This is a genomic window from Brenneria nigrifluens DSM 30175 = ATCC 13028, from assembly GCF_005484965.1.
Lineage (GTDB): Bacteria > Pseudomonadota > Gammaproteobacteria > Enterobacterales > Enterobacteriaceae > Brenneria > Brenneria nigrifluens.
Map to the genome: position 1 here is coordinate 2408927 of NZ_CP034036.1, position 56389 is coordinate 2465315.

The 56389-nt window shown below is 54.3% G+C and carries 57 protein-coding genes, 1 tRNA gene, 1 other RNA gene and 1 riboswitch (2 of these 60 cut by a window edge); of the genes, 27 read left to right on the plus strand and 32 right to left on the minus strand.

The features are described 5' to 3' along the window. Positions 1-275 carry the 5' portion of a patatin-like phospholipase RssA gene (rssA, locus tag EH206_RS11250; RefSeq protein WP_009112889.1) on the minus strand. It extends 634 nt beyond the left edge of the window, so only the first 275 of its 909 coding nucleotides appear in the window; the start codon lies at positions 273-275; its stop codon lies beyond the left edge, outside the window. A gap of 137 nt (positions 276-412) precedes the next feature. Between rssA and EH206_RS11255 the strand changes: the two genes are divergently transcribed. The 4 genes from EH206_RS11255 to EH206_RS11270 all read left to right on the plus strand — a co-directional run bounded on the left by EH206_RS11255 (position 413) and on the right by EH206_RS11270 (position 2227). Next, positions 413-883, plus strand: a complete 471-nt coding sequence (locus tag EH206_RS11255; RefSeq protein WP_009112890.1) for a YchJ family protein — start codon at positions 413-415, stop codon at positions 881-883. Between the two features lie 84 nt (positions 884-967). Then, entirely contained in the window at positions 968-1816 is an 849-nt protein-coding gene (purU, locus tag EH206_RS11260) for a formyltetrahydrofolate deformylase (RefSeq protein ID WP_009112891.1), read from the plus strand. A gap of 155 nt (positions 1817-1971) precedes the next feature. Further along, positions 1972-2056, plus strand: a tRNA-Tyr gene (locus tag EH206_RS11265). A 41-nt stretch (positions 2057-2097) separates the two neighbouring features. Continuing rightward, positions 2098-2227, plus strand: a non-coding RNA gene (locus tag EH206_RS11270) — RtT sRNA. 94 nt (positions 2228-2321) lie between these two features. Here EH206_RS11270 and EH206_RS11275 read toward each other — a convergent pair. Continuing rightward, entirely contained in the window at positions 2322-2942 is a 621-nt protein-coding gene (locus EH206_RS11275; protein WP_009112892.1) for a trimeric intracellular cation channel family protein, read from the minus strand. A 118-nt stretch (positions 2943-3060) separates the two neighbouring features. Further along, positions 3061-3153: riboswitch (glycine riboswitch) on the minus strand. A gap of 141 nt (positions 3154-3294) precedes the next feature. Here EH206_RS11275 and xthA point away from each other — a divergent pair. Then, the gene (xthA, locus tag EH206_RS11280) at positions 3295-4101 is read left to right on the plus strand and encodes an exodeoxyribonuclease III (RefSeq protein WP_009112893.1); all 807 of its coding nucleotides are present in this window, start codon (positions 3295-3297) and stop codon (positions 4099-4101) included. 67 nt (positions 4102-4168) lie between these two features. On the opposite strand, the gene EH206_RS11285 is transcribed toward xthA, so the two are convergent. The 3 genes from EH206_RS11285 to EH206_RS11295 form a co-directional block, all read right to left on the minus strand. Next, positions 4169-4459 carry a DUF1496 domain-containing protein gene (locus EH206_RS11285; RefSeq protein WP_009112894.1) on the minus strand — a complete coding sequence of 97 codons (291 nt, stop codon included), beginning with the start codon at positions 4457-4459 and terminating at the stop codon, positions 4169-4171. Then, complete coding sequence (locus tag EH206_RS11290; protein WP_009112895.1) at positions 4456-6378, minus strand: DNA topoisomerase III; 1923 nt, start codon at positions 6376-6378, stop codon at positions 4456-4458. Before EH206_RS11290 ends, EH206_RS11285 begins: the two co-directional genes overlap by 4 nt. 93 nt (positions 6379-6471) lie before the next feature. Beyond that, complete coding sequence (locus EH206_RS11295) at positions 6472-7023, minus strand: NAD(P)H nitroreductase (RefSeq protein WP_009112896.1); 552 nt, start codon at positions 7021-7023, stop codon at positions 6472-6474. A 183-nt stretch (positions 7024-7206) separates the two neighbouring features. Between EH206_RS11295 and sppA the strand changes: the two genes are divergently transcribed. Together sppA and pncA are read left to right on the plus strand one after the other, a co-directional pair. Further along, positions 7207-9057, plus strand: a complete 1851-nt coding sequence (gene sppA, locus EH206_RS11300) for a signal peptide peptidase SppA (protein WP_009112897.1) — start codon at positions 7207-7209, stop codon at positions 9055-9057. A 38-nt stretch (positions 9058-9095) separates the two neighbouring features. Further along, the gene (pncA, locus tag EH206_RS11305) at positions 9096-9743 is read left to right on the plus strand and encodes a bifunctional nicotinamidase/pyrazinamidase (protein ID WP_009112898.1); all 648 of its coding nucleotides are present in this window, start codon (positions 9096-9098) and stop codon (positions 9741-9743) included. Between the two features lie 16 nt (positions 9744-9759). On the opposite strand, the gene EH206_RS11310 is transcribed toward pncA, so the two are convergent. Further along, positions 9760-10053 carry a YeaC family protein gene (locus EH206_RS11310; protein ID WP_009112899.1) on the minus strand — a complete coding sequence of 98 codons (294 nt, stop codon included), beginning with the start codon at positions 10051-10053 and terminating at the stop codon, positions 9760-9762. 119 nt (positions 10054-10172) lie between these two features. Continuing rightward, positions 10173-10592: a peptide-methionine (R)-S-oxide reductase MsrB gene (gene msrB, locus EH206_RS11315; RefSeq protein WP_009112900.1), complete on the minus strand. Its 420-nt coding sequence runs from the start codon at positions 10590-10592 to the stop codon at positions 10173-10175. 343 nt (positions 10593-10935) lie between these two features. On the opposite strand from msrB, the gene gapA reads away from it, so the two are divergent. Continuing rightward, positions 10936-11931, plus strand: a complete 996-nt coding sequence (gene gapA / locus EH206_RS11320) for a glyceraldehyde-3-phosphate dehydrogenase (protein ID WP_009112901.1) — start codon at positions 10936-10938, stop codon at positions 11929-11931. 163 nt (positions 11932-12094) lie between these two features. Continuing rightward, a complete protein-coding gene (locus tag EH206_RS11325; protein WP_009112902.1) occupies positions 12095-12970 on the plus strand; it encodes a D-hexose-6-phosphate mutarotase in 876 nt (291 codons plus the stop codon). 45 nt (positions 12971-13015) lie between these two features. Here EH206_RS11325 and EH206_RS11330 read toward each other — a convergent pair whose 3' ends face one another. Both EH206_RS11330 and EH206_RS11335 read right to left on the minus strand, forming a co-directional pair. Beyond that, complete coding sequence (locus EH206_RS11330) at positions 13016-13870, minus strand: aldo/keto reductase (protein ID WP_009112903.1); 855 nt, start codon at positions 13868-13870, stop codon at positions 13016-13018. A gap of 111 nt (positions 13871-13981) precedes the next feature. Then, a complete protein-coding gene (locus EH206_RS11335) occupies positions 13982-14731 on the minus strand; it encodes a MipA/OmpV family protein (protein WP_009112904.1) in 750 nt (249 codons plus the stop codon). 472 nt (positions 14732-15203) lie between these two features. On the opposite strand from EH206_RS11335, the gene yeaG reads away from it, so the two are divergent. Both yeaG and EH206_RS11345 read left to right on the plus strand, forming a co-directional pair. Next, positions 15204-17138, plus strand: a complete 1935-nt coding sequence (gene yeaG, locus EH206_RS11340; RefSeq protein WP_009112905.1) for a protein kinase YeaG — start codon at positions 15204-15206, stop codon at positions 17136-17138. 36 nt (positions 17139-17174) lie between these two features. Next, complete coding sequence (locus EH206_RS11345; protein ID WP_009112906.1) at positions 17175-18446, plus strand: YeaH/YhbH family protein; 1272 nt, start codon at positions 17175-17177, stop codon at positions 18444-18446. Positions 18447-18613: 167 nt separating this feature from the next. Here EH206_RS11345 and EH206_RS11350 read toward each other — a convergent pair whose 3' ends face one another. After that, a complete protein-coding gene (locus EH206_RS11350; RefSeq protein ID WP_009112907.1) occupies positions 18614-19870 on the minus strand; it encodes a D-amino acid dehydrogenase in 1257 nt (418 codons plus the stop codon). A gap of 284 nt (positions 19871-20154) precedes the next feature. Here EH206_RS11350 and EH206_RS11355 point away from each other — a divergent pair, with 284 nt between their 5' ends. Further along, on the plus strand, positions 20155-21693 hold the full coding sequence (locus tag EH206_RS11355; protein WP_009112908.1) for a SpoVR family protein: 1539 nt from the start codon (positions 20155-20157) through the stop codon (positions 21691-21693). Between the two features lie 43 nt (positions 21694-21736). Here the strand turns inward: EH206_RS11355 and fadR are convergent, their stop codons facing one another. Next, entirely contained in the window at positions 21737-22456 is a 720-nt protein-coding gene (fadR, locus tag EH206_RS11360; protein WP_009112909.1) for a fatty acid metabolism transcriptional regulator FadR, read from the minus strand. A gap of 409 nt (positions 22457-22865) precedes the next feature. On the opposite strand from fadR, the gene dsbB reads away from it, so the two are divergent. Continuing rightward, complete coding sequence (dsbB, locus tag EH206_RS11365; RefSeq protein ID WP_009112910.1) at positions 22866-23399, plus strand: disulfide bond formation protein DsbB; 534 nt, start codon at positions 22866-22868, stop codon at positions 23397-23399. A gap of 70 nt (positions 23400-23469) precedes the next feature. On the opposite strand, the gene EH206_RS11370 is transcribed toward dsbB, so the two are convergent. From EH206_RS11370 to ttdR, 4 genes are all read right to left on the minus strand, one after another. Then, positions 23470-23667, minus strand: a complete 198-nt coding sequence (locus tag EH206_RS11370; RefSeq protein WP_009112911.1) for a DNA polymerase III subunit theta — start codon at positions 23665-23667, stop codon at positions 23470-23472. Between the two features lie 90 nt (positions 23668-23757). After that, positions 23758-24204 carry a YcgN family cysteine cluster protein gene (locus tag EH206_RS11375; protein ID WP_009112912.1) on the minus strand — a complete coding sequence of 149 codons (447 nt, stop codon included), beginning with the start codon at positions 24202-24204 and terminating at the stop codon, positions 23758-23760. 100 nt (positions 24205-24304) lie between these two features. Then, entirely contained in the window at positions 24305-24961 is a 657-nt protein-coding gene (locus EH206_RS11380) for a fumarylacetoacetate hydrolase family protein (RefSeq protein WP_009112913.1), read from the minus strand. 143 nt (positions 24962-25104) lie between these two features. Beyond that, positions 25105-26010: an L-tartrate utilization transcriptional activator TtdR gene (ttdR, locus tag EH206_RS11385; RefSeq protein ID WP_009112914.1), complete on the minus strand. Its 906-nt coding sequence runs from the start codon at positions 26008-26010 to the stop codon at positions 25105-25107. A gap of 477 nt (positions 26011-26487) precedes the next feature. Here ttdR and ttdA point away from each other — a divergent pair, with 477 nt between their 5' ends. Then, the gene (gene ttdA, locus EH206_RS11390; RefSeq protein WP_009112915.1) at positions 26488-27399 is read left to right on the plus strand and encodes a L(+)-tartrate dehydratase subunit alpha; all 912 of its coding nucleotides are present in this window, start codon (positions 26488-26490) and stop codon (positions 27397-27399) included. After that, entirely contained in the window at positions 27396-28001 is a 606-nt protein-coding gene (gene ttdB / locus EH206_RS11395; RefSeq protein WP_009112916.1) for a L(+)-tartrate dehydratase subunit beta, read from the plus strand. The genes ttdA and ttdB overlap by 4 nt, the downstream gene beginning before the upstream one ends. A 400-nt stretch (positions 28002-28401) precedes the next feature. On the opposite strand, the gene EH206_RS11400 is transcribed toward ttdB, so the two are convergent. Next, positions 28402-28659 (minus strand): YcgL domain-containing protein, encoded by a 258-nt coding sequence (locus EH206_RS11400; protein ID WP_009112917.1) that lies wholly within the window; start codon positions 28657-28659, stop codon positions 28402-28404. A 136-nt stretch (positions 28660-28795) separates the two neighbouring features. Here EH206_RS11400 and minC point away from each other — a divergent pair, with 136 nt between their 5' ends. From minC to minE, 3 genes are read left to right on the plus strand one after another with little or no spacing between them, the layout of a single operon-like run. Next, positions 28796-29482, plus strand: coding sequence for a septum site-determining protein MinC (gene minC / locus EH206_RS11405; RefSeq protein ID WP_009112918.1), 687 nt, complete (start codon positions 28796-28798; stop codon positions 29480-29482). A 22-nt stretch (positions 29483-29504) separates the two neighbouring features. Then, positions 29505-30317, plus strand: a complete 813-nt coding sequence (gene minD / locus EH206_RS11410) for a septum site-determining protein MinD (protein ID WP_009112919.1) — start codon at positions 29505-29507, stop codon at positions 30315-30317. Positions 30318-30320: 3 nt separating this feature from the next. After that, the gene (gene minE, locus EH206_RS11415) at positions 30321-30590 is read left to right on the plus strand and encodes a cell division topological specificity factor MinE (protein ID WP_009112920.1); all 270 of its coding nucleotides are present in this window, start codon (positions 30321-30323) and stop codon (positions 30588-30590) included. A 109-nt stretch (positions 30591-30699) separates the two neighbouring features. Here minE and rnd read toward each other — a convergent pair whose 3' ends face one another. The 5 genes from rnd to yoaA form a co-directional block, all read right to left on the minus strand. Further along, positions 30700-31821, minus strand: coding sequence for a ribonuclease D (rnd, locus tag EH206_RS11420; RefSeq protein ID WP_009112921.1), 1122 nt, complete (start codon positions 31819-31821; stop codon positions 30700-30702). Between the two features lie 60 nt (positions 31822-31881). Then, positions 31882-33567 (minus strand): long-chain-fatty-acid--CoA ligase FadD, encoded by a 1686-nt coding sequence (gene fadD, locus EH206_RS11425; RefSeq protein ID WP_136163884.1) that lies wholly within the window; start codon positions 33565-33567, stop codon positions 31882-31884. Positions 33568-33747: 180 nt separating this feature from the next. Continuing rightward, entirely contained in the window at positions 33748-34353 is a 606-nt protein-coding gene (locus EH206_RS11430) for a Slp family lipoprotein (RefSeq protein WP_040343182.1), read from the minus strand. Positions 34354-34429: 76 nt separating this feature from the next. Beyond that, the gene (gene tsaB / locus EH206_RS11435; protein ID WP_009112924.1) at positions 34430-35131 is read right to left on the minus strand and encodes a tRNA (adenosine(37)-N6)-threonylcarbamoyltransferase complex dimerization subunit type 1 TsaB; all 702 of its coding nucleotides are present in this window, start codon (positions 35129-35131) and stop codon (positions 34430-34432) included. Between the two features lie 68 nt (positions 35132-35199). Further along, on the minus strand, positions 35200-37110 hold the full coding sequence (yoaA, locus tag EH206_RS11440) for a DNA repair helicase YoaA (protein WP_040343879.1): 1911 nt from the start codon (positions 37108-37110) through the stop codon (positions 35200-35202). A 189-nt stretch (positions 37111-37299) separates the two neighbouring features. Here yoaA and EH206_RS11445 point away from each other — a divergent pair, with 189 nt between their 5' ends. Further along, positions 37300-37644, plus strand: a complete 345-nt coding sequence (locus EH206_RS11445) for a RidA family protein (protein ID WP_009112926.1) — start codon at positions 37300-37302, stop codon at positions 37642-37644. A 146-nt stretch (positions 37645-37790) separates the two neighbouring features. Here EH206_RS11445 and acnA read toward each other — a convergent pair whose 3' ends face one another. Then, positions 37791-40466: an aconitate hydratase AcnA gene (gene acnA / locus EH206_RS11455; protein ID WP_009112927.1), complete on the minus strand. Its 2676-nt coding sequence runs from the start codon at positions 40464-40466 to the stop codon at positions 37791-37793. 408 nt (positions 40467-40874) lie between these two features. Between acnA and gstA the strand changes: the two genes are divergently transcribed. Continuing rightward, entirely contained in the window at positions 40875-41483 is a 609-nt protein-coding gene (gstA, locus tag EH206_RS11460; protein ID WP_009112928.1) for a glutathione transferase GstA, read from the plus strand. Between the two features lie 40 nt (positions 41484-41523). Here gstA and pdxY read toward each other — a convergent pair whose 3' ends face one another. The 5 genes from pdxY to anmK form a co-directional block, all read right to left on the minus strand. Further along, positions 41524-42381, minus strand: coding sequence for a pyridoxal kinase PdxY (gene pdxY, locus EH206_RS11465; RefSeq protein WP_009112929.1), 858 nt, complete (start codon positions 42379-42381; stop codon positions 41524-41526). A gap of 88 nt (positions 42382-42469) precedes the next feature. Beyond that, entirely contained in the window at positions 42470-43747 is a 1278-nt protein-coding gene (gene tyrS / locus EH206_RS11470; RefSeq protein WP_009112930.1) for a tyrosine--tRNA ligase, read from the minus strand. 222 nt (positions 43748-43969) lie between these two features. Further along, positions 43970-44638: a pyridoxamine 5'-phosphate oxidase gene (gene pdxH, locus EH206_RS11475; protein ID WP_009112931.1), complete on the minus strand. Its 669-nt coding sequence runs from the start codon at positions 44636-44638 to the stop codon at positions 43970-43972. 150 nt (positions 44639-44788) lie between these two features. After that, on the minus strand, positions 44789-45100 hold the full coding sequence (locus EH206_RS11480; protein ID WP_009112932.1) for an MliC family protein: 312 nt from the start codon (positions 45098-45100) through the stop codon (positions 44789-44791). A gap of 121 nt (positions 45101-45221) precedes the next feature. Further along, positions 45222-46334, minus strand: a complete 1113-nt coding sequence (anmK, locus tag EH206_RS11485; RefSeq protein ID WP_009112933.1) for an anhydro-N-acetylmuramic acid kinase — start codon at positions 46332-46334, stop codon at positions 45222-45224. 340 nt (positions 46335-46674) lie between these two features. Here anmK and EH206_RS11490 point away from each other — a divergent pair, with 340 nt between their 5' ends. Then, a complete protein-coding gene (locus EH206_RS11490) occupies positions 46675-47142 on the plus strand; it encodes an outer membrane lipoprotein (protein WP_009112934.1) in 468 nt (155 codons plus the stop codon). A 141-nt stretch (positions 47143-47283) separates the two neighbouring features. Here EH206_RS11490 and slyA read toward each other — a convergent pair whose 3' ends face one another. Both slyA and EH206_RS11500 read right to left on the minus strand, forming a co-directional pair. After that, positions 47284-47721 (minus strand): transcriptional regulator SlyA, encoded by a 438-nt coding sequence (slyA, locus tag EH206_RS11495; protein ID WP_009112935.1) that lies wholly within the window; start codon positions 47719-47721, stop codon positions 47284-47286. 170 nt (positions 47722-47891) lie between these two features. Continuing rightward, positions 47892-48131 carry a DUF1289 domain-containing protein gene (locus EH206_RS11500; protein WP_009112936.1) on the minus strand — a complete coding sequence of 80 codons (240 nt, stop codon included), beginning with the start codon at positions 48129-48131 and terminating at the stop codon, positions 47892-47894. 244 nt (positions 48132-48375) lie between these two features. Between EH206_RS11500 and gloA the strand changes: the two genes are divergently transcribed. Beyond that, on the plus strand, positions 48376-48783 hold the full coding sequence (gene gloA, locus EH206_RS11505) for a lactoylglutathione lyase (RefSeq protein ID WP_009112937.1): 408 nt from the start codon (positions 48376-48378) through the stop codon (positions 48781-48783). Between the two features lie 110 nt (positions 48784-48893). Further along, positions 48894-49565 (plus strand): ribonuclease T, encoded by a 672-nt coding sequence (gene rnt / locus EH206_RS11510; protein ID WP_009112938.1) that lies wholly within the window; start codon positions 48894-48896, stop codon positions 49563-49565. 106 nt (positions 49566-49671) lie between these two features. Here rnt and EH206_RS11515 read toward each other — a convergent pair whose 3' ends face one another. Further along, positions 49672-50022: a Grx4 family monothiol glutaredoxin gene (locus EH206_RS11515; protein WP_009112939.1), complete on the minus strand. Its 351-nt coding sequence runs from the start codon at positions 50020-50022 to the stop codon at positions 49672-49674. 324 nt (positions 50023-50346) lie between these two features. On the opposite strand from EH206_RS11515, the gene EH206_RS11520 reads away from it, so the two are divergent. Further along, entirely contained in the window at positions 50347-51105 is a 759-nt protein-coding gene (locus EH206_RS11520; protein ID WP_009112940.1) for a C40 family peptidase, read from the plus strand. A gap of 96 nt (positions 51106-51201) precedes the next feature. Here EH206_RS11520 and cydH read toward each other — a convergent pair whose 3' ends face one another. After that, a complete protein-coding gene (gene cydH / locus EH206_RS11525; RefSeq protein ID WP_009112941.1) occupies positions 51202-51291 on the minus strand; it encodes a cytochrome bd-I oxidase subunit CydH in 90 nt (29 codons plus the stop codon). Between the two features lie 368 nt (positions 51292-51659). Here cydH and purR point away from each other — a divergent pair, with 368 nt between their 5' ends. Further along, entirely contained in the window at positions 51660-52676 is a 1017-nt protein-coding gene (gene purR, locus EH206_RS11530) for an HTH-type transcriptional repressor PurR (RefSeq protein WP_009112942.1), read from the plus strand. Positions 52677-53288: 612 nt separating this feature from the next. Then, positions 53289-54449: a cyclopropane fatty acyl phospholipid synthase gene (cfa, locus tag EH206_RS11540; protein WP_009112943.1), complete on the plus strand. Its 1161-nt coding sequence runs from the start codon at positions 53289-53291 to the stop codon at positions 54447-54449. 70 nt (positions 54450-54519) lie between these two features. Here cfa and EH206_RS11545 read toward each other — a convergent pair whose 3' ends face one another. Further along, positions 54520-55155 (minus strand): riboflavin synthase, encoded by a 636-nt coding sequence (locus EH206_RS11545; protein ID WP_009112944.1) that lies wholly within the window; start codon positions 55153-55155, stop codon positions 54520-54522. Between the two features lie 307 nt (positions 55156-55462). Here EH206_RS11545 and EH206_RS11550 point away from each other — a divergent pair, with 307 nt between their 5' ends. Beyond that, positions 55463-56389: the 5' portion of an MATE family efflux transporter gene (locus EH206_RS11550; protein ID WP_009112945.1), read on the plus strand. It continues 444 nt past the right edge of the window; the window shows 927 of its 1371 coding nt (coding positions 1-927); the start codon lies at positions 55463-55465; its stop codon lies beyond the right edge, outside the window.

Below are 56389 nucleotides of genomic sequence, written 5' to 3' on the forward strand. Positions count from 1 at the left end.
TTATTAAACACTCTGTCGCCGCGTAAGAGACCGCCGCGCTGCCAGGAGAGATCCATCAGGCGGATAACGTCCCAATAGCCAAATGCGCTGACCCAGCGTTCCATGGCATCCAGCCGGTGCGTCGCATAAGCGGCGCCGACCAAGGCGCCGACGGAGCAACCGGCTACCACGTCAACTTCAATTCCCAGCTCCGTCAGCGCCTTGATAACGCCAATGTGAGCCCATCCTCTGGCGGCCCCGGAGCTTAATGCCAGACCAACTTTTATCTGTCGCATGGTTGACCTCATGTGTTTTCATTCTAGCGCACATTGCTACGTCCAGAGCTTATTAGGTAACATATCGGCATCCTGAATAGGGATCCCACTATTATTTATCATGTTTTTTATAATGTAAGTTTTCTTCAGGAGATGCCGTGTCGGAATCTTGCCCCTGTGGCAGCGGGTTGCCATATCGCTCATGCTGCCAGCCATACCTCATCCATGCTGCTCAACCCGCTGCTCCCGTTACCTTGATGCGTTCCCGCTATACCGCCTATGTCAGACGGGATGTGGATTACCTGATTGCGACATGGCACCCCGAACTGCAGCCGGAAAAATGGCGTAGCTCCATTGTCGAAAGTTGTCAGGATACTCGTTGGCTGGGACTTAGCATATTGGCAACCTCCGTCGGCGGCACGCCGGATGAAGGTTATGTCGAGTTCGCCGCACGCTATTCGTCCGCGGCGAACAAACAACAGACAAGATTAATCATGCGGGAGCGCTCACGCTTCCTTCGCCATCATAATCGCTGGTACTATATGGACGGCATTCATTTGCAAACCGGCAGAAACGAGCACTGTCCGTGCGGTTCCGGCAAAAAATACAAAAAGTGTTGCGGACAGTAAGAGACAGAGATTAACCCGCAGTGAATTCCGGCACTGCATCAACATACGGTCGTTATTTTAGTTTTGGACAGGATCCACGCGCTCATGCAATCCCAGAATATACAAAGAAAAGTTTTACGCACCATTTGCCCTGACGCCAAAGGGCTTATCGCAAAAATCACCAATATTTGTTACAAGCACGAACTTAATATCGTGCAAAATAACGAGTTTGTGGATCATCGCACCGGGCGTTTTTTCATGCGCACCGAACTGGAAGGTATTTTCAACGATACAACCCTGCTGGCCGATCTGGACGGCGCGCTTCCCGAGGGTTCGGTTCGTGAACTGACCAGCGCCGGCAACCGCCGGATTGTCATTCTGGTGACCAAGGAAGCCCACTGTCTGGGCGATTTATTAATGAAAAGCGTCTACGGCGGACTGGACGTTGAAATTGCCGCGGTTATCGGCAACCATGAAACATTACGCACCCTGGTTGAGCGGTTTGAGATCCCGTTCCATCTGGTCAGCCATGAGGGGCTTACCCGGGAAGAGCACGATCAACAGATGATCGCGCAGATTGACCAATATCAGCCGGATTACGTGGTGCTGGCAAAATACATGCGGGTGTTGACCCCGGCGTTTGTGCAGCATTATCCGAATCAGGTCATCAACATTCACCACTCCTTCCTGCCGGCCTTTATCGGCGCGCGGCCGTACCACCAGGCCTATGAGCGCGGCGTGAAAATCATCGGCGCCACGGCGCACTACGTAAACGACAGTCTGGACGAAGGCCCGATCATTATGCAGGACGTTATTCACGTCGACCATACCTACACGGCCGATGATATGATGCGGGCCGGACGCGATGTCGAGAAAAACGTGTTAAGCCGCGCGCTTTACCGGGTGCTGGCGCAGCGTGTTTTTGTCTACGGGAATCGCACCATTATCCTTTAATTTGTCGATCGGACATCGTTTTCATCGCCAGGATGCGCCGTATGGAATAAAAAAACGGCAAACAGGTTTATTTTCGATATATCAGGCTTTACAGCGGCGCGTCATTTGATATGATGCGCCCGCTTGAAACGAAAGCATCTTGCAGTAAGGCCAGTGGTGGGGTTCCCGAGCGGCCAAAGGGAGCAGACTGTAAATCTGCCGTCACAGACTTCGAAGGTTCGAATCCTTCCCCCACCACCATTTCTAAGACTTCCCCAAACCAAATTCCAACGCATACTTTCAGATTCCCGTCAGGGGGAAGGTGAGAACCTTCGACCAAGGTTCGACAAAACCGCCAGGTTTTGAACAACGCGTCAGCGTTGGCCCGCAGGGCGAGCCGCGCAGCGGCGAGTTATCCTTCCCCCACCACCATTTCTAAGACTTCCCCAAACCAAATTCCAACGCATACTTTCAGATTCCCGTCAGGGGGAAGGTGAGAACCTTCGACCAAGGTTCGGGCGTGGGATTAACTCTTCCAACTCCCCGGCCCGTAAGAAAAAACCGGCAGTTGCCACGACCAGCGGATCGCCGCCAGACGTAGCGACAGGCCAATGGCGAAAGAAACCAGCAGGTTGATATCATGATTCACATTGAGCGACTTCAACCCCAGATACAGCAGCGCCACCAGCAGCGAAACGCTGGCATAAAGCTCTTTCTTTAATACCATCGGGGTGCGGTTACAAAAAATATCGCGCAGAATGCCGCCGAAAATCCCCGTCATAATCCCGGCCATAATCACCACCGTCAGGGAATAATTCAGCGCCAGCGCGACATTGCAGCCGATAATGGTAAAGGCGATCAGCCCCATGGCGTCCAGCACCAGAAACAGGCGGTGCAAATGGTGCATAACGCGCGCAATGATAATGGTAAAGAGACCGGCGCCGATGGTGAGATAGATATAACCGGGGTGCTGCGTCCAGCCGATGGGATAGTTGCCAAGGAGGATATCGCGCACCGTGCCGCCGCCCAGCGCGGTGATAAACGCAATCATGCCGACACCGAAAATATCCATATTACGGCGCCCGGCGGCCAGCGCGCCAGACATGCCTTCAGCGGTAATGGCGATCAGATAGATGTAAGTCAGCACACAATATTTCCTGTGAAATGTGCCCCTCCCTCTGTCCGTTTTACCTGAGAGTTTACGCGGCGTGCGCCGCTTGCCCCTTCGGTGGGTTGTCGCAACAACCTCTCTCCAGTTGGCTGAAATGGAATCCGCAGTATGGTGGCCTGAGCGATTATGGGAGTTTGCGCCTTCGGCGGAGCCTCGATGACGAAGCTCTCTCTCCTGCGAACTGCGGAGTATACGGGCTACGCCTTCCCGGTTCAATCCGCTATAGGCGAATCTTGTTTACCCGTCGAGCGGCTTCCCACGCCGGCGGTGACTCACCGCCTGAATTTCTGTTACCATCGGGAAACATTTTCATTGAACGGCAGCGAATATGAAGGTTGTTTCTTTTAATATCAATGGGCTAAGAGCGCGTCCGCATCAGTTGGCCGCCATTATCGAACAGCACCGGCCCGATGTGATCGGCCTGCAGGAAACCAAAGTCCATGACGATATGTTTCCCCTGGACGAAGTGAGCCAGTATGGCTATCACGTTTTTTACCACGGACAAAAAGGCCACTATGGCGTCGCGCTTTTGTGCAAGACCCCGCCTATTGCCGTGCGCCGCGGTTTTCCAACGGACGAGGAAGACGCCCAGCGCCGCATCATTATGGCGGATTTTGCTACCGAACAGGGAACGCTTACCGTGATAAACGGTTATTTCCCGCAGGGGGAAAGCCGCGATCATCCGATTAAATTTCCTGCCAAAACACGCTTTTATCAGGATTTGCAAAACTATATCGAGCAACATCATCTCGCCGCTCACCCCTTAATCATTATGGGCGATCTCAATATCAGCCCCACCGATCTTGATATTGGCATTGGCGAGGACAACCGCAAGCGCTGGCTGCGCACCGGGAAGTGTTCCTTCTTGCCGGAAGAGCGCGAATGGCTGGCCCGGTTACAAGGCTGGGGGCTTGTCGATACGTTCCGCGCCGCCAATCCGGACTGTAACGATCGTTTTTCCTGGTTTGACTATCGTTCCGCCGGTTTCGATACCAACCGGGGTCTGCGTATCGATTTGATACTGGCCAGCCGACCGCTGGCTGAATGCTGTACCGCTACCGGCATCGACTATGACATCCGGGCGATGGAAAAGCCGTCCGACCATGCGCCGATATGGGCCGAGTTCGCGCTGTAATATAACGACGCGGTGGCGCAGTTCCGCGGCGCGACCGCGCTTACCCGGCGGCGTTTAAGCATTGACGCTACTGTTTGAGCGGCTGCCAAATCAGATTATTGGTCCCCAGTGTTTGTTTGTCCCTCACGCACTGCAGGATCACCCCGTCCACTTTCAACACCGCGCCTTCCGTATAGTTGCGGTTCTCATAAACACAACAGCGCATACAATGATTATTCCGCTCCCGCGCGGCGGCGCCCGCGCCCCACGCTTCGGCGGGGACCGGCACCACAACCTCCGTTCCGCCGCGATTCGCCTGCGCCACCGACGGCAGCGCCAACACCGCGGCGGTCATAAACCAGCTAGCTAACCCTCTCATTGACTCTGCTCCTTCTCTTTGCGTTGCGGCTTGCGCCGCTTTTTACCGCTCGCCGGAGGAGCCGTGATGCCCTTGAACGCGCTCACGGCCCGGCTTGCTCTGGCCTGGTGAATCAACTCCTGCAACGCCTGGGTCAGCGGCTGCATAAAATCCTGATAGCGGCACTGTTTTTCGCTGATTTGCGTCAGCGTCGCTTCCCAGTGCGCCGTCATATCCGGATGCGCGGCGCTGTCCGGCAGAGAGTGGATTAATGCCCGCCCCGCCTCGCTGGCATGGATATAACGCCCCTTCTTGAACAGAAACGTACGCTTGAACAGCAGTTCGATAATGCCCGCGCGCGTTGCCTCGGTGCCTAAGCCATCGGTGGCGCGCAGGATTTTCTTGAGCGCTTTATCCTGCACAAATCGCGCGATGCCGGTCATCGCCGACAGCAGGGTGGCGTCGGTAAACGGCCGCGGGGGCTGAGTTTGCCGTTCCACCACTTCACCGCGTTCGCACAGCAGTTCATCGCCTTTGGCGACCACCGGCAGGGGCGTGCCCTCGTTCTCTTCATCGCGCTCCTTGCCCCCCAGCAGCGTGCGCCAGCCCGCTTCCGCCAGAAAGCGGGCTTTGGCGACAAATTTCCCGCCGGCGATATCCAGATCGATAACGCATTTACGGAACACGGCGTCAGGACAAAACTGCATGATGTACTGGCGGGCGATCAGTCCGTAAACGTTGCGTTCGTTATCCGACAACGCGGTGTGCGAACTGCGGGCCGTGGGGATAATCGCATGGTGGGCATCCACTTTACCGTCATCCCAGCAGCGGTTGCGTTTGTCGATATCCATGACCGGCTGCGGTAATAAATCCGGCTGATGTACCGCAATGGCGTTCAGCACCGCATGGCGCCCGGCAAAATGCTCTTCCGGCAGATAGCGGCTATCGGAACGCGGGTAGGTAATCAGCTTGTGGGTTTCATACAGCTTCTGGCAAATATCCAGCACCTGCTGGGCGCTGAGTCCGAAGCGTTTGGCGGCTTCAATCTGTAGCGTCGACAGCGAATAAGGCAGCGGCGCCGTTTCCGACTCGCGTTTATCATTATAGCCGGTCACCCATGCGGGCCGGCCGTCAATACGCTTGACCACATGCTCCGCCAGGGAGCGATGCAATAAGCGCCCTTCCTCATCCTGATAAGGCTCGCAGGACTCGCTCGGCTGCCAGAGCGCGACAAACCGTTCGCCGGCGGGGGTGATGATATGGGCTTTAACTTCGAAATAGTCTTTCGGCACGAAGTGTTCGATCTCTTCATCCCGGCGAACCACCAGCCCCAGTACCGGCGTTTGCACCCGGCCCACCGATAGCACGCCGTCATAACCGGCATTACGTCCCAGCAGCGTATAGGCCCGGGTCATATTGATGCCGTACAGCCAGTCGGCGCGGGAACGGGCCAGCGCGGAAACGCACAGCGGAATGAATTCCCGGTTCTCGCGCAGTCTGGCCACCGCCCGTTCAACCGCCTGGGGATTCAGGTCGTTAATCAGGCAGCGGCGCACCTGATGACGCTTTTCTTGCGGTAGCGAGAGGTATTCCAGCACCTCGTCGACCAGCAGTTGCCCTTCACGATCGGGGTCGCCCGCGTGAATGATTTCATCGGCTTCCCGCAGTAGTTTTTTGATGGTGTTAAGCTGTTTGCTCACCGCCGGCCGGGGCTGCAGCAGCCACTTCTGTGGGACGATCGGTAAATCGGCCAACGACCAGCGCGCATAGCGCGCGTCATAAACGTCGGGCTGCGCCTGTTCAAGCAGGTGCCCGACGCACCAGGTCACGACATCGCCCTGGCCGCAGGCAATAAAACCATCGCCGCGTCGATGAGGTTTAGGCAACACATCCGCAATCGCCCGCGCGAGGCTGGGCTTTTCGGCAATAAAAAGTCGCATTACGCACCATTACGCTGAAAGACTATTGCCAACCGCCGTTGTGCAAAATCGGACAGCAGCAACGAGGAGCGAAGACCTTTCAATGCGCGTTTATCAAAAATAACGGACGAATTTTTCACTATCGAGCGGCGTCACACTGGTCGATGCCTTTAACTGCGGCGTCCCCAGATAGAGGAAGCCGACTATCTCGTCCTGTTCACTGCAATGAAAAGCCTCGCGCACCAGCGGGTGATGCGTCCAGGCGCCGCTGCGCCAGATGCCGTTGAACCCCTGCGCCAGCGCGGCCATTTGCATCACCTGTACCGCGCAGCCGGCGGAAACCACCTGCTCCCAGCGCGGAACTTTGGGATTTTCCGTGCAATGCGCCACCACGGTAATAATCAGCGGCGCGCGGAAAGGCGCCAGCCGGGCTTTTTCTATTCCGGCCTCATCCATGCCCGCCTGCTGCGCCGCGTCGCTCAACAGCGCGCTAAAACGCGCCAGTCCTTCATTTTCAATCACAAAGAAGCGCCAGGGCTGTAAAGTTCCGTGATCGGGGGCGCGCATACCGGCGTGGATAATATTGTTCAGCGCCGCGCCTGAAGGTGCCGGCGTTGTCAGGCGGGAAGCCGAGCGGCGATTAAGTAACAGTTCGAGAGCATCCATCGCACATCTCCTGTATTACAATCTGGTTTCTGTGGTAAGGCGATATTGCGCGCCAAGGTAGCACAAGTAGAAGTTTTGTTACAAGATAGCCCCATCCCGGTGCCTTGCGGGCACTATTTAATGCTGACTTTTCAGCGTCCGCTCTTTAGGATATTAAGCTGTTTTCCCGTTCTCGGAGATGTTATGCGCACATTGTGGCGAATTTTTAGCGGATTTTTTAAGTGGACATGGCGTCTGCTTAATTTTATCAGAGAATTTATTCTCAATATTTTTCTTATCGCGCTCATTCTTATCGGAGTCGGGATTTATACACAATTCAACAGCACGCCGGCGGAAACCGCCCGCGGCGCCCTGCTGATCGACCTCACCGGCGTGGTGGTCGATCAACCCAGCATGAATAATAAACTGCGTCAGTTGGGGCGTGAATTTTTCGGCGCATCCAGCAACCGCCGCCAGGAAAACTCCCTGTTTGATATTGTCGACAGCATTCGGCAGGCGAAAACCGATGATAATATTACCGGTATCGTGCTGGATCTGAGCGAGTTCGCCGGCGCGGATCAGCCATCGTTGCAGTATATCGGTAAATCCCTGCGGGAATTCCGCGACGGCGGGAAACCCATCTACGCCGTGGGCGATAGCTATAATCAGGCGCAATATTATTTGGCCAGTTTCGCCAATACGGTGGCGCTGACCCCTCAGGGCAGCGTCGACCTGCACGGTTTCGCCACCAACAATCTCTACTTCAAAACCCTGCTGGACAAGCTGAAAGTCACCACCAATATATTCCGCGTCGGAACTTATAAATCGGCGGTTGAACCCTACCTGCGCGATGATATGTCCCCGGAGGCCAAAGAAGCGGACGGCCGCTGGATTAACACCCTCTGGCAGCACTATCTGGACACCGTCGCCGCTAACCGGCAGATAACCCCGCAGCAGTTGTTCCCCGGCGCCGTCGGTATTCTCTCCGCTTTACAGGCGGTGCAAGGCGATACCGCACGCTATGCCCTGCAGAATAAACTGGTGGACGAAGTCGCCTCCCGTTCCGTTATTGAGCAAACGCTGGTAAAAGCATTCGGCTGGAATAACAAAACCAACAACTTTAATTTCATCAGCATATACGACTATGCGCCTAAGCCTGCGGTGCAGAACAATAATCAGATAGCGGTGATTTTTGCCAATGGCGCCATTATTGACGGCCCGGAAACGCCGGGAATGGTGGGTGGCGATACTACGGCCGCCCGGATCCGCGCCGCGCGCCTCGATCCCAAAGTCAAGGCGGTCGTGCTGCGCGTCAATAGCCCCGGCGGCAGCGTGACGGCATCGGAAATGATTCGCTCGGAGCTGATGGCGGTTCGCCTGGCCGGCAAACCGGTGGTGGTTTCCATGGGCGGTATGGCGGCATCGGGCGGCTACTGGATTTCAACGCCGGCAAACGCCATTATCGCCAGCCCGAGCACCCTCACCGGTTCTATCGGTATTTTCGGGGTAATCAACACCGTTGAAAACTCACTGGAAAGCATCGGCGTGCACACCGACGGCGTGGCGACTTCGCCGCTGGCCGACCTGTCGATCACCAAATCGCTACCGCCCGAATTCAGCCAGATGGTTCAGCTAAGCATTGAACGCGGGTATAAGAATTTTATCGATATCGTCGCTCAGGCCCGCAAGAAAACGCCGGAGCAGATCGATCAGATTGCCCAGGGACATGTGTGGATCGGCAGCGACGCCAAAGAGAATGGCCTGGTGGACCAGTTAGGCGATTTTGACGATGCGGTGAAAAAAGCCGCCGAACTGGCAAAACTGGGCCAGTACCAGCTTAGCTGGTTTGCCGAACAGCCAAGCCTGTTTGACGCCATGCTGAACCAGATTAACGCGTCGGTTTATGCCTGGCTGCCCAGCGCCGTTCAGTCGCTGCTGCCCGCACCGGCGGCGCAGTTGGCCGAAGTGGTTCAAGCGCAGCCGTCCATTATGCATAACCTTAACGACCCGCAGCATCGTTACGCGCTTTGCCTCACCTGCGGCGAAGTCCGGTAAAACCAGCGATAAAGATTAAATCAGCCACGGGATCAACCATGAACAGAGCGCTATTGTTAATTGATTTGCAAAATGATTTCTGCCCCGGCGGCGCATTGGCGGTGGCCGAGGGCGATCGGGTGATCGAGGTGGCGAACCGCGCCATCGCCGCCTGCGCCGCGGCGAATATCCCGGTCATCGCCAGCCAGGACTGGCATCCGGCCGATCACGGCAGCTTCGCGGCCAACGCCAACGCCGCCGTGGGGGAAACCGGCGAACTGGACGGCCTGCCCCAGGTCTGGTGGCCGGTACACTGCGTGCAGCATCAGCCGGGCGCGCAGTTTCATCCGGCGTTAAACCGGCAGGCGATTGAATGGGTGGTACGCAAAGGCACCCAGGCCAATATTGATAGCTATAGCGCGTTTTTTGATAACGGGCACCGCGCCAAAACCGCACTCGACGACTGGCTACGGGCGCGGAATATTACTCGCCTAACCGTGATGGGCATCGCCACGGACTATTGCGTGAAATTCAGCGTGCTGGACGCCCTCGAACTGGGCTATAAAACCGAGGTGCTGGCGGATGGATGCCGCGGCGTCAATCTCGCCCCGCAAGACAGCCGGGCGGCGCTGGAGGAAATGCAGCGGCGCGGCGCGAAGCTTGTCGATCTGCCAAGCTTCGTTGCCGGGCTGGCGTCCGGCGGCTAGCGCAGGTCCGTTGTTCTTAGCCTCCGGCCTGCGTTTCGCCCGGCATTTTTATCTTTACCACGGCGGGTTCACTGAACTGCTGCTTCAGCTGTTGTTTGCTTTTTATCACAATCTCGCCGTCGGGGCCGATGGACATATGCTCCGCCTGTTGATTATGGCGAGCCTGCCACAGCATCACCATTTGCAGACAATTCTCTTTCTGTTGCGCAGACAAAGCGACGCCATCCGGCCATTTGCCCAACTCCACCGCCGTTGCCAGCCGTTGATAAATTTCCGGCGTCATGGCGTCAATCAGATCGTCGAGTTGCATCCTTTAATCTCCCCGCTTGCGGTTTTTGCCGCCATATTTATCACCATAAACGCTTGGCTGAAACGATTAAGCCGGGTTACAATTCAGTTAAGGCAGCCAGCTTGCGCAGTCGGCCGATTTTAGCCGTCAACCCGCTCGCCATCCACTTCGTCGATAAAGCTGAGCGACGCGGAATTAACGCAGTAGCGCTCCCCCGTAGTCTGAGGACCATCAGGGAATACGTGGCCCAGATGCGCGTCGCAGCTACCGCAGCGAATCTCGATGCGCCGCATGTTGTGGGCGTTATCTTCAAGATAGCGGATGGCGTCGGATGAGACTGGCTGGTCGAAACTCGGCCAGCCGCACCCTGAGTCGTATTTGCTTTCCGAATAGAACAGCGGCTTCTGGCAGCACAGGCAGTGGTAAATACCCGTACGCTTATTGTGCAGCAATTTGCCGGAATAGGCGGGTTCAGTGCCCCGCTGTTGGGTCACATAGCGTTGCATTTCCGTCAGCTGTCGCCCATCTGGCGGTGTTTGTTGAGAGGGATCGTCGCTCATAGTCGCCTCACTGGGTGTGTTAGCAATTAAATCAATCATTAATTATAACAAAAAATTAACAACTTTACAGGCCATTTTGGCTTAATATAATAGCTGTTGTCGGGGCGAATATTTAATTGTGACCTTTATCGCAATTCTGGATGGGACGGAGTTTATATGATGCTCTCAGAGCCGGTATCCGTCTGAAATGTTCTTTATTTACAGCACTGGCGGATTTTCGTGCAAGGGTTGGCGGCAGGTTTGACTTACAGCAACTATTGACACGATTCCGCTTGACGCCCAACAAGGTTTTTGTAATTTTACAACCAACCTTTTATTCACTAACCAATATCTGGTGGAATATATGACTATCAAAGTAGGTATCAACGGTTTTGGCCGCATCGGCCGTATTGTTTTCCGCGCTGCACAGGAACGTTCCGACATCGAAATCGTCGCGATCAACGATCTGTTAGACGCTGAATACATGGCGTACATGTTGAAGTATGACTCTACCCATGGCCGTTTCAACGGCACCGTTGAAGTTAAAGATGGCCACCTGGTTGTTAACGGTAAAACGATTCGTGTCACCTCAGAGCGCGATCCTGCTAACCTGAAGTGGAACGAAGTCAACGTTGATGTTGTTGCTGAAGCAACCGGTCTGTTCCTGACTGACGAAACCGCGCGTAAACACATCACCGCCGGCGCCAAAAAAGTGGTGCTGACCGGTCCGTCCAAAGACAGCACTCCGATGTTTGTTATCGGCGTTAACCATAAAAGCTATGAGGGCCAGGATATCGTTTCCAACGCATCCTGTACCACCAACTGCCTGGCGCCGCTGGCCAAAGTCATCAACGACAACTTCGGTATCGTTGAAGCGCTGATGACCACCGTTCACGCCACCACCGCAACGCAGAAAACCGTTGACGGCCCGTCTCACAAAGACTGGCGCGGCGGTCGCGGCGCATCTCAGAACATCATCCCCTCTTCTACCGGCGCAGCGAAAGCGGTTGGTAAAGTTATTCCTGAACTGAACGGCAAACTGACCGGTATGGCGTTCCGCGTTCCTACCCCGAACGTATCCGTTGTCGACCTGACCGCCCGCCTGGAAAAACCGGCTTCTTACAAAGAAATCTGCGCCGCCATCAAAGCCGCTTCTGAAGGCGAACTGAAAGGCGTTCTGGGTTACACCGAAGATGACGTGGTTTCCACCGATTTCAACGGCGAAAAACTGACTTCCGTGTTCGACGCGAAAGCCGGTATCGCGCTGAACGACAACTTTGTGAAACTGGTTTCCTGGTACGATAACGAAACCGGCTACTCCAACAAAGTTCTGGATCTGATCGCCCATATCTCCAAGTAAGTTCGGCTAACGATTCAATGATAAAGGGCGGCCCTGGGGTCGCCCTTTTTACTTGCTGATTAACAACAACCAAAAAACTTCCGGGAGAAGTTTTTGACGTCGCGTTAGCGACGGCCCACAGGGTGGCGGCCATGGATGGCACGCCACAAAAAAAGGCAACATTATGAATGATAAGATTTTCGCGCTTCCCATCAGCAAACCCGTTACGTCGACCATAAGCCAGCGGCGGCTGGATCAGTTGCCGGTCATCGTTGTCGAACACCCACAGGTTCGCGCGGCGGTGGCATTACAGGGCGCCCATCTGTTGAGCTGGCAGCCGACGGGCGAAGCGCCGGTCCTGTGGCTGAGCGACAACACCGAGTTCACCGAACAGGTGGCGATCCGCGGCGGGATCCCCATCTGCTTCCCGTGGTTCGGCCCCTTTTCCACCCCCAACCACGGCTTTGCTCGTCTGCTGCCATGGGAGTTCACCTCCCATAGCGAAGACGAACACGGCGTACAGCTCGCCTTCACGCTGCGCGACAGCGCGCAGACCCGGGAATATTGGCCGCACGAATTTACCCTGATCGCGCGTTTCACGCTGGGGAAAGAGAGCCGTATCGAACTGGAGGCCCACGGCGATTACAGCATCACCAGCGCCTTGCACACTTATTTCCATATCGGGGATATCGGCCGGATCGCCATCGGCGGCCTGGGTGAACGGTTTATCGATAAAGTGAATCAGGGCGAGATAGCGTCGCAGCAAGGCGATTTGGTCTTTACTGGTCGTACAGACCGAATTTACACCCATCCGCAGGCTATTAGCGTTATTGATGACCCGGCGTTACAACGCGCGATTGAAGTGCACCACGACCACCACAGCGACGTGGTATCATGGAACCCCGGCGCGGAATTATCGCATACCATCGGCGATATGACCGACGAAGGCTATAAAACCTTTGTCTGCGTGGAAACCGCGCGCATTAATCAGCCTTTCACCGCCACGCTGCGCTCCCCCGCCAGGCTGTCCGCCACCTTGCGCATCAGGAAAACGGCATAAGATAATCGCCGGATCATCCGCCACCATCAGCGCGCCCGGAGCATATCAGACAATATCCAGAGGCTGTTTGCGCCGCGGCGGCGGAAATGCCTGATCCAGCTGCGCAAGCGCCTCCGGCGACAGCACAATATCCAGTGCCTGCGCATTCTGCTTAACGTGCGTTTCGCTGCTGGCTTTGGGAATGGCTATCACCCCTGGTTGGCGGATGACCCAGGCCAGTAGAACCTGGGCCGGGGTGATGGCATGCTGCCTGGCGACGGCGTTAACCACCGAGTGGGCAAACAGCCCGTCGCGCAACCGCCCCGCCTGGGCAATCGGGCAATACGCCATCACCGGCACCCGTTGTTGCCGGCACCACGGCAGCAGATCGAACTCGATACCGCGCGACGCCAGATGGTACAGCACCTGATCGGTCATGCACGCCTCGCCCCCTTCCAACGACCAGATCTCGCGCATATCATCAATATCAAGATTGGATACGCCCCAGCGGCGGATCTTGCCGCTACACTGTAGCTGCCGCATGGCGGTGATGGTATCAACCAGCGGAATGCCGCCGCGCCAATGCAGTAAATAGAGGTCGATATAATCGGTTTGCAAACGCTTCAGACTCTGCTCGCAGGCGTTAACCGCCTTCTGGCCGCCGGCGTTGTGCGGATAAACCTTGGAAACCAGATACACCCTGTCGCGTCGCCCGCGAATCGCCTCGCCGACGACTTTTTCCGCCCCGCCATGGGCATACATTTCCGCGGTGTCGATCAGCGTCAGCCCCTGGTCGATACCCGCCTGAAGCGCCTTGACCTCCTGCGCTCCGGCCGCGGTATTTTCCCCCATAAACCAGGTTCCCTGCCCGACGGCCGGCACCGTGCTTCCGTCCGGAAAACTGACTTCTCTTATCGCCATTATCCTTTCTCCTGTGACCAATAGCGCGTCACGCCAATGCACCATTAATGTGCAAATGGGGTGATATCACCCCATCTTAGTGCAATCGGCGCACCATGACACCGAGCGGCTTTAGAACCGGTAGCTGACGCCCAGGCTTAGTAACGCGCTATAGCTGCTATCGACTATCGGGCTATCCTTCGCCTCATCGGACAAACGGGTATAGCGGCCCACCGCCCAGGCGCTCCAGTCAGGATTTATCTGATAGTTGGCGCTAAGCTCGACATAGGGCGCCCAGCCATCCCCGGGACGGTAGCGATCAAACCCGGAGCGCGCCGACTCCTTACCGCTGACGCCATAGTAATAACGGTTCATATTTTCACTGAACCAGCTGGCGCCGATGCCAGGAGTAATATTCAGATCGCCCAGCGTAAAGCGATAAAGATAGGCGCTATCCCAGATAAGGCCGTTGCTGTAATCCAGCGTATCGCCGGCCAGTACGGTGCGAATTTGCCCCCACTCGGCAATATGCTGATAAGCCGCTCCGGCCATCAGCGTGCCGCGCCGCTTATCCAACTGCTTCATCCGGACGTCATCGCTGTCGCCGGGTTTGAACCCCAACGGCAGATAGTACGCGGTCAGCGATAGCTTATTGACGCCGTCATTCCACAAATAGTATCCGCCCCCCAGGCCGCGAAAATAAAAGCTTTCACTTTCATAGTTCAGCATCGGCAACGGGTAAACGTGATTATCATCACCGCGATAGACGGACGTAGACCCTGCGGCCCCCAGCCCCAGGGAAACCTCCGCCGCATGGGCCGCGGGAAGCGCCGCGACGGCCGACACCAGCGAGACTGACAGACATAGTTGAAATTTATTCACAATTTTTATTTCCTATCACAGATATACATCGTTAAAAATGATGCTGCGGCTGTTGGTTTTTTTCTCTGCGCGTCTTAATAAAGATAAGACAAGAGAATAACTTATACCAATATTGTCTCTACCTTATGGGCAACAGGCGTTATTCTGCTTTAAGACCCGCCACGCTGGATGTTACACGCTATTGCCAGGAAGTGAGTCATTGAAATATCTTAAAAAGATCTCTGCCCAGAGAGGAAATTTTACGGATGCAAACTAAGCTTTAATAGAGAAGATGAAGTTTTCCGCGCCTGCAGGCATAAATAAAACCACGATATCGCCCGGCGCCACAAGTTGGCATAAGGGTTGCTAATCAGACTGTAGTTAGGCTGTAGTCAGGGGGAGATTTCTTCTTTCGAGAGGGCATATTACAGGCCGTACGCATTCTACACGCTCTCTTAATCATCTGTGCTAATCGACGAAGGACGGCATCGCTATGAACATATTTGATCACTATCGTCAGCGTTACGACGCTGCCAAGGATGAAGAGTTCACATTGCAGGAATTCCTTACCATCTGTCAGCAGGATCGTAGTGCGTATGCTAACGCGGCTGAGCGATTGCTGATGGCTATCGGTGAACCCGAGATGGTGGATACCGCTCATGAATCGCGGCTGTCCCGTCTATTTTCCAATCGGGTTATTGCGCGCTATCCCGCTTTTGAAGAGTTTTATGGCATGGAAGACGCCATAGAACAAATCGTCTCTTACCTGAAACACGCCGCGCAGGGATTGGAAGAGAAGAAACAGATTCTCTATCTGCTGGGACCGGTCGGCGGCGGTAAATCCTCGCTGGCGGAGCGCCTGAAAGTGCTGATGCAGCACGTCCCGATTTACATACTCAGCGCCAACGGCGAACGCAGCCCGGTGAACGATCATCCGCTGTGCCTGTTTAACCCACGGGAAGATGCCGCCATTCTGGAGAAAGAATACGCCATTCCGCGGCGCTATCTGGGCACCATCATGTCGCCGTGGGCGGCCAAACGGCTGCAGGAATTCGGCGGCGACATCACTAAATTCAAGGTCATCAAAGTCTGGCCGTCAATTCTGGCGCAGGTCGCCATTGCCAAGACCGAGCCGGGCGACGAAAACAATCAGGATATCTCGGCGCTGGTCGGCAAGGTCGATATCCGTAAACTGGAACATTTCGCGCAGAACGATCCCGATGCTTACGGCTACTCCGGCGCGCTGTGCCGAGCCAACCAGGGCATCATGGAATTCGTGGAAATGTTCAAGGCGCCGATTAAAGTGCTGCATCCGCTGTTGACCGCGACGCAGGAAGGCAACTACAACGGTACGGAAGGTATTGCCGCCCTGCCGTTTAACGGCATTATTCTGGCGCACTCCAATGAGTCGGAATGGGTGCAGTTCCGTAATAACAAAAACAACGAAGCCTTCCTTGACCGCGTCTATATCGTGAAAGTGCCGTATTGCCTGCGCGTTTCCGAAGAGGTCAAGATCTACGACAAGCTGCTTAATCACAGCGAACTCACTCACGCCCCTTGCGCGCCGGGTACGCTGGAAACGCTGTCCCGTTTCTCCATCCTGTCGCGGCTGAAAGAGCCGGAAAACTCCAGCATCTATTCGAAGATGCGGGTTTACGACGGCGAAACCCTGAAAGATACCGACCCGAAAGCGAAGTCCTATCAGGAGTATCGCGATTATGCCGGCGTTGATGAGGGCATGAACGGTCTTTCCACCCGCTTCGCCTTCAAGATACTTTCCCGGGTCTTTAACTTCGATCACAGCGAAGTGGCGGCGAACCCGGTACACCTGTTCTATGTGCTGGAGCAGCAGATTGAACGCGAGCAGTTCCCGCAGGAACAGGCGGAGAAATATCTGGAACACCTGAAAGGCTATCTGATCCCCAAATACGCGGAGTTTATCGGCAAAGAGATTCAGACCGCCTATCTGGAGTCCTACTCCGAATACGGACAGAACATCTTCGATCGCTATGTCACCTATGCGGACTTCTGGATTCAGGATCAGGAGTACCGCGATCCGGATACCGGGCAACTGTTCGACCGTGAATCGCTGAACGCCGAACTGGAGAAAATCGAGAAACCGGCGGGCATCAGTAATCCCAAGGATTTCCGTAACGAAATCGTCAACTTTGTGCTGCGCGCCCGCGCCAACAATAGCGGACGTAATCCGAACTGGACCAGTTACGAGAAATTGCGCACGGTGATTGAGAAGAAAATGTTCTCCAACACCGAAGAGCTGTTACCGGTGATTTCGTTCAATACCAAAACCTCAACGGATGAACAGAAAAAGCATGATGATTTCGTCGATCGCATGATGGAGAAAGGCTATACCCGCAAACAGGTGCGTTTGCTGTGCGAATGGTATCTGCGGGTGAGGAAATCGTCATAATGATTCATGAAACCGGCAACGTCGTTTGGGGGAAGCATGGCCTATTTCATTGATCGACGGCTAAATGGCAAAAACAAAAGCATGGTTAACCGCCAGCGCTTTCTGCGCCGCTATAAGTCGCAAATAAAACAGTCGATTTCCGAGGCCATTAACAAGCGTTCGGTGACCGATATAGACAGCGGGGAATCGGTATCGATTCCCAACGGAGACATTAACGAACCGATGTTCCATCAGGGGCGCGGCGGCCGCCGCCATCGCGTGCATCCGGGGAACGACCACTTTGTACAGAATGACCGCATCGAGCGGCCGCAGGGAGGCGGCGGCGGTTCCGGTCAGGGCGATGCCAGTAAAGACGGCGAAGGCCAGGATGAGTTCGTATTTCAGATATCCAAAGACGAATATCTGGACCTGCTGTTTGAAGATCTGGCGCTGCCGAATCTGAAAAAAACCCAGCACCGGCAGTTGAACGAGTACAAAAACCATCGCGCGGGTTATACCGCCAATGGCGTTCCCGCCAATATCAGCGTGGTGCGCTCATTGCAAAACTCCCTGGCCCGGCGGATGGCGATGACGGCGGGTAAACGCCGTGAGTTGCACTCTCTGGAGGCGGAGCTGGAACAGTTGGAGCATTCCGAACCGGTACAGTTGCTGGAAGAAGAGCGTTTGCGCCAGGACATTGCCGAACTGCGGCAAAAAATCGCCCGGGTGCCGTTTATCGATACCTTCGATCTGCGTTACAAAAATTATGAGCGCCGGGCCGAGCCATCCAGCCAGGCGGTGATGTTCTGCCTTATGGATGTTTCCGGTTCGATGGATCAGGCCACCAAGGATATGGCGAAACGCTTTTATATCCTGCTCTATCTGTTTCTCAGCAGAAATTATAAAAACGTCGAGGTGGTTTATATCAGGCACCATACCCAGGCTAAAGAGGTTGACGAGCAAGAGTTCTTCTACTCGCAGGAAACCGGCGGCACCATTGTTTCCAGCGCGTTGAAGCTGATGGAGGAAGTGGTGCGCGAACGTTACGATCCGTCTCTCTGGAATATCTATGCGGCGCAGGCGTCCGACGGCGATAACTGGGCCGATGACTCCCCTTTATGCCATCAATTGCTGGCCGACCAGCTGCTGCCGATGGTGCGCTATTATAGCTATATCGAAATCACCCGCCGTTCCCACCAGACGCTGTGGCGCGAGTACGAAATGCTGCGTGACGAATTTGATAACTTTGCCATGCAGCATATTCGCGATCCGGATGATATCTATCCGGTATTCCGTGAACTTTTCCGCAAGCAAACGGTGGGGAACTAACCTAGATAATCAGCCAGCCAATATTACCCTGGCTGATTTTATCGCCCGCCACTTGTTACAACGTCACCAATATAAGCTTTCATTATCCGGCGCGCCGCGTTGCCGACCGTTCGGGCAAGGGTGTTAACCCGCGGGCTGAAAGGCCGCATTATCCCGCTGCCCCAGCGTTAAACCCTGGCGTAACGGAATACGGATAAATCGTCGGATTGAATATCCGGCGTTTTACCGGCGATGATATCGGCCAGCAGTTGTCCCGAACCGCAGGCCATCGTCCATCCCAAGGTGCCGTGCCCGGTATTCAGGAACAGGTTTTTCAGCGGTGAGCGTCCGACCAGCGGCGTACCGTCCGGCGTCATCGGACGTAACCCGCTCCAGAAGGTCGCCTGCTCGACCGGCCCGACGTGCGGGTAAAGATCGCGCACCACCATCTCCAGCGTTTTACGCCGTTTGGCATTCAACCCGGTATCAAAACAGACGATTTCCGCCATGCCGCCCACGCGGATTCGTCGATCGAAACGCGTGATGGCGACCTTATAGGTCTCGTCCAGCACGGTGGAAACCGGCGCGGCGGCCTCATCGAGCAGCGGTATGGTCAGGGAATAGCCTTTCAGCGGATAGACCGGAATAGAGAACCATTCGCGCAACAGCCCAGTCGAATACGAGCCGCAGGCCATGACGTAAGCGTCCGCGATCAACGCCTCGCCGTCACATTGCACGCCGGCGACCTGCGTCCCCGCCACCTGCAAATCACGGACGGCCAGACCGAACCTGAATACCACGCCGGCATCCGCCGCCATTCTGGCCAGACGGCGGGTGAATAACTGACAATCCCCGGTTTCGTCATGGGGCAAACGTAAACCGCCGGTAAGCTTATCAGTGACGTTCGCCAGCGCCGGTTCAATGGAGGACAGCTGCAGGTTATTCAGCAGTTGGTACGGCACGCCCGCCTCTTTTAACACCGCGATATCGCGCATCGCATTTTCATACTGCTGCGCAGTGCGGAACAGTTGCAGCGTACCGCCCTGCCGGCCCTCATATTGGATATTGGTTTTCTGGCGCAGCGCCCGCAGGCAATCCCGGCTGTATTCGGCCAGCCGTACCATGCGGGCCTTATTGACCTGGTAATGACGGCTGTCGCAATTCAGCAGCATCTGCCACATCCAGCGCAGTTGTTCAGCCGAAAAGTCGGGCCGGATAGCCAGCGGCGCATGGCGCTGAAACAGCCATTTAACGGCCTTCAGCGGTATGCCGGGCGCCGCCCAGGGAGCGGAATAGCCCGGCGAGATCTGTCCGGCGTTTCCGGCGCTGGTTTCAAGCGCCGGCTCCGCCTGCCTATCGACGACGGTCACTTCATGTCCGGCCTGCGCCAGATACCAGGCGGTACTCACGCCAATAACACCACTCCCTAGAATGACAACCCGCATCTTTACTTATCTCCGTCCATTACGCTTACTTGCCATGTAATATGCTGGATAATTAGCTATCTATTGGAATAAAAGGCTACTCTAGCATTTAGGTAAAAATTGTCATCATGTGCAGATATAGCATTTATCTATTGTTCGTTGCCGTCGCAGGCAGCATATTATACCGGCTGACTCGGTGAATATTTTCTGCCAACCTGCCGTTTTTACGTCACTTTTATCAGATTGAGCTAAGATTAATTATGTCTGTGCGATATTGTGCAGGCGATCATGCAAGGGGCGCGCTGATGGCTATATCGACTGATAACCCGGTAAAAAAACCTAATCGCCTGGATGATGGGCCAGACTGGTCGTTTGAGCTATTGCAGGTCTATCTTGATGAGATAGATCGGGTAGCGAAACTCTATCGTCTGGATACTTACCCCCATCAAATCGAAGTAATCACCTCCGAGCAAATGATGGACGCCTATTCCAGCATAGGCATGCCGATTAACTATTCCCACTGGTCGTTCGGTAAGAAATTTATTGAAACCGAGCAACGTTACAAGCATGGACAGCAAGGGCTGGCTTATGAAATCGTTATCAACTCGGATCCCTGTATCGCCTATCTGATGGAAGAGAATACCCTGCCGATGCAAGCGCTGGTTATGGCCCATGCCTGCTATGGGCATAACTCTTTCTTCAAAGGCAATTATCTGTTCCGCAGCTGGACCGATGCCGGTTCAATCGTCGACTATCTTATCTTTGCCCGGCAGTATATTGCGCAATGCGAAGAGCGCTACGGCGTAGAGGAGGTGGAAAGCCTGCTGGATTCATGCCATGCGCTGATGAACTACGGCGTGGACCGCTACAAACGCCCGCAAAAAATCTCGCTGGAAGAAGAGAAATCCCGCCAGAAGAGCCGCGAGGCCTATCTGCAAAGCCAGGTCAACGACCTGTGGAAAACCCTCCCGCGCCGCGAACAGGGCATGGCGCAGGAGCAAGCTCGGCGTTTCCCGCAGGAACCGCAGGAAAACCTGCTCTACTTTATGGAAAAAAACGCGCCGCTGCTGGAACCCTGGCAGCGTGAAATTTTGCGTATCGTGCGTAAGGTCAGCCAATATTTTTACCCGCAGAAACAGACCCAGGTGATGAACGAGGGATGGGCCACCTTCTGGCACTACACCATTCTTAATCATCTCTATGATGAAGGCCGGGTTTCCGAACGTTTTATGCTGGAGTTCCTGCACAGTCACACCAACGTCATTTACCAGCCGCCATACAACAGCCCCTATTACAGCGGGATCAGCCCTTACGCGCTGGGCTTCGCCATGTTTCAGGATATTAAGCGCATCTGTCAGGATCCCACCGAAGAGGATCGCTACTGGTTCCCGGAAATCGCCGGTAAAGACTGGCTTGACACGCTGCACTTCGCCATGGAGAACTTCAAGGATGAGAGCTTTATCAGCCAGTTCCTGTCGCCGAAAGTGATGCGTGATTTCCGGCTATTCACCGTGCTTGACGACGACCACAATAATTATCTTGAAATCGCCGCGATCCATGATGAAGAAGGCTACCGCTTAATCCGCCAGGAGCTGTCGGCACAGTATAACCTGAGCTATCTTGAACCCAATATTCAGGTCTGGAATGTGGATTTGCGCGGCAATCGTTCACTGACGCTACGCTACATCCCGCATAATCGGGCGCCGCTGGATAAGAGCAGTCATGAAGTGATGAAGCACGTTCATCGTTTATGGGGGTTTGAGGTATATATGGAGCAGGAGAACGACGACGGCAGCATCGAGTTGCTGGAGCGCTGCCCGCCGCGCAACGCGCCGTCCTCATAGCGCTCAAACAGCGAGCTGAAAAAACGGCATTTGCAAAGGGTATTCAGCGGCGAATTTCGGCGATATCGTGCGGAATGGCGCTCTGCATACTATGCCAGATGGCGCCGCTCTCTTTGCCATAATGCCGGACCACGTCCATAACCTGCTCGTACAGGCCGTCATGGCACAGCGTTTCCAGCCGCTTATAGAAATCCAGCGCCAGCCTGCGGGCATCGGGATTGGAAAAATAGTAGCGGCCGACGCGAATATACAATCCTTTCAATCCATTGAGGATCAGGCCGTAAATCGGATTACCGGAGGCGAACGCCAGCCCGCGGAATACGTTGTAATCCAGCTGCGCGAAAGCATCCGCGTTATCATCCACGGCCCCGGTCTGCTTTAATACTTCACGGGTCTTTTCCGGGTGCTGCCGTAACGCCGTGCGGATAAAAATAGCCGCGATATTGGTACGCACCGCCAGTAGATTATCAATAAGTTGCGGTACGCTGTCGTGGTCGAGCCGAGCCAGCGTCTCCAGAATATTCAGTCCGGACGTTTCCCAGAAGTTATTGATTTTCGTTGGTTTGCCATGTTGAATCGTCAACCAGCCGTCGCGCGCCAAACGCTGCAGCACTTCCCGCAACGTGGTGCGCGTCACGCCTATCAGCTCGGAAAGCTCTCTTTCTGCAGGCAGGATCGATCCCGGAGGAAAGCGGTTATTCCATATACTTTCAATAATATATTCTTCCGCGAATCCGGCTGGACTTTGCGCCTTTATGACCATGAGTTTGATATTCCGTAGCGATATTTACCAGTGAAAACTGGTACTCATCATACCAGATGAACCCAACATGCCATAGCATCGCCGTCCCGCGCCAGAAAAATTCAAGATAAAACTGTGACCGCAAACAAAACCATGCGTTCCGGCGCCCCTTATCACTGGTCGGTTGGCAAAATTTTCAGCTATGATGCCATGTTAGCGATAAAGAAAAGTCTCCGCGACATCGGGCCGGCATCATTATGGCCGTCATTGGCGCGGATAATCCTGTATAGTGGTCGGTGGATATCAATTCAGTCAGCGCAAGCCCTGTTATCGGCTTTTAATGGTGTCGAATCAGCGCTGAATAACGATGGCAGTGAGGCTGTTCCGGTTTACACTGCCGAGTCGCTCATTTTGGCATGGAATACTTGTTATGTTGCGATTTCTCAACCGTTGCTCACGCGGTCGCGGTGCCTGGTTGTTACTGGCATTCACAGCCTTGATTCTGGAATTGGTCGCGCTTTATTTCCAGCATGTGATGCTATTAAAGCCCTGCGTACTGTGCATTTATCAGCGCAATGCCCTATTGGGCATCATGGGGGCCGGTTTGTTGGGCGCCATCGCGCCGGGCAACCTGCTGTTGCGTTATCCGGCGATCGCGCTCTGGCTCTACAGTTCATTTGAAGGGTTGCGTTTGGCCTGGAAACACACGGATATCCTGCTGCACCCCTCGCCCTTTAATACCTGCGATTTTTTTGTCAGCTTCCCGTCCTGGTTGCCGCTGGATAAATGGCTCCCCGCGATATTTAATGCGACGGGCGACTGCTCGGAACGCCAATGGCAATTATTGTCGCTGGAAATGCCGCAGTGGCTGGTCGGTATTTTCGCCGCCTATCTGCTGATTGCGCTGCTGGTATTGATTGCTCAGCCCTTCCGCCCCAAACGCCGCGATCTTTTCAGCCGCTGAAAAACAGGCTGCGCACCGGCGCGTAAAAAAGCCCGGGTAGAATTCACTCGGGCTTTTCCATCAATCTCTGCTACTGCTTTGGTCCGTAGATATCCCTGTAATAGTCTAATCTTTCTTTAAAGTACTGCCGTCTCTCTTGTGGGATTTTTTCCGCGATTTCGTCAGCATTAATGGTTTTTTTCTGACTTTCCATAAAAGCTATCGTGGAAGCAGCAAAATCAGCGTACTGATCGCTGTATCCAAGAATCATCTTTTCAAAGTTGATCATCTGCTCCCCCCTTTTCTTTCGCTATTGTTGTATTAAAATTATACAACACATTTTGATTTTCACATGGGGAAGGCGTGCGAATATTTCCGGTTATCGGGCCCACGCCGGCTTGTTCAGGATATGGTCCTGCCAATCCACAACCTCATTCTCCCGCACCGCAATATGCCGCACGGAAATTCGTTCTCCGTGCATCGCCGTTTTAGAACCGGCAATCAGCGGATGCCACTGTGGCAACCCCTTCCCTTCATGAATCAGCCGATAGGCGCAGGTTGCCGGCAACCAGTTAAAAGTCAGCAGATTTTCGCGGGTGAGCTTGATGCAGTCGGGCTCATATTCAAAGCGACGGCTATAGTTGCGACATTGACAGCTTTTTATATTCAATTGGTTACAGGCCACGTTGGTAAAGTAGATTTCCTCCGTATCCTCATCAATAAGTTTATGCAAACAGCACTGCCCGCAGCCGTCGCACAACGACTCCCATTCGTCGTCGGACATTTCAGCCAATGTCTTGTGCTGCCAAAAAGGGCGTTCAGTCATTTCTCTTTCCGGTTAATCTGTATTGGCGCCCTGTATAGCGGCTTTAAGCGGCAGAGGCAAGTTTTGCCACCCGTTCGCACCGAAGCGGGCAGCGCGGGATTCAGATAATGCGGGTGTTGAGGGTACGGTCGTTAAGGGTGATTTTCAGCATATCGCCAGACTCGATCGGCCCAACGCCTTGCGGTGTTCCTGTGAGAATAATATCGCCCGCGCGCAGCGTAAAGAAGCGGCTCATATAAGCAATCAGCGGCAGAATCGGCGTAATCATATCGCTGGTGTTGCCCTGCTGGCGCATCTCATCATTCACCTTAACCCCCAGTTCCGTCTGCTGCGGATCGCCGAATTCCGCTACCGGAATAAAACCGGATATCGGGCAGGAACCGTCGAACGCTTTGGCTTTTTCCCACGGTTGCCCGGCTTTTTTGCATGCGGATTGTACGTCACGCAGCGTTAAATCCAGCGCGACGCCGTAGCCGGCGATTGCCCGCGCGACCCGTTCCTCATTCGCCTGCTTCAGCGGCGTACCGATCAGCACCGCCAGTTCGACCTCATGATGAACCGAACCAAGATTTTTGGGAACGGCGACCGGCTGACGTAAATCGCACAGCGCGGTTTCAGGCTTAATAAATAAAACCGGCTCGCTGGGCGTCGCACTTCCCATTTCTTTAATGTGCGCCGAATAGTTGCTGCCTACGCACACCACTTTATTTACCGGGAAATCAAGCAGCGCACCCTGCCAGTCTCTGTGTTGATACATGAATATTCTCCTGCCCTGTCAGTTGAGTAAACATTACACTTATCACGAATAAGATCGCGGAAAATGCAATCATGCAAAAAACGCTCTATCATCGCCGATGCCATCGGCTCTGGTCCCAAGATGCACACAGTATAAAGCAAACGCTAAAATTTCTGTTGCTGACAATAGTGAGTAAAGTGCTCTACGCAAACCCGCAGCTTGGCGGAAGAATATAACGGCGTGTGATAGACCGCCCAAATATTGGCACTTTGCGCATACTCCGGCAACACCCTGATTAATGCGCCTTCCTTCAGCAACGGGGCGATATCCCACAGCGAACGCAACATAATCCCTTTGCCCTCCAAGGCCCAGCGGAGAACAATCTCCCCGCTATTAGAGGATAAATGGCCAGACACTTTTACTGATTTGCGTCCCCGATGATTTTCCAACTCCCAGACGCCCGCCGTTTGGTCGCGTTCTTTGGTGATAAGGCAGTCATGCCGCCGTAACTCCGCCAGCGAACCCGGTATGCCCCGTTGCCGTATATACTCCGGAGAAGCGCAAAGTATGCGCTGGTTTTTCGTTAACAGCCTGGCGATGTAGTTATCGGAAATGTCATCGTTAATGCGGATATCAAGATCGATACGGTCTTTAAGCAAATCAATTTGCCGGTCAAAAAGTTCGAAGTGTATCTGCAATTCAGGATAGCGCGCCATAAGCTGCGTAATCGCCGGCGCAATATAATTGCGCCCGAACCCGAAACTACAGCCGATGCGAACCATCCCTTTCGGTTCCATCTTAACCTGCGAGACGTCGTCAAGCAGACTTTGCAACTGCTCAAGAATATCGCCCCCGCGTTGATATACCAGCTTGCCGGTATCCGTCAGCGCGATGCCGTGCGACGAACGGTGCAGCAATTTCACTCCAAGCTGGTTTTCTAAAAGTTGTATCCGCTTGGTGACAAAGGCCGGCGTTTGCCCTAATGCCTCCGCGGCGCCGGCAAAGCTGCCGTTGTCAACCACGCTGGTCAGCACCTGCAAATCTTTGGGAATGGGATATTGCTCGATCATCGTAAACGTTTCCTTGGCAGGGAATATAATGCAACCGAACTCGGCTACGGGATTTATACTTCAAGCTACAGATGCGTTGGCTGCCTTACTCGACCCTTGCCTCATTGGGGCCGCTGCAAGCAGCGTTCAAATCTGCTCCAGGCAGATTTGTCAGTCACCCGAAGCACTTACTCGAGTAAGCTCATCGGGATTAAATGAGAGGCATCCTATCTCTCACCGGAGGCCAGCCGTTGGCTGGTCAAATTCGTTCCCGACGAATTTGTCCTTCCCTTGCTGCCTTCCTGCAACTCGAATTATTTAGGATATAGAAAACCTTAATTCATGAATCGTAAATCTGATATTCATACTTTCAGTCACCGATAACCCCTATTTTTCGTGCTAGTTTACTTGTGCCCCTTGATAAAAGATCGATTATTAAAAACGGAATGATAATTAATGTCACCAACGTCCGGCTATTATTTATACTGGAGTCCGTAAATGCTCACCTTAGAAGACAGGCGTCAACAGGTTGCGAAACTGACTGATATCGTCGCCAGATTTACTTCGATGATTTCAATCCGAATGCCGAATGACGTGGTTAGGAAATTGGAGGAGTTACGTCATATAGAAAGTGATGGCATGGCCAAGATCGTCTATGACACCATGTTCGACAATATGGAGAAAGCGATAAAACTGAACAGACCGGCCTGTCAGGATACCGGCGAAATTATGTTTTTCGTTAAAGCCGGAACCCGCTTCCCCTTATTAACCGAATTACAATCGATATTAAAAAAGGCCGTGGAAACGGCCACGATACAAACGCCGCTTCGCCATAATGCCGTTGAGATTTTTGATGAATACAACACCGGCACAAATACAGGATCGGGCGTGCCATGGGTAACCTGGGATTTAATACCCGACGGGGATAAAGCCGAAATTGAAGTGTATATGGCGGGTGGCGGCTGCACCTTGCCCGGCCGTTCAAAGGTGCTGATGCCCTCCGAAGGCTATGAAGGCGTGGTTAAATTCGTCTTTGAGAACATCTCGACCCTGGCCGTAAACGCCTGCCCGCCGGTGCTGGTCGGCGTGGGTATCGCCACCTCGGTGGAAACCGCCGCCGTACTTTCACGCAAGGCGATACTGCGTCCCATCGGCTCGCATAATGCCAATCCGAAAGCGGCGGAGCTGGAAAAAAGGCTGGAAGAAGATTTGAACAAACTGGGGATCGGGCCGCAAGGGCTGACCGGAAAAACCTCCGTCATGGGAGTTCATATCGAATCCGCGGCCCGTCATCCCTCGACCATCGGCGTAGCCGTTTCTACCGGCTGCTGGGCTCATCGCCGGGGAACATTGTTAATTCATGCGGACATGACTTATGAAAATATTTCGCATCGGGGAGCGTCGCTATGAACAAGGTATTGACTACGCCAATCAAAGATGAAGATCTGGTTGATATCAAAGCGGGAGACATCATTTATCTTAACGGACTGCTGGTTACCTGTCGCGATGTTTGCCATCGCCGTTTAATTGAATTAAACCGGGAATTGCCCGTTGATTTGCACGGTAACGCCATATTCCATGCCGGCCCGATCGTCAGAAAAAATGGCGCCAAATGGGAAATGGTCTCAGTCGGTCCGACGACCAGTATGCGGATGGAAAAATTCGAGAAAGCATTTATTGAGAAAACGGGGGTTAAATTAGTGATCGGCAAAGGCGGCATGGGGCCCGATACCGAGCAAGGTTGCGTGGAATATAAAGCCCTGCACGCTATATTCCCCGCCGGATGCGCGGTATTGGCCGCGACGCAGGTTGAAGAAATAGAAGAAGTGCACTGGATGGAGTTGGGTATGCCCGAATCTTTATGGGTTTGCCGGGTGAAAAACTTCGGACCGCTGATTATTTCCATTGATACTTATGGAAATAACCTAATCGAGAAAAATAAAAAGTTATTTGCAGAAAAGCGTGATGAAATAGTGGCAGAGATCTGCGAACACGTTCATTACATAACATAATATTTTAAGCTGAAACTGTTCCTGCGCGTTCAGACTCCGTCGACCTGATGAAATAACCTTTAATTTTTCATGGCTGCTCGGTATGGCCGGTTTTAGCGACGGAATTGCTTAAATTACGACCAGCTTGTGAAGCTCTCCCCCGCGCCCGGCGTTATTATGCCATTTTCATCGCGGTCGTCATCAGCCTGATGGTAAGGCCGCAGCCTGACGCAGCGGTTTTACCATTATCTCATCGTGATTGCGGCCTTGCCCCGGGGATCGTTGGCGACGGCTGCCGGCCTGCCGCTCTGTGACATGAAAATCCGGCTATTGACCGCGGATTTCTTGTTTGAATCACCCGCCGCAGAATATTTGACTAAGGCATTATCCGAAAATAAGCGTTGGTATTATTTTTTTACATTTACCAAAACGTGTTTAATAAACTTTCCGGCGGCGGCGGAACCTGCAGATAAAACCCCTGCTCTTCGAGCGCTTGTTTTACTTTTTCAATATCGGCGCCGGCCAATTTCTTGCTGCCGTCCAGCGGCAATAACATGGCTAAATGCGGTTTGCCGAAACTTTTCATCAATTCTTCAGGCACGCGGGAAAAATCGTCTTTTTTTTCGACATACAGATAGGTTTGATCGCGTTTGGAACTCCGGTAGATCGCACAAAACATTTTTTTTACTCTATTTAATGAGAATGGCATCTTGCCTGTATATAATTGTGACTATAACATGCTTACAGCGCTCTGGAATATCATGCCTCAAATGTTACTCTGGGGATTAAAAGATGCTGAAACTGAGTCAGGATAGATGTCACAAACGCCAATTGAACTAAAAGGCAGCAGCTTTACCTTATCGGTTGTTCATTTGCATGATTCCCAACCCGAGGTAATTTATCAGGCATTACAGGAAAAGATCGAGCAGGCGCCCGCTTTTCTGAAAAATGCTCCCGTTGTCATTAATGTCGCCGCGTTAACCGCGGATATCGACTGGATAAAATTACAGCAGGCCATTTCCTCAACCGGGCTGCACGTCGTCGGCATCAGCGGATGCAAGGACGAGCGGTTGAAACAGGTCATTACGCAGGCGGGGTTGCCCCTGCTAAGCGAAGGGAAAGAGCAGCGGCGGGCAGCGCCGCCCGTCACCTCAGTGCCCAGCGCCGCGAAGACCCAAGTCATCAGCGCCCCCGTTCGTTCCGGCCAGCAAATCTATGCGCGGAACTGCGATTTGATTGTCACCAGCAGCGTCAGCGCGGGTGCGGAAGTGATCGCCGACGGCAATATCCATATTTACGGCATGATGCGCGGCCGAGCGCTGGCCGGCGTTTCAGGCGATGTGCAGAGCCAGATATTTTGCACCCATCTGGCGGCCGAACTGGTGTCGATCGCCGGCCGCTATTGGCTGAGCGATCAGATTCCACCCGCATTTTCCGGACAGGCGGCAAGGGTAAACCTCAACCTGCTGGATAACGTTTTAAACATACAACCTCTAGACTAAGCCCTTTGACAAGGAAACATTTATGGCACGCATCATTGTTGTTACATCGGGTAAAGGGGGCGTTGGCAAGACTACTTCAAGCGCGGCCATTGCTACCGGTTTAGCCCAGAAAGGAAAAAAGACGGTTGTCATCGACTTTGACATCGGTCTGCGCAACCTGGACCTGATTATGGGATGTGAACGTCGCGTGGTTTACGACTTTGTTAATGTGATCCAGGGCGACGCCACGCTGAATCAGGCGCTGATCAAAGATAAGCGCACCGAAAATCTGTACATTCTGCCCGCTTCGCAGACGCGTGATAAAGACGCGCTGACCCGCGAAGGGGTGGAAAAAGTGCTGGACGATCTGGGTGAAATGTCCTTTGACTTTATCGTCTGCGACTCGCCGGCCGGTATCGAAACCGGCGCGCTGATGGCGCTCTACTTCGCCGATGAAGCGGTTATCACCACCAACCCGGAAGTCTCATCGGTACGCGACTCCGACCGCATTCTGGGCATTCTGTCCTCCAAGTCGCGCCGCGCCGAACGCTCGGAAGAGCCGATCAAAGAGCACCTGCTGCTGACCCGCTATAATCCGGGCCGGGTGAGCCGCGGCGATATGCTGAGCATGGAAGACGTGCTGGAAATTCTGCGCATTCCGCTGGTCGGGGTTATCCCGGAAGATCAGTCGGTGCTGCGGGCGTCCAACCAGGGCGAGCCGGTTATCCTGGATCCGGAAGCCGACGCCGGCAAAGCCTATTCAGACACCGTCGATCGTCTGTTAGGCGAAGAGCGGCCTTTCCGCTTTGTTGAAGAAGAGAAGAAAAGTTTCCTTAAACGACTTTTTGGGGGATAAATTATGGCATTACTCGATTTCTTTCTGTCCCGCAAAAAAGCGACGGCCAATATTGCCAAGGAGCGGCTACAGATTATTGTCGCGGAGCGACGTCGGGGAGACAGCGAGCCCCATTATCTGCCGCAGTTAAAACGGGATATTCTGGAAGTTATCTGTAAATACGTACAGATAGACCCGGAAATGGTGAGCGTTCAGTTAGAGCAAAAAGGCGATGATATTTCCGTACTTGAGCTGAACGTAACATTGCCGGAAACGGAAGAAAGCCCTAAATGATTTTCCTGCCCTAATATCCCCTGCTTATTGGCAGGGGATATTCAATTCCCTTTTCCCTGTCTTTCTGTTATTGAGAAATAAAGCGCTTGAATAAAAGAGCGAGCCGCGCTTAATACTGTTGTAAAACTGCCCGCAGCTCATCGCCAAATAAATTATTACGCCATCCAGACAGCATTTCCGGCTGCGCATTCTGCCCGTTCAATTTCCAGTGCTCGTTAAGCAGCCGGTTAATCTGACGGCGGGATGCCAGCAGCTCAGGGGATAATCCGCTACGCTCGCTGACGCTTTGCACCAGCGCCTTAATATCTTTAAAGGCCTTTTTATAGCCGGGGTAGTCGATAAGGTTGATCACCGGCGGCGGATAGTCCCCGTCGCTCATTCCGCTGGTCTGCTCAACCAATGCCAGCATCGTTTTACCGTGATAGCGAATCTCCGGACCGCTCAGCCCCAGCGAATCCAGCTCTGCCAGCGAGGCGGGTAAAAAACGCGCCACCTGGCACAGATTCTCTTCACGCACCACGAAGTTTACCGCGCTGTCGCGCTCGCGCGCCTTTCGCAGGCGCCATGCGGCGAGCAGTTGCAGGCAGGCCAGATTCCGCCCGCGCAGCTGCCAGGCGTTGCCGATTTCGCGATAGGCCAACTCCGGCGCCAGTATTTCCCGCTTACGCTGGCACAGCTGACGACATTCATCCAGCGCGGCGGCCGTCCACCCGGCGGCCGCCGTTTCCTGCACCAGTTTTATGGCCATCGGCAGCAGATAGAACACATCGGCGGCGGCATAGTCACACTGTTTTTCACTTAACGGACGGGCCAGCCAGTCGGTACGCGATTCGCTTTTATCCAGCGCGACGTCCATATATTCGGCCACCAGGGCGGCGAAACCGTAAGAGAGCGGCTTGCCTAAAAAAGCGGCCAGAATCTGGGTATCGATAAACGGCGTCGGCGACAGGCCGAAAGCATTAAGAAAAACTTCCAGGTCTTCGCTGCCGGCATGAAGAAATTTGACCACCTGCTCGTCGCTCAACAGTTGCTGAAAAGGCGCCCAGTCGGTAATGGTCAAGGGGTCGATAAGCGCCAGCCGTTCGCCATCGTACAATTGGATCAGCCCTAATTGCGGGTAATAAGTGCGAGTTCTGACGAACTCGGTATCCAGCGCGACCTGAGTATATTGGCGCGCCTGCGTGCAAACCTGTTCTAACCCGGCGTCGGTGGTGATCAACTGATAATTCAAAACATCATTCTCTTGGTGGTTGCAATATAATCCATAAATCGCCGGCAGCCGGCGATTCGCCTATGTGTTTGTCGTCTCCGCGATTTTATTTTGCTCATCCCGCAGTTCCCGGCGCAGGATCTTGCCGACGTTAGACTTGGGCAAATCCTCGCAGAATTCAATCTCTTTCGGCACCTTATAGCCGGTAAGATTGCGCCGGCAATGGGTGATCAACTCATCTTTGGTCAGCGAAGCGTCGCGTCGAACCACAAACGCTTTCACCGCCTCGCCCGATACCTCGCTGGGCACCCCGACCACCGCGGACTCGGAAACTTTAGCATGCCGGGTAATCACATCTTCAATTTCAGTGGGATAAACGTTAAACCCCGACACCAGAATCATATCTTTTTTACGATCGATGACGCGCAGAAAACCCTCTTGATCTGCCGTGACAATGTCACCTGTGGCCAGCCAGCCGTCGCGCAACACCTCATCGGTGGCCGCGGGCTGCTGCCAATAGCCGAGCATCACCTGCGGCCCGCGGATCCACAGTTCTCCCGCTTCGCCGGGGGCGACATCATTGCCGTTATTATCGACGATGCGCACGTCCGTCGACGGCACCGGCAGTCCGATGCTGCCGCTATAGCGTTGCAGATCGTAGGGATTGCCGGAAACCAGCGGCGAGCTTTCCGTCAGCCCGTAGCCCTCAAGCAGGTGTTTGCCGGTCAGTTTTTCCCAGCGTTCCGCCACCGCCTGCTGTACCGAGGCGCCGCCGCCGACCGAGAGCCGCAGCGTGGAGAAGTCCAACTGATTAAATTCTTTATTGTTCAACAGGGCATTAAATAAGGTATTTACCCCGACCATAACGGTAAAGGGATGCTGCGCCAGCTCTTTGACCAGCGTCGGGATATCCCGGGGATTGGTAATCAGCAGATTTGTGCCGCCAAACTCGATAAACAGCAGGCAATTCACCGTCAGCGCAAAAATGTGATACAGCGGCAGCGCCGTGACCACCAGTTCGTTTTCCCCCAGCACCGGGCCGTATGCCGCTTTGCACTGTGCCAGATTGGCCTGCATATTACGGTGTGTGAGCATCGCCCCTTTGGCGACGCCGGTTGTTCCGCCGGTATATTGCAAAAAAGCCAAATCGGCGTTGATGATATCCGGCTTCACATATTGCAGACGCCGTCCTTGCTGCAACACCCGCCGAAATGAGATGGCGTCCGGCAGATGGTATTTGGGCACCAGACGTTTAATGTACTTGACCACAAAATTGACCAGCGTTCGCTTCGGCGTGGAGAGCTGATCGCCCATGCGGGTGAGGATAACGTGCTTCACCTGAGTATTGCGCACCACCTTTTCCAGCGTATGGGCAAAATTGGAAACAATCACAATGGCGCTGGCGCCGCTGTCTTTCAATTGGTATTCCAGTTCACGCGGGGTATACAACGGGTTAACGTTAACCACCACCATACCGGCCCGCAGCACGCCAAACAACGCCACCGGATATTGCAGCAGGTTGGGCATCATCAGCGCCACCCGATCGCCTTTCCTCAGCTTAAGCTGGTTTTGCAGATAGGCGGCAAACGCCCGGCTGCGCTCTTCCAGCTTGCGGAAGGTCATCACCTCCCCCATATTGATAAATGCCGGCCGATCGGCGTAGCGAGCCGCCGCATTCTCAAATATTTCCACCAATGAGGAATAGCGATCCGCATCGATGTCCGCAGGTACATCCGCCGGATAGCGTGCCAGCCAGATTTTGTCCAAGTCGTCACTCCCGAGATATTTTTTCAGCGGCATCGGCAACCTCAATGCAAATTATTGTTAACATTATTTTAACTCAACTTATCCATTGATAAGTAAACAATGTCAGGGTTGCGAGGCCGATCACCTAAAAAAAATCAGGCAACCTGAGTCGCCTGATTTACTACGTTACCCAAAGATAGGCTATTCCGTCACGATGGTCTCAATCTGCGCCGGACCATACCAACCGCCGCCGAATCTCCAACCGGGTCCCCAGCCATAGCCATAGCGCGCATCCCATCCCCATGGGCCGTAAGCGCCCGCCGGCGCCACCACACGCTGCGCCAGGTTCCAGCGTTTGTAGCCCTGAACGTCAATCACCACATAGCGATACGGCTTGTCGCCGATGGCCCCCTGCTCCGTCCCGGTAATCGGACCGACTACGGTAACCAACTGGTCTTTAAAATCCGTCGGCTCCAAAAAGCGGTTCACATAGGCGATAAAGCGCCCTTCGGAGGGTTGATTCAGTCGTGGTCTGGCGCCGCTGTCCAGCGGTAAGCCGGCAATCTCCAGCCGGGTTTTATTGGCTTCATTGCGGATGCCGACCACCCGGCCGCCAAAGCGGGACTCTTGTCCCACATACAGCTGCGGCGCGTTCATCACCCGCACCAGATCGTCCTGCGGCGTAGGAGATGTTCCCTTGATGACATCCGGCACCGTGACGCATCCGGACAACAGCAGGGCCGCGGCAGCGATCAGGCCGCTCCACCGCGCGCGTGGCAGCCGAATACGCCGCGCTTGATTATTCATATACCCAGTCATGGTTATGACATCTCCTTTTTCAGTGCCCGATAATTAGACTATACCGTACAGAATAAGTTGCCGCTCATTCCCGGCCGGGCAGTTTTTTCCAGGCGACTTCATTGCGCAGATAGCGCGGCTCGGCCTGCTCCACGCTCACCGCCTGGCCGGCGTCCCACTGCCGGCAGGCCAGCGGCAGCATATCCTCCGCCTGCGGCAACGGCGTGTCGCCGTCCAGCAATGACACCGCCGGGTGATCCACCAGGTCCGCATAGGTTTGCCATCCGGTGCCGGCCGTCGCCCAATGGCCGCTTAATTGCGCACTCAGCGCCTGCACCTGCTGCGGCGTCAGCACCGCTTCGCCGGCGTCGCCCTGCCAGTGCCCGTCGGCCTCTTGCTGATATTGCGCCCAGTACACTTCGCCCATGCGGGCGTCGATCGCCGTCAATACCCGCCTGGCGCCAGTGCGGCGCCAGGCGCCCTGCGCCAGGGTCGCCAGGGTGGAAACCCCGATCATCGGCAGATCGGCGCCCAGCGCCAGCCCCTGCGCGATGCCGATGCCGATGCGCACCCCGGTAAAACTGCCGGGCCCCCGGCCAAACGCCAGCGCATCCAGCGCGCCGAGCGTCAGGCCGCTTTCCGCCAGCACCTGCCGCACCATGGGCAACACGCGTTGGGTATGCTCCCGGGGACAAACTGCAAATAAAGAATGAATTTCACCATCATTCCAGAGTGCGACGGAACAGGCTTCCGTCGCGGTATCAAGCGCTAGAATTCGCGTGGACATGCCAACCTCGGGCGGGATAAATAAGTCTTAACGGCGCGCATAATAGCATAGCGTCCGACAGATTTCCGTTATGCTTTAGCGGTAAGAAACTCAATGGCCTGCCCGATATCGCGCGTGCGCGGCGCGGGCGGCAGGCTATTGAGAAAGACCGAACCATAGGGGCGCATAACCAGGCGATTATCGCAAATAACCAGTACGCCGCGATCGTCGATATCGCGGATCAGCCGTCCCACGCCCTGCTTCAGGGTGATAACCGCATCCGGCAATTGCACCTCGTCGAACGGCTCTCCGCCCCGCAGGCGGCAGTCTTCGATGCGCGCTTTCAGTAGCGGATCGTCCGGCGAGGTAAAGGGAAGTTTGTCGATAATCACGCAGGAGAGCGCATCGCCGCGTACGTCGACCCCCTCCCAGAAGCTGCTGGTGGCCACCAGCAGCGCGTTGCCCGCCGCGACAAACTGCGCCAGCAGCTGCGCCTTGCCGGTTTCGCCCTGTAATAACACCGGCAGCGTCAGCGTGGCGCGGAATTCGGCGGCCAGATCGCGCATCATCTGATGGGAGGTGCAGAGCATAAAACAACGTCCCTTATTCGCCGCAATCAGCGGAGAGAGCATCGCCGCCAACCGCTTTGCGCCGCCGGGACGGTTGCTTTCCGGCAGATAACGCGGCACGCAGAGCAGCGCCTGGCTGGCGTAATCAAACGGACTTGGCAACAGCAGGGTATTGGTGTTCGCCTCATCCAGCCCCAGCCGATCGGTAAAGTGTTTTAGCTGCTCGTTAACCGACAGGGTGGCGGAGGTAAAAACCCAGGCCGAGGGTTTTTCTTTCATCAGCTCACGAAAGCGATCGGCCACGGAAAGCGGCGTCAGCGCCAGGACGAAGTGGCGGGAGTTGCATTCATACCAGTAGCTGTAGCCGGCCTGCTGCACATCCATCAGGCGCTTTAACCGCCCGCGGTACAGCGTCGCCCGCTCAAAGGCCGCGTCCAGCAGCGCGGAGCGGCCTAAAGAGAGTTTGGCCACGTCGTAGCACAGCTCCAGCGCGTCATCCAACAGCAGCAGCGCGCGCTGCAGCGACGGCTGATTAAGGATCTCGCGCAGATTGCCGCGAAATCCGGGGTCGCCCAGCGCCAGGCGAAAATCCTGGGCGCTCTGCGTCAGGCGGTCGGCGCTCTTCTGTAATTGCGCCGCATCACGCACTTCGGTGCGGTAGGCGATAGTGATATCTTTCGCCAGATCCAGCAGTTGGCGGCTGGTGAGCTGCTGCCCGAAATACTGGCTGGCGATATCGGGGATCTGGTGGGCCTCATCAAAAATCACTACGTCGCTGTCGGGGATCAGTTCGGCGAATCCGCTCTCTTTCACCACCATATCGGCCAGATACAAATGATGGTTGACCACCACGATATCGGCATCCATCGCCTTGCGCCGGGCTTTGACCACAAAGCACTCTTTATAGCGCGGGCAATCACTGCCCAGGCAATTATCATTGGTGCTGGTCACCAGCGGCCAGACGGGGCTATCTTCCGCCACGCCGGCACAGGTCGCGACGTCGCCCTCCACGGTTTCGGAAGACCATCCCCGCAGCCTGACCAATGCGCTCAGGGTTTCTGCGGAAAGATCGCCGCCCGCCAGCGATTGCTGCTCAAGGCGCTCCAGGCAGAGATAGTTGGAGCGCCCTTTCAGCAGCGCCAGCTTGCCTTTATATGCAAGCGCCCGCGCCACCGTGGGCAGATCGCGGCTGTAGAGCTGATCCTGCAATGCTTTCGATCCCGTCGAAATGATGATTTTTTTATCCGCCCGCAGTGCCGGCGCCAGATAGGCGTAGGTTTTACCCGTTCCCGTCCCGGCTTCGACCACCAGCGCCCGCTGTTTGTCGATGGCCTGAGCGACGGCCTGCGCCATTTGCCGCTGGGGCTCGCGGGGCTTAAACCCGCGGATGGCCTGCGCCAGCGCCCCATCGGTTGCAAAATCATCCATCACGCTATCGTTTGTCACACTGTCTCTCTTTGTATGGGGTTCGGCCGGCCGGTGCTACCTGACGATAACGCCGCGCCGATTATGCCAAGACTCAACCGGCGCCACCACCCTAAATCGGCCGGGCTTTTGGTCGCTGAAGTCTAATGTTAGGCTTAACGCCGTTATTCACCAAGATGAAAGGACAACATACTAATGCCAATCACCAGAATCGACCCTGAAGCGCGCTGGTCCAATGCCGTGATCCATAACCACACGCTGTATCACACCAGCGTGCCGGATAATCTGGATGGGGATGCCCGCGCGCAGACGGAAAACGCCTTGGCGTCGTTGGACGAGGTATTGCAACAGGCGGGAACGGATAAAAGCCGTCTGCTGGACGTCACCATTTTTCTGGCCGATGCCGATGATTTTGCGGCGATGAACGCCGTATGGGACGCCTGGGTCGCGCCGGGCAGCGCGCCTGTGCGTTGCACCGTACAGGCCAGGCTGATGAATCCGCGCTTTAAAATTGAAATAAAAGCAATTGCCGCCCTGTGATATATGAGGCGTATTTGAGTTGCGCCCTGCCATTCAATATATCGTGGACCACTACGCTGATGACTATCAGCGTAAAGGACATATCGGCCATTCTGGTTACCTCGTCACCGGCCAGTCCGTGGGTATAGCGGAGCACGACTCGCCAGTCAGAGCATGTTGCGAATGACATAATGCAGGATGCCGTCGTTCTGATAATAGGTCAGTTCATTGCGGGTATCGATACGGCAATGGGTTTTAATCACCCGGTTATTCCCCGCGTTATCGGTAATGGTTACGTCCACCGCCGCGCCGGGCGTCAACTGGTTCAATCCGCTAATCGATATCTGCTCATCGCCGGTTAATTCCAGCGTCTTGCGCGTTACCCCATTTGGGAACTCCAGCGGCAGAATCCCCATACCGATAAGGTTGGAACGGTGAATACGCTCAAAGGATTCGGCGATAACCACGCGCACGCCCAGCAATCGCGGTCCTTTCGCCGCCCAGTCGCGGCTGGACCCAGAGCCGTACTCCTTGCCCGCCAGCAATGCCAGCGGGACATTTTCCTGCTGATAACGCATGGCGGCGTCATAGATCGTCATCTCGTTTTGCGAAGGGATATGCCGGGTATACCCCCCCTCAGTGCCGGGCACCATCTCATTGCGGATACGAATATTGGCGAAGGTGCCGCGCATCATCACCTCATGATTGCCGCGGCGCGAGCCGTAAGAGTTGAACTCTTTGGTCTCTACGCCGCGCTCCAGCAGGTAGCGTCCCGCCGGGCTGTCGCGTTTGATATTACCTGCGGGAGAGATATGGTCGGTGGTGACGGAGTCGCCCAGCATGGCCAGAATGCGGGCATTGTGGATATCTCGCAGCGGTTCCGGTTCTTTTTCCATATGGAGGAAAAACGGCGTCTGGCGGATATAGGTCGATTCCGCAGGCCACTGATAGGTGGGATTGTTATCGACCTCGATATCTTTCCACTCCTGAGTCCCTTCAAATACCGCGGCATACTGTTTATGAAACATATCCGCGCTGACGTTCAATACGGCGTCGGCCACCGATTTTGCCGTCGGCCAGATATCCCGCAGATAGACCGGGCGGCCCTGGCTATCTTCCCCCAGGGGGTCGCTGGTAAGATCAATATTCATGTTTCCCGCCAGCGCATAGGCCACCACCAGCGGCGGCGAGGCCAGCCAGTTGGTTTTCACCAGCGGATGAATACGCCCTTCAAAATTGCGGTTGCCCGACAACACCGCGCCGACGGTCAAATCGCCGGCTTTAATCGCCGTTTCGATGGCGTCCGGCAGAGGACCTGAATTACCGATACAGGTGGTGCAGCCGTATCCCACCAGATTAAAGCCCAGCTCATCAAGATAGGCCGTTAAGCCGGCCTTGGCGTAATAGTCCGTTACCACGCGCGAGCCCGGCGCCAGCGATGTTTTAACCCAGGGCTTTTTCTTCAGCCCCCGTTTTACCGCATTCTTCGCCAATAATCCGGCGGCCATCAGTACGCTGGGATTCGAGGTATTGGTACAGGAGGTGATCGCCGCAATCACCACCGCGCCCTGATGCAGCTGATGCGTCTCCCCGTCCAGGGTAAATTCTTCATACTCCGGCCGGGTTTTCACCGTATTGATATCCAGCTCCCTACTTGCCGCGAACGCCTGGGGCACCGCCGCCAGGGCAACGCGATCCTGCGGGCGTTTCGGGCCGGCCAGACTGGTCTCGACGCTACCCAGATCCAGCGCCAGTTGACTGGTGAATACCGGCTCATCGCCGGTATTGCGCCACAACCCCTGTTGCTTGCTATAGGACTCAACCAGGGCGATCTGGTCGTCGCTGCGGTTGGTCAGGCGCATATATTCCAGCGTGATGTGGTCGATGGGGAAAAAACCGCAGGTCGCGCCGTACTCCGGCGCCATATTGGCAATGGTCGCCCGATCGGCCAACGGCAAATAGTCCAGACCATCGCCGTAGAACTCGACAAACTTCCCCACCACGCCGTGTTTGCGCAGCATTTGCGTCACGGTGAGCACCAGATCGGTCGCGGTGATCCCCTCGCGCATTCTCCCGCTCAATTTAACTCCGACCACGTCGGGAATAAGCATGGAAATCGGCTGGCCCAGCATGGCGGCTTCGGCTTCGATCCCGCCGACGCCCCATCCCAGTACGCCAAGGCCGTTAATCATGGTGGTGTGCGAGTCGGTTCCGACCAGCGTGTCGGGATAGGCCATCAGTTTATCCTGCAGCTGTTCATACCACACCGCTTTCGCCAGATATTCCAGGTTCACCTGATGACAAATGCCCGTTCCCGGCGGCACCACGCTGAAGTGGCTAAAGGCGTTTTGCCCCCAGCGCAGAAACTGGTAGCGCTCATAGTTGCGTTCCATTTCCAACTGCGTGTTATCCGCCAGCGCCAGCCCGTCGCCAAAGTGATCCACCGTCACCGAGTGGTCGATCACCAGATCGACCGGCGACAGCGGATTCACCTTATTGACGTCGCCGCCCAGGCGCTCCACCGCGGCGCGCATGGCGGCGAGGTCGACCACCGCGGGCACGCCGGTAAAATCCTGCATCAGCACGCGCGCGGGACGGTAGGCTATCTCCCGCTCGACATGACCGGTTTTCAGCCAGGAAGCCACGGCCCGGAGATCCTCTTGCCGCACCGTATCGCCATCCATATGGCGCAGCAGGTTTTCCAGCAAGACTTTTAATGACTTGGGTAAGTTATCTATCTCCCCAAGCTGCCTGGCCGCCAGAGGCAAACTGTAATAGTGGTAGGTTTGTTGCCTTACCCTAAGCGTATCCAGACAGCTGTCGCGCAGAAAATGAGATGACATGCTTCCTCCCAAAGTGACCTGATTAATCATTATTTTGCGTTAACCGGCCATTCAATACCCAGCCTGAATATGCGGTCTTGTTTAAATATAACACAAACAAAAAACAACATTTTTGCAACAACACGTTATAAACGCAGCGATAGCCGCTGGCTATTGATAATTGGCGTTAAGGAAAGATTTTGCCCGGCGAAAAATTAAGTAAAGTTAGCGGTCGTTTTGGCCGATAGTAGACGATAGTAAATAAGGTTAACGATCTCTCGCTACCGTTCTTTTCTTTGAGGGAAACAAACGTTTTGCCGGATGACTCACAGCCTGATATCGCCAGTTGTAGTAAAAATAAAAACGCGTTCAAAGAATAAACCGCAGCTCATCTGTTGATGGATAAAAAATGATATCAAGGGGTTATACATGAAACTGTTTTATAAGCCGGAAAGCAGTTCCCTTTTTGCTCATATTGTTTTGCTGGAATCCAAGTTGGACTTCAAACTTGAAAAGGTGGATCTCAAGTCCAAGAAGACCGAACGCGGTACGGATTACCTGTCAATCAACCCCAAAGGGCTTGTACCGGCTCTACAGTTTGACGATGGGGGCGTTCTTACGGAAGGTGTCGCCATTGCTCTGTATGTGGCGGAAAAGGTTCCGCACTGTAATCTTATCGCCCCAGTGGGCAGCATGGCCCGCTATCACACCATTGAATGGCTGAACTACATCTCCTCCGAGCTGCATAAAAGTTTTTCCCCGATATTCCGACGCAGCACGCCAGAAACCTATAAGGAACTGATTATTGAGTACTTACAGGTAAAATTCCGCTATATAAATCTGGTGCTGAGCGAACAGAAGTACCTGGTCGCCAACCGGTTCAGCATCGCGGACGCCTATCTGTTTACCGTTATGCGCTGGGCGCAGTCGCTAAAGCTGGATATGTTCCGCTACCCTGCGCTGGCCGCTTACCTTGAACACATTGCCGAACGGCCTTCGGTAGTGACGGCGCTTAAGGTTGAAAGGTTGAAAGGTTGAATATAAAGCGCGCGGTGGCCGCCGCGCGTTGTTCGTACCTTTACAGACGCACCGCCTGAAAATGATGGCGCGGATTAACGATGCCGTCCTGAGCGGCGACCAGTTGCAGCTCATATTGGTTCATCTCTTTCGTTATCAGCATAACGTCGTAAACCGCCGACGTGGTGTGCTCCAGCGCTTTATCCAGCGCCACGCCCTTGAGTATATTCACCAGCAGTAATCCGCTGGTCAGATCGCCGACGCCGACGGGCTGACGTTCGAACTCCACCAGAGGCCGGCTGATATGCCAGGCATCCGTCGGCGTGACCAGCAGCATTTCAAAGCTGTCGCTGCGATAGGCCGCGCGGCTGAGGTGCTTGACCAGCACGATCTTCGGCCCCTGCTCGCACAGCGCCCGCGCGGTATCTACCGCTTCCGCCACGTTATGCACCGCATGGCCGCCGAGCTGCTCCAGTTCAGGCAGGTTGGGCGCAATCACATCCGCCGCCCGTAACGCCTGACGGCAATGAAAGTCCGCCACCCCCGGCGCGACGATGCAGCCTTTTTCCGGCGAGCCCATCACCGGATCGCAGAAATAGATCGCCTGTGGATTTACCGACTTGACCTGCCGAACGATACCCAGAATATGCTCGCCCTGTTCAGGCGAACCGATATAACCACTCAGCACCGCATCGCAATCTTTCAGTCGTCCGATATCCGCAATGCCCTGCACAATCTCGGTCAGATGGCCGGCGGGCATGACGCAGCCGGTCCAATGGCCGTATTGGGTATGATTGGAGAATTGCACCGTATTAAGCGGCCAAACGTTTGCGCCCATCCGCCGCATGGGAAACTCGGCGGCGCTATTGCCGGCGTGGCCGAAAACAACGTGTGACTGAATGGAGAGTATGTTTTTCATTTGCTATGACTCAAATCCTTGCCAGCGCATACGCGCATCAATAACCGCTAAAAGATACAGGAAGCTTGCGCTCCCTGATTTTCCGTACCTATGCTTTCCAGCAGATCAGACAGTAGTGCTTTTTACCCCGGCGCAGCAGGGTGTAACGGCCGAACAGGCGATCGCCGTCGCTAAAGGTATATTCCGCATCGGCCTGTTTTACGCCGTTGATCGTCACCGCGTTAGAGGCGATCATGGTACGGGCCTGACCGCGCGACGGCACCAGCTCGGCGTTGACCAGCGCCTGCTGTAAATCGGCGCTTTGCTCCAGCTCGACGATCGGCATGCCATCCTGAGCCAGTTGGGCGAAATCTTCCTGCGTCATATCCTGCAGCGAACCGGAGAACAGACTGTGGGTAATGCGGCGTGCCGCGGCCAGGCCTGCTTCGCCATGCACCATACGGGTCACTTCTTCCGCCAGCACATGCTGAGCGCGCGGCGCCTTACCGCTGTTTTTATCCTCTTCTTCCAGCGCATCGATCTCTGCAAGACTCATAAAGGTGAAGAATTTCAGGAAGCGGTAAACATCGGCATCGGCGGTGTTGATCCAGAACTGGTAAAACTTGTAAGGACTGGTTTTGCTGGCGTCGAGCCAGATTGCGCCGCCTTCGGTCTTACCGAATTTAGTCCCGTCGGACTTGGTGATCAGCGGTACGGTCATGCCGTAAACCTGCTGCTGATTCATGCGCCGGGTCAAATCAATACCGGAGGTGATATTGCCCCACTGATCGGAACCGCCGATTTGCAATTCAACATTATGCTGCCTGTTCAACGAGGCGAAGTCATAGCCCTGCAGCAGATTGTAGGAAAACTCGGTGAAGGAAATACCCACGTCGTCGCGGTTCAGACGCTGTTTGACCGCTTCCTTGTTAATCATCTGATTAACTGAGAAATGCTTGCCGATGTCGCGCAGGAAATCCAGCACGTTCATACTGCCGAACCAATCATAGTTATTGGCGGCGATCGCGCTGTTTTCGCCGCAGTCAAAATCCAGAAACGGCGAGACCTGGCGGCGGATTTTTTCCACCCATTCACTGACGGTTTCCGCGGTATTCAGCTTACGTTCCGTGGCTTTAAAACTCGGATCGCCAATCAGGCCGGTCGCCCCGCCCACCAGCGCCACCGGCTTGTGTCCCGCCAGTTGGAAACGTTTCAGGCAAAGCAGCGGAACCAGATGCCCCAAATGCAAGCTGTCGGCGGTAGGATCGAAGCCGCAATACAGCGCGACCGGCCCTTGCGCCAGTCGATCCGCCAACGCTTCCTCGTCCGTCACCTGGGCAATCAGCCCCCGCTCCTGCAGTTGTTTAATCAGGTTACTACTCGCCATCGATAACTCCGTTTTTATGCCAAATATCGTGTTGTACGCCTTGGCAAGCTGATTTGCCGCGGCCTATTATTGGTTTTTTATGCCCTGTCTGCTTTAGGTATCTTCGTCCCGTTCAACATCAGGTCAAACGCCCATGCCGCTGAAAAACGGCGATAGCGCGAAACGCCATAGGATAAAGCGCTCACGGCAGGATCGCCAGAGTTTAACCAGGATATTTCAAGATTAAGGCGCTAAACGATCAACCTTCCAGCCGTCGTTCTGCCGTTGATAGAAGAAGCGGTCATGCAGGCGGTGCTCGCCCCCTTGCCAGAACTCCATGGAATCGATAGTAATGCGGAAACCGCCCCAGAAACTCGGCAGCGGCACTTCGCCATGCTGGAATTTCTGTTTGAGCTCCAGAAATTTGCTTTCCAGAATGCCGCGGGTCGAGATCCTGCTGGACTGTCTGGAGACCCACGCGCCGATCTGGCTCTCTTTCGGCCGGCTGTGGAAATACTTGATGACGTCAAGCGCGGGCAGCTTCTCGGCACGCCCCAGCACTATTACCTGTCGATCCAGCATGTGCCAGGGAAACAGCAGGCTCACCCGCGGATTGTGCGCCAGATGCCGCGCCTTGCGGCTTCCCATATTGGTGTAAAACACCATGCCCTGTTCATCGTAATGTTTCAACAGCACGATACGCTGATAGGGTTGCCCCTGCTCATCGACGGTGGCGACCGACATGGCGGTGGGATCCGCCAACCGGGCTTCACATGCCTGCTTCAGCCAACGCTCAAACAGATCCAGCGGATTGTCGGTAAGGTCGCGGCGGCGCAGTCCGCCGAGAGTATACTCACGGCGTAGATCCGCGATATCGGGTACCTGAAAGGAAGGCGTTCTTTCCTGTGTCATAGTGTGATGATGTCCTGCTGTGGCGATTTAAAAGAGGAGATGAATCTCGTTATTCTGCGCTCGTACCCGCAAAATCTCAATCGCCGGCGACACCATCGGTCGTTGCCGGGTCAGTATTAACCCGTGCAAAAACGCCGCGTTAAAGCCCACTCATTTCAAAACGCAGTCATTAACAATTACCCGTTCGCCGCGCTGAATAAAGGCATGGTTTCCCTTGCTCCAGAAAGTGTAGCTTCCATCGCTGAATCTTGCGCCGGAGGCTGAGGGGATCTGCGGCAGGGTGTGACGTTCTCCGTCCAGCAGGAAAACGACCTGTGACGCCGATTTATCCTCCTGCCGCATCGTTACCGTCAGCGGCATCGTGCCGCACTGATAAGACAGGGTATTAACCGACTGTTGATGACCAAAATAGCTGCATCCGCTTAATAGGACCAGCACCGCCCCTGTCAGCAGTGATTTCATTACTCTTCTCCCGTTGTTTCCGATAGCGGTGAAACGCGCTACGCCCGGACGGCATCGACGCTTTCACCGCGCTCAGTCAGTTTAACAACAGGCCGGTCATTGAAATCTCAGCAAAATCCGATTAGTCGATCGCGGCGGGATAAATTGCCCCCAGCACCGTTTCCTGGCTGGCGCCGGTAACGGACGGCAGATTTCCCGGCAAACCGGATAGCGTGCGGGAAGCCAGCCAGGCGAACGCCAGCGCTTCCATATCATCGCCGCTGACTCCGAACTCATCCGTCGGGCCGACTTCAATACCGGGCAACAGGGCCGAAAGTCGCGCCATAATCAGCGGATTCCGGGCGCCGCCGCCGCACACCAATAATCGTTCACAGCCGCCGGTCAGCAGGACCTGATCGGCAATACTCACGACCGTGAGTTCAACCAGAGTGGCCTGAACGTCCTGAACCGGGATCGGCGGCAGCCCTGCCAGTTTTTTCTCCAGCCAGCCCAGATTAAAGTATTCCCGCCCGGTGCTTTTCGGCGCCGGCAGGGAAAAGTAGCGATCGGCCACCATGCGCCGCAGTAGCAGAGGGTCAACCTGCCCCGCCATCGCCCATTTGGCGTCTTTATCGTAGGGTTGCGCGCAATGACGCCAGATCCAGGCATCCAATAACATATTTCCCGGACCGGTATCGTAGCCGCGTACGGCGGCCCCCGGAACCAGCAGCGACAAATTGGCGATGCCGCCGATATTCAGTACGATGCGTCGCTCATTCGGGTGCTGTAACAGCGCATGATGAAACGCCGGCACCAGAGGCGCTCCCTGCCCGCCGTATGCCAGATCGCGGCGGCGAAAATCGCCCACGGTGGTAATGCCGGTCATGGCGGCAACGCGGTTGTTATCACCGATTTGCAGCGTACAGCCCGCCTCGCCGTGCGGCTCATGCCAGACGGTCTGCCCGTGACAGCCGATAGCGGTGATATCCCGCGCATTCACTCCCGTCTCTTTAAGCAGTGCCAGTACCGCCTCGGCGAACAGGACCCCCAGGCGGGTATCCAACTGCCCAAGCGCGGACAGCGTGACCTGCTGTCCCTGGCACATGCCCAGAACGGCCTTTTTGATATCCTGCGGCAGCGGGTGGCTATAGCTGGCCTGTTGCGCCACGGTGTATTCATCAATAGCCGCCATCACCACATCAATACCGTCAAGGCTGGTGCCCGACATCACACCGATATATCTGCCTGATCTCATTTCATGACCTTTTCCCCGCAGGGTAAAGAAAACTAACATTAAACGTGGGCCCAGGATAAAAATAGCATTTTAAGACACTGAATTATTATATTTTTTATGTTTTGTTATCGCGGTTGAATTTTTGTTAAAAATGTGGCCGAGTGACGAGGAACAGTATAGCAAAAACCGGGACGGCAGATTTTTCTCTCTGTTTACCGTCAATTTAAAGACACTATTATATTCTGCAAAAAAGAGTAAAAAGAGTGGAATGGAACATTAAGCCAGACCATAATTTAGCCGTATACCATCGTCGGCCGAGGCTGAGCCAGCCCGACATATCGCCATTACAGGAGTATTTATTATGATGAAGCGTTTGCTTGTGGTTACCCTCGCTGGTATTACCCTGGCTGGCTGCGCCAATACCAGTACGCTTTCAGGAGATGTTTACAGCGCATCCGAAGCCAAGCAGGTGCAAACCGTCACTTACGGCACCATTGTATCAACACGTCCGATACAAATTCAGGCGGGTGAGGACTCCAATATCATCGGCGCGCTTGGCGGCGCGGTTCTGGGGGGCTTTTTGGGCAACACAGTCGGAGGGGGATCCGGCCGTAGTCTGGCGACCGCCGCGGGCGCGGTTGCGGGTGGCGTAGCCGGCCAAAGCGCTACGGGCGCGCTAAACCGGACTCAAGGCGTGGAACTGGAAATCCGTAAGGATGACGGCAGCACCATTATGGTGGTTCAAAAACAGGGCGAAACCAGATTCAGCGCCGGGCAACGAGTGGCGATGGCCAGCAACGGCCGCAGTATTACCGTTTCACCACGCTAATCCATGATCATAATCACCACCTGCACGGTGGTGATTACCATCAATAATTATTACGTTGTTGTTAAAAATTTAGCAAAAATACAACCGGTAAAATCGCCAAAGGCTATTTCTTTTGCCGCAAATATAGCGATGAAAGATTAACTAAGACTGGCTGTCATGTAACGCCAGTATATTTTTTTCCAAACGAGAAATCAGCAAAGCCAATTCATCGACCTGTGCAGGGGTGATGCCGAATAGAATTTCGTTACGGGTGCGACTGACTACATCATTGACCGCCTGTATGATCGGTTCCGCCGTTTCGGTAAGCATTATAAGCTTGGCGCGTCTGTCATGTGAGCACACATGTCTGGTAATCAAACCCTTATCTTCCAATTGATCCAGCGTTCGAACCAATGAAGGCTGCTCGATACCTATCGCTTTAGCCAGTTGAATCTGAGACTGACCGGGCGGAAGATGGTAGATATTATGTAGCGTCACCCAATGTGTTTGCGTCAGTTCCAGCGGTTTTAGCCGATGATCAATTAGTGCGCGCCAAACTCGCACCAAACGAGCTAAATCAGATCCTAGTGGCAATTCCATAAACTCTCCTTATAATTAGCATGCTAAGTTATGTCCCTGGATTGCAATCAACTCTGATTTATAGAAATGGAAAAATTATTTTTATTATTTTTGAATAATAGAATTCTATCAAATAAAGCTGTGGTAAAAACGATCTCGGACTTATTTTATTCAGTCGCCGTTAGATAGCATCAAAATAAAGACGGCTGCCGCGACTCCGCGGGCGACTCTGATTTCCCGCTGCGCAACCGGCGTTTCATTCGTTGCCGGCACAAACGCAGCACGTCCTGTTTCTGCACCTCACTCATCTGCCCCCAGGTGAAACGCTCATTGCGGCTGCGAAAACAACCGCGGCAAAAACCACGCTCATCGGACAGACAAACGCCACGGCAAGGATTGGGAACAGCAAAGAGTTCAAATTGCTCAGGCACCGCGCCTCCTTCTACTACCCCGTTTATTGAAGCCCCGATCGCTCTCGCTGGCAAGTCTTTGCTGACTGTAACAAGTAAAATAATTATATATCCATTATAATTCAAGGGGATTTTCCTACGTTATCATTCTGCTTGGCCGGCAATGACTTGGACTCGGCATATCTACAACGCTATACTTCTTATCCGTTAGCTTTTTTCGTCATGTTGCCGTTTATCACGGTAGCCAACCGAGGAAATTAAAATTATGCGCCTACTTCACACCATGCTGCGTGTTGGTGATTTACAACGCTCTATCGACTTTTATACCAACGTGTTAGGTATGCGCCTGCTGCGCACCAGTGAAAACGCGGAGTATAAATATACTCTGGCATTTGTCGGTTATACCGAGGAAAGCGAAGGCGCTGTCATCGAGCTGACTTATAACTGGGGCGTGGAGCGTTACGATCTGGGTAATGCGTATGGTCATATTGCTTTGGGAGTGGATGACGTGGCCGCCACCTGCGATCGCATTCGCCATGCGGGCGGAAATGTAACCCGCGAAGCCGGCCCGGTAAAAGGCGGCACCACGGTCATTGCGTTCGTTGAAGATCCGGACGGTTATAAAATCGAACTGATAGAAAAATCCCAATCCGGCCAGGGACTCGGCAATTGATCAATCTCGGCGGGCGACTGATTGGCGTCCGCCGGCTTCCCGCGCATACTGCATCTCTCGACAAAATTTGCCATAATACGCGCTGCATTCTGCTAAAGATTAAGAGACTAATGGCTGATAAAAATGACCTCAACGCCCTGAGCGGTCGTTTCCGCGGGTTTTACCCGGTGGTGATCGATGTTGAAACCGCCGGGTTTAACGCCAAAACCGATGCCTTGCTGGAAGTCGCAGCAATAACATTAAAAATGGACGCCGATGGTTGGTTGCAGCCGGATGAAACCCTACATTTCCACATTGAGCCTTTTGAGGGCGCAGTATTGGAACCCGCGGCCCTGGCGTTTAACGGCATCGATCCCGGCAACCCGTTACGTGGCGCGGTCAGCGAATACGAAGCCCTGCATGAGATATTCAAGGTCGTGCGCAAAGGATTGAAGGATCAGGGCTGCAACCGGGCCATTATCGTGGCGCATAACGCGACCTTTGATCATGGCTTTATCATGGCTGCCGCCGAGCGCTGCGGCCTTAAACGCAATCCCTTTCATCCTTTCGCCACTTTTGACACCGCCGCGCTTAGCGGGCTGGTCCTGGGACAAACCGTGCTTGCCAAAGCCTGTATCGCCGCGGGTATCGCTTTTGATTCCAGCCAGGCGCATTCCGCCCTCTATGACACCAATCAGACGGCGTTGCTCTTTTGTGAACTGGTCAACCGCTGGAAGCGGATGGGCGGATGGCCGATCGCGTTGGATGAAAACCAACCGGCCGCCGCCTCCGCGGCAAGCTAAGCAAGCTGGCAAAAAGAGAGGGCGGCTTTCGCTCCCCTCTCTTCGTTATACGGCAGGTTTCGTCATAAGGCAGGCATTGCGCTTATACACGCGGCTCCCGGCGGACTTATTCCTGATCTTGCTGCTGGGATTTGTATTTATCCGCCGTTTCTTTAATCAGCGGCTGCAGCTCGCCGCGCTGATACATTTCAATAATGATGTCGCAGCCGCCGACCAGCTCACCGTCGACCCACAGTTGGGGAAACGTCGGCCAGTTGGCATATTTGGGCAACTCGGCGCGAATATCCGGGTTCTGCAGGATATCGACATAGGCAAAACGTTCGCCACAAGCAGACAACGCCTGTACCGCCTGGGCGGAAAATCCGCAGCTTGGCAATTTAGGCGAACCTTTCATATACAGCAGAATCGGGTTTTCAGCGATCTGGCGCTGAATCTTTTCAATTGTCGTTGTCGTCATTCTCTTGCTTCCTTAACCTATAGGATGGCTAATTAACCATCTATCAGATGAGCCGTTACAGCGCCATCCACTCAAGGATATTGTACCGAGGGCGGCAGCCACAAAAAAACGCTATTTTTTATGTGGGTATATTTTCACCGCGGCACGGCCTTATTGGATGATAATTCACCGCGCCAGTGACGATAAATCCACCGAAAAAACCACCATTAACTTTTTTTCACTATTTTGTATGAAGAAAGGAGATATTCCCACTGTTTTATAATGTCGTTTTCGGGAATACTGTGCGTATCGGCGATTTAAGGACTATTACCGCTCGTTGCTATCATGCGCTTATTTACCGGCCTCTTTATATTATGTTTCAGCCACCTGTTGGTGAATTTGGCGCAGGCGGCCCCGTATACGCCGGATTTGGCGCCGCAAAAGAGTAAAAAAACGGCTACCGTCAAAGTCATTGCAACCGCCGATAACGCTAAAACCCCCCGCTCCACCAGACATAAACGGCAGCAGGCGCCGTCAAGAACGACGGGCAGTACGCCGGCGCTGGTTAAAAAAAACCTCAAAAAATTGCCGCCGGAAACCCGCCACAGGCTTTACTCCGCCCATTCCAAAACCAAAGCCGCGCGGCAAGACAAAACGGGAAAAGGATTGACGCTAAGCGAAGCGCATAAAAAACGCTTTCAACATGCCAAATTAACGGCGATGAATAAGCTGATGGGCCAGATGGGTAAACCTTATCGCTGGGGAGGGGCATCGCCGTTCACCGGCTTTGACTGCAGCGGTCTGGTTTATTACGCCTATAAAGACGTGGTCAAAATCGCTATCCCGCGCACGGCGAATGAAATGTACCACCTGCGCGATGCGGCGCCGATTAGCAAAAACGAGCTGGAAAGCGGCGATCTGGTGTTCTTCCGCATCAACAATCGCGGCGCGGCCGATCACGTTGGGGTTTATCTGGGAAACGGAAAATTCATTCAGTCGCCGCGTAGCGGCGCGGATATTCGTATTAGTAAACTGAGCGAAGATTACTGGCGGGAGCACTATGTCGGCGCACGCCGCGTGGTCACTCCCCAGACCGTTCGTTAACCGGCTAGGGGCCAACGCCTGCGCGGAGAGAATGCGGACAGGTTTTACGCTTTAAACCTGTCCGTGAAGATAAAAAAGAGACTCGGCCCAGGGCCGTTAATTCAGTACGGCGGCAAAGCTGAATATCAAGATCATCGCCAGCGCGCCGATGGTAGCCAGCAACGATATTTTCAGGTCAGTATCCATAGGCGTCTCCTTTTTCGCGCACACCAATTATCAAAAGAAAGTATCGACCGTCCAAACTTCAGGGTAAAACTGCGTATTGCGATTGACAGTCTTTCATAGTTTGAGAAAAAAATCTCATACCGGCGTCTCGCTAATAGTATAAATTACCGCTTCCACTTTAGTGGCAAATCGGACAAAATCCGCTGTCTGACGACAGGCCGCGTATGGGTGTATCGGTCGAAAAACGCCAGCCTTGCCCCTTCAGGTGTAACATTCGGCATTCTCCTTCTGAAACCCTGTTTTTATCTGGAAAGAGAACATTAAACGCAGGCAAACGATTAACAATATACTTACGACTGTAAGTAAGTCGCTTCAGGAGTCATTTTTACATGGCAACGATCAAAGATGTGGCAAAACGTGCTGGCGTTTCTACCACAACCGTATCGCACGTGATCAACAAAACACGTTTCGTCGCCGAAGAGACCAGGGCCGCCGTCAGGACGGCAATCAAGGAATTACACTATTCACCCAGTGCCGTCGCCCGCAGCCTTAAGGTCAATCACACCAAAACCATTGGTTTGCTGGCGACCTCAAGCGAAGCTCCCTACTTTGCTGAAATCATTGAAGCCGTCGAAAACAGCTGTTACGCCAAAGGTTACACGCTGATTTTGTGTAACTCACATAACAATCTCGATAAACAGCGCGCCTATCTTTCCATGCTGGCCCAAAAACGCGTCGATGGATTGCTGGTTATGTGCGCCGAATACCCGCCTGAATTGCTCAGCATGCTGAAAGACTATCGCAACATTCCGATGGTGGTCATGGACTGGGGGCAGGCCCACAGCGATTTTACCGATACCATTATTGATAACGCCTTTGAGGGCGGCTATATGGCGGGCCGCTACCTTATAGAGCGCGGCCATCGGGATATCGGCGCCATTCCCGGCATTCAGGAACGGAATACCGGCAGCGGGCGCTATCTTGGATTTTTAAAAGCGCTGAACGACGCCAATATTCAGATTCATGATGAATGGATCGTGCAGGGAGATTTCGAGCCTGAATCCGGCTATAAGGCGATGCATCAGATTCTGGCGCAAAAACACCGGCCGACGGCGGTGTTCTGCGGCGGAGATATTATGGCTATGGGGGCAATCTGCGCCGCCGATGAGCTGGGGCTGCGCGTTCCCCAGGATATTTCGGTCATCGGATACGACAATATCCGCCATTCCCGCTTTTTCACCCCGGCGCTGACCACCATCCATCAGCCTAAAGAACGGCTGGGGCAATCGGCTTTCGCCATGTTGCTGGACCGCATCACCAGCAAGAGGGAAGACGCACAGACCATTGAGGTACACCCCGCCCTTATCGAACGCCGTTCCGTGGCCGACGGCCCATTCCGCGATTAACGACGTTACTCCTGAGAACGGAAACGCGCGCCACGCCAACAATGCTTCGGCCAATTTATACTTGTACCTTGGCCGAAGCAGTCATAAACTGAACAGCAGTTTTTAGCACGACAATCATAATTTTTACCCTAAATAATTCGAGTTGCAGGAAGGCGGCAAGGGAAGGACAAATTCGTCGGGAACGAATTTGACCAGCTAACGGCTGGCCTGCGGTGAGAGACAGGATGTCTCTCATTTAATCCCGATGAGCTTACTCAAGTAAGTGATTCGGGTGACTGACAAATCTGCCTGGAGCAGATTTGAACGCTGCTTGCAGCGGCCCCAACGGGGTGAGGCCCAGGGAGGGGCCGAGTAATGCAGCCAACGCATCTGCAGCTTGAAGTATGACGGGTATATATTTAATTCACTATCCTTTGAGCGTTAAGCGCATAGGGAGTTTGCGTATTTATCTTAGGATGAGTGCCTCTACGTGTTTGCGTACCGGCTTTTTTCTCTTCATTTTCCTCTGATATTCGGAGAGTAGACGATGGGTGATCCCACCGATACCGATTGGTAATAATTGTCTATGCTTTCCTTGCGGGTGTTTCGCGAGCAGCAAGGTAGGGAGAAATTATGAGTTCATCATGTGTAGAGGATGTCGAGGAACTGGGCCGTCATCATACGTCATGGTCCCGGATTGTGCGTGAAATGCTGGACATGGCCGATGTAAAAATCAACGGTTCCCGCCCTTTTGATATCAAGGTCAAGAATCCTGATTTTTTTAAACGCGTATTGCGTGAAGGATCATTGGGATTGGGTGAAAGTTATATGGATGGCTGGTGGGAATGTGAGCGGCTGGACGTTTTTTTTCATCGCATACTACGCGCCGGACTGGATGAAAAAATACCTCAGCACCTGAAAGATATTTTGCGCGTCGCCGCCGCACGGCTGATGAATCTGCAATCCAAAAAACGCGCCTGGATAGTCGGCGAAGCGCACTATGATCTAGGTAATGACTTGTTTTCGCTGATGCTGGACCCCTATATGCAGTACTCCTGCGGCTACTGGAAACAGGCATCCACCCTGGAGCAGGCGCAGGAAGACAAACTGGAGATGATCTGCGAAAAGCTGCAGCTTCAGCCAGGAATGACGCTGCTGGATATCGGCTGCGGCTGGGGCGGATTGGCGGAATTCGCCGCACGCCGGTACGGCGTCTCCGTTTGCGGCGTCACTATTTCCAAAGAACAGCAAAAATTAGCCCAGCAGCGCTGCCAGGATCTGGACGTCACGATTTTGCTGCGGGACTATCGCGATCTGGATATGCAATTCGATCGGGTGGTTTCGGTGGGCATGTTCGAGCATGTCGGACCGCGCAACTACGACACCTATTTCCGGGTGGTCAGTAAAAATCTTAAGCCGGACGGGTTATTTTTACTGCACACCATCGGCGCCAAAAAAACCAGCTCCAAAGTCGATCCATGGATTAATAAATATATTTTCCCCAACGGCTGCATTCCTTCCGTACAACATATCGCCCATGCCAGCGAACCCTATATGTTGATGGAAGACTGGCATAACTTCGGCGCCGATTACGATCGCACCCTGATGGCCTGGCACCAGCGTTTCCAGCAACACTGGCCGGAAATTTCCGATCGCTATTCCGCGCGATTCCGCCGTATGTTCAGCTACTACCTTAATGCCTGCGCCGGCGCGTTTCGCGCCCGCAATATTCAGCTATGGCAGGTGCTGTTCAGCATCAACGGCATCGAAGGCGGCGTACGGGTTCCGCGCTAAAATAGCCTGACGTCAAACCGTCCCCCAAAGCCGCACGATTATCCAACCGGCAGGGGCGCGGATTTACGCGTTACGCCTCGGACGGCAGCTCGGACGCATGCCGGCTGGCCAAGACCCGTTCTACCGTATCTACCACCGCCTGTGTCTGCGGATCAATTTCGATATTCACCCGTTGCCCCAGGCGCCGCTGTCCCAGCGTGGTGCGGTGCAGCGTCTCGGGAATCAAATGCACGCAGAAGCGGTTGCGGGTAACTTCACCAATCGTCAGGCTGATCCCGTCAATGCCGATGAACCCTTTATGCAGCACATACTTCATCAGCGATTCGTCCGCCAGACGGAACCAAATCTGATGGTTATTTTCTGAAACCAGAATTTTCACCACTTCCGCCGTACAGATAATATGACCGGACATAATATGCCCGCCGATCTCGTCGCCATATTTCGCCGCCCGCTCCAGGTTGACGATATCGCCCGCGTTAATATCCCCCAGATTGGTCAACCGCAGTGTTTCTTTCATCAAATCAAAACTGACGCGATCGCCCTCCACCGAGGTTACCGTCAAGCAGCAGCCGTTATTGGCCACGGAAGCGCCGGGAACCAATCCCGGCAGTAATTCGGGCGGAAGTTGCACCACATGGGTACGAAAATTTGCTTTTTCATCAATGGACACCACCGGCGCGGTGCCTTGAACAATACCGGTAAACATCAGGCTTGCCTCTTAAAACTGTGTAAAGAAATAACTGCCGGGCGATACCGCCGACGCGCGCATCGCTGATTGAAATAAGTCGCTAGCATGCAGTGTGCCCCATATGAAGATGAAAACCAAACCGCATTGCCAATAATCGCCGGACATATTAACCGCCATGATGTCCGCGGTTAATTTATTCGCCGGCGAGCTGGTTTACTTCAGGCAAGTCGTTACAATATCAACCTTATCTCTATCGGCGATATCATTGTGTTTATCCAAGTTTAATTATCCCGCTATCCGGTTGGTTAATTCAAGGAAGGTGTTTGTGCAGAAGTACCTGTCTGAAACGCGTAAGTTATTGGCGCTCGCGGTTCCTGTCATCATTGCACAAGTGTCTCAGACATCCATGGGGGTGGTTGATACCATTATGGCCGGCGCCTACAGCGCCACCGATATGGCGGCGGTTGCCGTAGGCACCTCTATCTGGCTGCCTGCCATCTTGTTCGGGCACGGATTATTACTGGCGCTGACGCCGGTGGTTGCCCAGTTAAATGGTTCCGGTCGCCGCGATCGTATCGCGCATCAGGTTCGGCAATCCTTCTTTCTGGCGCTGGTGGTTTCCCTGTTAACCATGCTGGCGCTTTATCAGGGACAGCACATTATCCGCCTGATGAACAATGACTCGCCCGAACTGGTTGAAAAAGCCATCGGCTATTTACACGCCCTGCTCTGGGGCGTGCCTGGCTACCTGTTCTATCAGGTTTTACGCTGCCAGTGCGAGGGCCTGTCAAAAACCCTGCCGGGCATGATTATTGGGTTTATCGGATTGTTGATTAACATCCCCATTAATTATATTTTCATCCACGGCAAGTTAGGCATGCCGGAACTGGGCGGGGTGGGCTGCGGCGTGGCGACGGCGTCCGTTTACTGGATCATGTTGCTGCTGATGGCGGCCTACACCAGGCGTGCGGTCTGGCTGCGTGATATCAGGTCGCCGCAGCGATTCACACCGGACTGGCACACGCTGAAGCGCCTGTTTACTCTCGGCCTGCCCATTGCGCTGGCGCTGCTCTTTGAAGTGAGTTTATTCGCCATCGTCGCGCTGCTGGTTTTACCGCTGGGCGTGGTGGATGTCGCCGGTCATCAGATCGCGCTCAACTTCAGCTCCCTGATGTTCGTTCTGCCGCTTTCCGTGGGTATCGCGACGACAATACGCGTCGGCCACCGACTGGGAGAAGGCTCGGTGCACAAT

Excerpts from the sequence above, each read along its gene's own strand:
- purU (WP_009112891.1), top strand. The coding sequence starts at position 968 with ATGCAATCCCAGAATATACAAAGAAAAGTTTTACGCACCATTTGCCCT.
- xthA (WP_009112893.1), top strand. The coding sequence starts at position 3,295 with ATGAAGGTTGTTTCTTTTAATATCAATGGGCTAAGAGCGCGTCCGCAT.
- EH206_RS11285 (WP_009112894.1), bottom strand. The coding sequence starts at position 4,459 with ATGAGAGGGTTAGCTAGCTGGTTTATGACCGCCGCGGTGTTGGCGCTG.
- EH206_RS11290 (WP_009112895.1), bottom strand. The coding sequence starts at position 6,378 with ATGCGACTTTTTATTGCCGAAAAGCCCAGCCTCGCGCGGGCGATTGCG.
- EH206_RS11295 (WP_009112896.1), bottom strand. The coding sequence starts at position 7,023 with ATGGATGCTCTCGAACTGTTACTTAATCGCCGCTCGGCTTCCCGCCTG.
- sppA (WP_009112897.1), top strand. The coding sequence starts at position 7,207 with ATGCGCACATTGTGGCGAATTTTTAGCGGATTTTTTAAGTGGACATGG.
- pncA (WP_009112898.1), top strand. The coding sequence starts at position 9,096 with ATGAACAGAGCGCTATTGTTAATTGATTTGCAAAATGATTTCTGCCCC.
- EH206_RS11310 (WP_009112899.1), bottom strand. The coding sequence starts at position 10,053 with ATGCAACTCGACGATCTGATTGACGCCATGACGCCGGAAATTTATCAA.
- msrB (WP_009112900.1), bottom strand. The coding sequence starts at position 10,592 with ATGAGCGACGATCCCTCTCAACAAACACCGCCAGATGGGCGACAGCTG.
- gapA (WP_009112901.1), top strand. The coding sequence starts at position 10,936 with ATGACTATCAAAGTAGGTATCAACGGTTTTGGCCGCATCGGCCGTATT.
- EH206_RS11325 (WP_009112902.1), top strand. The coding sequence starts at position 12,095 with ATGAATGATAAGATTTTCGCGCTTCCCATCAGCAAACCCGTTACGTCG.
- EH206_RS11330 (WP_009112903.1), bottom strand. The coding sequence starts at position 13,870 with ATGGCGATAAGAGAAGTCAGTTTTCCGGACGGAAGCACGGTGCCGGCC.
- yeaG (WP_009112905.1), top strand. The coding sequence starts at position 15,204 with ATGAACATATTTGATCACTATCGTCAGCGTTACGACGCTGCCAAGGAT.
- EH206_RS11345 (WP_009112906.1), top strand. The coding sequence starts at position 17,175 with ATGGCCTATTTCATTGATCGACGGCTAAATGGCAAAAACAAAAGCATG.
- EH206_RS11350 (WP_009112907.1), bottom strand. The coding sequence starts at position 19,870 with ATGCGGGTTGTCATTCTAGGGAGTGGTGTTATTGGCGTGAGTACCGCC.
- EH206_RS11355 (WP_009112908.1), top strand. The coding sequence starts at position 20,155 with ATGGCTATATCGACTGATAACCCGGTAAAAAAACCTAATCGCCTGGAT.
- fadR (WP_009112909.1), bottom strand. The coding sequence starts at position 22,456 with ATGGTCATAAAGGCGCAAAGTCCAGCCGGATTCGCGGAAGAATATATT.
- dsbB (WP_009112910.1), top strand. The coding sequence starts at position 22,866 with ATGTTGCGATTTCTCAACCGTTGCTCACGCGGTCGCGGTGCCTGGTTG.
- EH206_RS11370 (WP_009112911.1), bottom strand. The coding sequence starts at position 23,667 with ATGATCAACTTTGAAAAGATGATTCTTGGATACAGCGATCAGTACGCT.
- EH206_RS11375 (WP_009112912.1), bottom strand. The coding sequence starts at position 24,204 with ATGACTGAACGCCCTTTTTGGCAGCACAAGACATTGGCTGAAATGTCC.
- EH206_RS11380 (WP_009112913.1), bottom strand. The coding sequence starts at position 24,961 with ATGTATCAACACAGAGACTGGCAGGGTGCGCTGCTTGATTTCCCGGTA.
- ttdR (WP_009112914.1), bottom strand. The coding sequence starts at position 26,010 with ATGATCGAGCAATATCCCATTCCCAAAGATTTGCAGGTGCTGACCAGC.
- ttdA (WP_009112915.1), top strand. The coding sequence starts at position 26,488 with ATGCTCACCTTAGAAGACAGGCGTCAACAGGTTGCGAAACTGACTGAT.
- ttdB (WP_009112916.1), top strand. The coding sequence starts at position 27,396 with ATGAACAAGGTATTGACTACGCCAATCAAAGATGAAGATCTGGTTGAT.
- EH206_RS11400 (WP_009112917.1), bottom strand. The coding sequence starts at position 28,659 with ATGTTTTGTGCGATCTACCGGAGTTCCAAACGCGATCAAACCTATCTG.
- minC (WP_009112918.1), top strand. The coding sequence starts at position 28,796 with ATGTCACAAACGCCAATTGAACTAAAAGGCAGCAGCTTTACCTTATCG.
- minD (WP_009112919.1), top strand. The coding sequence starts at position 29,505 with ATGGCACGCATCATTGTTGTTACATCGGGTAAAGGGGGCGTTGGCAAG.
- minE (WP_009112920.1), top strand. The coding sequence starts at position 30,321 with ATGGCATTACTCGATTTCTTTCTGTCCCGCAAAAAAGCGACGGCCAAT.
- EH206_RS11430 (WP_040343182.1), bottom strand. The coding sequence starts at position 34,353 with ATGAATAATCAAGCGCGGCGTATTCGGCTGCCACGCGCGCGGTGGAGC.
- tsaB (WP_009112924.1), bottom strand. The coding sequence starts at position 35,131 with ATGTCCACGCGAATTCTAGCGCTTGATACCGCGACGGAAGCCTGTTCC.
- EH206_RS11445 (WP_009112926.1), top strand. The coding sequence starts at position 37,300 with ATGCCAATCACCAGAATCGACCCTGAAGCGCGCTGGTCCAATGCCGTG.
- acnA (WP_009112927.1), bottom strand. The coding sequence starts at position 40,466 with ATGTCATCTCATTTTCTGCGCGACAGCTGTCTGGATACGCTTAGGGTA.
- gstA (WP_009112928.1), top strand. The coding sequence starts at position 40,875 with ATGAAACTGTTTTATAAGCCGGAAAGCAGTTCCCTTTTTGCTCATATT.
- pdxY (WP_009112929.1), bottom strand. The coding sequence starts at position 42,381 with ATGAAAAACATACTCTCCATTCAGTCACACGTTGTTTTCGGCCACGCC.
- tyrS (WP_009112930.1), bottom strand. The coding sequence starts at position 43,747 with ATGGCGAGTAGTAACCTGATTAAACAACTGCAGGAGCGGGGGCTGATT.
- pdxH (WP_009112931.1), bottom strand. The coding sequence starts at position 44,638 with ATGACACAGGAAAGAACGCCTTCCTTTCAGGTACCCGATATCGCGGAT.
- EH206_RS11480 (WP_009112932.1), bottom strand. The coding sequence starts at position 45,100 with ATGAAATCACTGCTGACAGGGGCGGTGCTGGTCCTATTAAGCGGATGC.
- anmK (WP_009112933.1), bottom strand. The coding sequence starts at position 46,334 with ATGAGATCAGGCAGATATATCGGTGTGATGTCGGGCACCAGCCTTGAC.
- EH206_RS11490 (WP_009112934.1), top strand. The coding sequence starts at position 46,675 with ATGATGAAGCGTTTGCTTGTGGTTACCCTCGCTGGTATTACCCTGGCT.
- slyA (WP_009112935.1), bottom strand. The coding sequence starts at position 47,721 with ATGGAATTGCCACTAGGATCTGATTTAGCTCGTTTGGTGCGAGTTTGG.
- gloA (WP_009112937.1), top strand. The coding sequence starts at position 48,376 with ATGCGCCTACTTCACACCATGCTGCGTGTTGGTGATTTACAACGCTCT.
- rnt (WP_009112938.1), top strand. The coding sequence starts at position 48,894 with ATGGCTGATAAAAATGACCTCAACGCCCTGAGCGGTCGTTTCCGCGGG.
- EH206_RS11515 (WP_009112939.1), bottom strand. The coding sequence starts at position 50,022 with ATGACGACAACGACAATTGAAAAGATTCAGCGCCAGATCGCTGAAAAC.
- EH206_RS11520 (WP_009112940.1), top strand. The coding sequence starts at position 50,347 with ATGCGCTTATTTACCGGCCTCTTTATATTATGTTTCAGCCACCTGTTG.
- cydH (WP_009112941.1), bottom strand. The coding sequence starts at position 51,291 with ATGGATACTGACCTGAAAATATCGTTGCTGGCTACCATCGGCGCGCTG.
- purR (WP_009112942.1), top strand. The coding sequence starts at position 51,660 with ATGGCAACGATCAAAGATGTGGCAAAACGTGCTGGCGTTTCTACCACA.
- cfa (WP_009112943.1), top strand. The coding sequence starts at position 53,289 with ATGAGTTCATCATGTGTAGAGGATGTCGAGGAACTGGGCCGTCATCAT.
- EH206_RS11545 (WP_009112944.1), bottom strand. The coding sequence starts at position 55,155 with ATGTTTACCGGTATTGTTCAAGGCACCGCGCCGGTGGTGTCCATTGAT.